Raw genomic sequence first — 57,671 nt, 5'->3', positions numbered from 1 at the left:
GTATAGATATAGAACAAATTCACTTTTTAGATGTGTTTTTAACATATTGTTTATTAAAAGATTCAGCTCCAATGGATTGCAAAGAACAAGCTCGGAGTACTGAAAACCTCGATACAGTAGTAAATCAAGGCCGAGAAGAAGGGCTAATGCTTAACTTTAATAACACAAAACGTAGTCTTCAGTCGTGGGGCGATGAAATATTTACCCAGCTCACTGATGTCGCTAAATGGATGGATAATGCTTATGATGTTAATTATTACTCCGGTACTATAAAGCGCATGGCAACATGGGTTCATAATCCAGAGCAAACTTATTCTGGACGATACGTTTCACAATTAAAAGAGTCTGGTCTGGATAATGGGCATTTTGCTTTAGCATTGGCTAATAAGTATAAGCAAAGCCATACTGAAGCAGATTATAGTGAGTTTTTAAAACCTTGGCTGGAACAACAAGTTGTAGAGTCTAACGAAGCACAAACTGCAATTGAGCAAGCAGATACCCAGTCATTTACCGCCTTTTTAGATGCGTATTTTGGTGGTAAATAATCTTAATACCTAGCAAAATTTAAGCAAAAAAACGCAGCCTAAGTAGGCTGCGTAAATATATATTCAGGGATGAACTAATGCTGTACTGCTGCATTCATTGAGTCAGACCCACACTTTTTAGAAAAGTTCTGTGAGATCTTAGAAAAATGAAAAAAAATGCAATTATTTTATCTCTTGCCATTACTTTAGCCGGTTGTGCTACAGCGCCTCCAAAACAACCTAATGATTTATGTAAAATCTTCGAAGAAAAGCCTGATTGGTATTTTGACGCAAAAGACGCGCAAGAAAAATGGGGTTCACCTAAGCATGTACTCATGAGTATGATGTACCAGGAAAGTTCCTTTAAGCATGATGCCGCTCCACCTATGGAGTACTTCTTATGGATAATTCCAACCGGTCGCGCAAGTGATGCTTATGGTTACTCACAGGCTAAAACACCAACATGGTCAGATTATATTCGTGAAACAGGTAACAATGGTGCTGATAGAGACGACTTTGATGATGCAATCGACTTTATGGCGTGGTTTGTTTATAAAACTCATAAAGTTAATGGTATTTCAAAATGGGATGCTTACGCGCAATACCTTAATTATCATGAGGGGTGGGGTGGGTACAAAAATGGCACATACAAAAAGAAAAAATGGCTAATGAGTGTTGCTAATAAAGTTAAGTACCGTGCAAGCCGATATAGTATCCAATTAAGGCGCTGTGAAGATGAGCTTGATAAAGGATGGTTTCAACGATTGTTTTTTTAGTTATATGAATAGCGGGTAAACATTTTAAGGTAATTCTTTAAAATGTTTACCCATACACTCTATAAACTAATTACGAGGTAGTTGAATTTTTTTCTCAACACTTTGGCGGTAAAGCACAATAGTGTGACCAATTGTTTGTAGTTTAGTCGCGCCGGTTTCACGAATAATAGCATCAAAAATTAATGCTTTAGTTTCTCGATCGTCAGTGGGTACTTTCACTTTAATTAATTCGTGAATTTCTAATGCACTTTGAATTTCGACTACTACGCCTTCGGTTAAACCGTTAGAACCTAGTAAAACTACAGGCTTAAGGCTATGTGCCTGACCTTTTAAAAACTGCTTTTGTTTGTTTGATAATGTCATGTTTATACAAATTTTGCTGAATATGGCTTGAATTAAGGGTATTCTAACGCCATCTAAAGAATATTACTAATTAGTTGCGTGTTAATTTATGACAAATAAAAAACAGTCAGCCAGTTCACAGCGTTGGCTGAAAGAACATTTTGATGATAAATATGTTCAAGAAGCGCAAAAAAAAGGCTGGCGTTCAAGAGCGGTTTTTAAATTAGATGAAGTACAAAATAGAGATAAGTTACTTCGCCCGGGTATGGCCGTGGTCGACTTAGGGGCCGCTCCTGGTAGTTGGTCTCAATATTTGGCTGAAAAAGTGGGTGACAAAGGCCAAGTTGTTGCGTGTGATATATTACCTATGGACTCACTGGCGGGCGTTGACTTTTTACAAGGCGACTTTCGTGAAGAGGCAGTACTAAATGCATTGTTAAAACGCATTGATGGTAAAAATGTTGATGTGGTACTCTCTGACATGGCACCAAATATGAGTGGCAATAACTCGGTAGATCAAGCTGGTAGCATGTATTTAGTGGAACTCGCGCTAGATATGTGTAATCAAGTTTTAAAGAAAAATGGCGCATTTATTGTTAAAGTTTTCCAAGGAGAAGGCTTTGATCAATACTTGCAGGATGTACGTAATAGTTTTAAAGCAGTGAAAATACGCAAACCTGATGCCTCACGTGCCCGTTCTCGGGAAGTTTATATAGTAGCGACTGGATACAAACTGTAGTACAGTTGCTTGGCGTTTAGTTGAATTTAAATTAATTGGATACAAGAGGTTAACCCCTTGAGCGATATGGCGAAAAATTTAATACTATGGCTGGTGATTGCAGTTGTGCTGATGTCAGTCTTTCAGAGCTTTAATGGTGGCGAGCAAGTTGATCGTCAAACAAGTTACACTCAATTTGTTAAAGATGTCCGCAGTGGCTCTTTACAAGAAGTTATTATTGACCGTGGTACAGGAAATATTACTGGTACTAAAAGCAGTGGTGAACGTTTTCAAACAACGATGCCAATGTACGATGAAGATTTAATTAATGACTTACTTAAAAATGATGTAAATGTGAAGGGTGTACAACCTGAGGAACAATCATTCTTAGCGAGCATATTTATTTCTTGGTTCCCGATGATACTGCTTATAGGTGTATGGATATTCTTCATGCGTCAGATGCAAGGCGGCGGCGGTAAAGGCGCTATGTCATTTGGTAAAAGCAAAGCTCGCTTAATGAGCGAAGATCAAATTAAAACAACTTTTGCAGATGTAGCCGGTTGTGATGAAGCGAAAGAAGATGTTACTGAATTGGTAGATTTTTTACGCGACCCTTCTAAGTTTCAAAAGCTTGGTGGTAGTATTCCTAAAGGCGTACTAATGGTTGGTCCTCCTGGTACAGGTAAAACATTGCTAGCGAAAGCGGTGGCAGGTGAAGCAAAAGTACCATTTTTCACAATTTCAGGCTCTGACTTTGTTGAGATGTTTGTAGGTGTGGGTGCATCACGTGTTCGTGATATGTTCGAACAAGCTAAAAAAGCAGCGCCTTGTATTATCTTTATAGATGAAATTGATGCTGTTGGTCGCAAACGTGGCGCAGGCATGGGTGGCGGTAATGACGAGCGTGAACAAACATTAAATCAAATGCTAGTAGAGATGGATGGTTTTGGTGGTAACGAAGGCATAATTGTTATTGCGGCGACTAACCGCCCAGACGTACTAGACCCTGCATTGCTTCGTCCAGGTCGTTTTGACCGCCAAGTAGAAGTAGGATTACCAGATATTCGCGGCCGTGAACAAATACTTAAAGTCCACATGCGTAAAGTCCCATTAGGCGACAACGTAGAAGCGGCTGTTATTGCACGCGGTACACCAGGCTTTTCAGGTGCTGATTTAGCAAACTTAGTAAACGAGGCTGCACTTTACGCTGCACGTGGTAATAAACGTGTTGTAAGTATGGCTGAATTTGATGCAGCTAAAGATAAAATCATGATGGGTGCAGAGCGCAAAACCATGGTGATGAGCGAGCAAGAAAAAGAAATGACGGCTTACCACGAAGCAGGCCACGCAATTGTTGGTCGTATGGTGCCAGAGCATGACCCTGTGTATAAGGTATCTATCATTCCACGTGGTCGTGCGCTAGGTGTAACAATGTACTTGCCAGAGCAAGACCGTGTTAGCCACTCTAAAGAGCTGTTAGAGTCTATGATATCAAGCCTTTATGGTGGCCGTATTGCTGAAGCGCTTATATATGGTGCTGACAAAGTAACAACCGGTGCAAGTAACGATATTGAGCGCGCAACTGATATTGCACGTAAAATGGTTACACATTGGGGTTTAAGTGAAAAGCTTGGACCGTTACTCTACGCTGAAGATCAAAACGAAATGTATATGGGTGGCGGCGGTAGTCGTGCATCGAACATGTCTGATGATACGGCTAAAGTAATTGATGCTGAAGTTCGTTTGTTCTCAGATCGCAACTATCAACGAGCAGAAGATATATTAAAAGAAAATATTGATATTCTTCACTCGATGAAAGACGCACTGATGAAATATGAAACAATCGATGCTAAACAAATTGATGATTTAATGGCTCGTCAGCCAGTTCGTGAACCTCGCGATGCGCATGACCGCCATGAAGCTAAGCCTGAAAAAGCCCAAGCACCTCAAGAGCCGGTTATTGAAGAAACTCAAAAACCAGATGATTCATCAAAAAAAGATGAAACAAACCTTGATGATAAAGCTGAATAATCGTTAAAATAGTTTAAAAGCCCCGTACTTCGGGGCTTTTTTGTATCAACTATTTAGAAATAAAAATAAAAGGTTGGCGATGACTACCGTATTAAAGCTTCCAAGGGGCCGTGAGCTCAGCCTAGAAACCCCAGTGATTATGGGAATATTAAATGTAACGCCAGATTCTTTTTCTGATGGTGGGCAGTTTATAGACCCCGTTACAGCGCTTAATCAAGCTATGCAATTGTTAAATGATGGTGCACTAATAATTGATATTGGCGGTGAATCTACCCGTCCTGGTGCCCCAGATGTATCCCTTGAGGATGAGCTTGCGCGCGTCATTCCCGCAATTAAAGCCATTCGTGAGCACAGTGACTGTATTATTTCTATAGATACAAGTAAGGCAAAAGTAATGGAGCAAGCTTTATTAGCCGGGGCCGACATTATAAATGATGTTAGAGCACTTCAAGAAGAGGGCGCATTAGAGGTTGCAGCAAAACACAGCGATGTGGCTATTTGTTTGATGCACATGCAAGGGCAACCTCGTAGTATGCAATCAGCCCCTTATTACAATGATTTATTTTCAGAGATAAACACTTTTTTTACTCAGCGTATTAACGCATGTGAAACAGCCGGGATTAAGCGAGAGCAGCTTATTCTTGACCCAGGATTCGGATTTGGAAAAACATTGAGCCATAATTATCAAATATTGGCCCAGTTTAATGACTTTAATATATTTGGCTTACCCTTGCTCGCTGGTTTATCACGTAAGTCGATGATAGGTAATTTATTAAATAGAGACACGAATGAACGCCTAGCAGGTAGTTTAGCTGGTGCTTTAATAGCAGCGCAAAATGGCGCAAAAATTATTCGTGTACACGATGTAAAAGAAACCGCAGATGTACTAGGTGTATATCAAGCATGCGATAAAGGAATTATACAATGAAAGAAAGAAAGTATTTTGGTACTGATGGCGTACGCGGTTTAGTAGGCACAGCTCCTATAAATCCTGAATTTGCAATGAAATTAGGTTGGGCTGCAGGTCGAGTATTATCGCAAAGTGGTACTAAAAAAGTAATTATAGGTAAAGATACGCGTATTTCGGGCTACATGCTTGAAACTGCACTTGAGGCTGGTTTAATTGCCGCTGGTATTGATGTTGTATTACTGGGTCCAATGCCGACACCTGCCGTTGCGTATTTAGCGCAAACATTTCGTGCTGAGGCAGGCATAGTAATTAGTGCCTCACATAACCCTTATTACGATAACGGTATTAAGTTTTTCAATGGCCAGGGTTTAAAGCTTGACGATGAAGTAGAGCTTCAAATTGAAGCTATGCTTGATGAACAGATGACGTGTGTAGCGTCTGATAAATTAGGAAAAGCGTCGCGTTTAGTTAGTGCAGACGGTCGTTATATAGAGTTTTGTAAGAGCCAGTTTCCTCAAGGGTTGTCTTTAGAAGGTCTTAAAATTGTTGTTGATTGCGCAAATGGGGCTACATACCATATAGCTCCTTCTGTAATGCGGGAACTTGGCGCAGAAGTTATAACACATGCATGTGAGCCTAATGGGGTTAATATTAATCAGGAATGTGGTGCTACTCATGTTGATACTTTAAAACGTAAAGTGCTTGAGTATAAAGCTGACGTAGGTATTGCATACGATGGTGATGGCGATCGGGTAATGATGGTTGATCATAATGGTCGTGTATTCGATGGTGACGATTTAGTTTATATTATTGCTTGCCAGGCTGCCGAAGATGATATGTTGGGTGGAGGTGTGGTCGGCACTGTAATGTCTAACATGGGTCTTGAAAATGCTTTAAAAGCAAAAGGTATCGAGTTTGCTCGTAGTAAAGTGGGTGATCGCTATGTAATGGAATTACTACAGCAAAAAGGCTGGAAAATTGGTGGTGAGAGTTCAGGCCATGTATTAAATTTAGATTTAATTAGCACGGGTGATGGCATTATATCAAGTTTGCAAGTACTTGCTGCTATGGTTGCACAAAACCGTACATTACAAGATTTGGGTGCCGGTTTTACTAAATATCCAATGAAAATGATCAATGTGCGTTATATCACTGGAACTGATCCGACAAAAGCGCCAGAGGTACTTTCAGCTGTAGCAGAAGTTGAGCTTGCTTTAGGCGACAAAGGTCGAGTTTTACTTCGTAAGTCAGGTACTGAACCTGTAGTTCGTGTTATGGTAGAAGCCGAGCAAGAAAAAATTGTAATAGACAGCGCACAAAAAATTGCAGCTATTGTAGAATCTATGAGCAAACAGACTGATTGATAACAATAACCTCTTGTAACTTTGGGCGAGAAAAGTTAATATTTCGCCCGCTTTCTAATGTGGAGTGGAAAATGGCAGTACGCAAAGCGATGGTCGCAGGCAACTGGAAAATGAATGGTTCGTTAGAGCTAGTTAAACAAATGTCTGACGCTATTAACAATGTGAAATCACAAGAAATGGACATTGTTTTATTTCCTCCATTCCCACTTGTACCAGCAATGATAGCTAGTGGTGTTCCTACAGGGGCTCAAACTGTTTCTGAAAATACACCCGGTGCGTTTACTGGTGAAGTAGATGGGCTGCTTTTAAAAGATTTAGGTGTAACTTACGTACTCGTTGGTCACTCTGAACGCCGCAGTATTTATAACGAAAGTAATGAAACTGTCGCTGAAAAGTTTGCTAGAGCACAAGATGTTGGGTTAACACCAATTTTATGTGTTGGCGAAAGTGAAAGTGAGCAAGAAAGCGGTCAAACCAAACAAGTAGTTGCTGCACAAATTGATGCAGTAATTGAAAAATTAGGTGTAGCAGCACTGAAAGATTCTGTGATAGCATACGAGCCCGTTTGGGCCATAGGCACAGGTAAGACTGCATCGCCAGAGCAGGCACAAACTGTTCATAAATTTATCCGTGATAAAATTGCTGCACTTGATAGCACTTTAGCACAAGGGCTTTCCATCTTATATGGTGGTAGCGTTAATGAAAAAAATAGCGAATTATTATTTGCGCAAACAGATATAGATGGCGGCTTAATTGGCGGCGCAAGTCTAAAAGCAGAATCTTTTACTGCAATCTGTAACAGTGCAAAAGGGACTGTATAAGATGTACGAAATTTTATTAGTAGTTTATTTAGTTGTGGCTTTAGCTCTAGTTGGAATGGTTTTAATTCAACAAGGTAAAGGCGCAGATATGGGTTCTTCGTTTGGTGCTGGTGCATCAGGAACGGTTTTTGGTTCATCAGGTGCTGGTAACTTTATGACAAAAACAACCACAAGCTTAGCAACAGTATTTTTTGTTTTAAGCATTGTGCTAGGTAACTTAACTGCAGGTCAAATTAAAAAGACTGATGAGTGGGAAAACCTAGAAGCAACTCCTGCAGTAGAAACTGTAGTACCTGTTGAAGAAGATGTTCCGGTAACATCTACGAAAGAGCAAAGCTCTGACGTTCCGAACTAATTTAGCGTAATACTATTGTTAAACGATTTACACTCCTCAGGTAAATCATACTGTTTAACATTTGGTTAAAAAATTAAAAATGCGGATGTGGTGGAATTGGTAGACACGCCACCTTGAGGGGGTGGTGCTTTCGGGCGTGGGGGTTCAAGTCCCCCCATCCGCACCAAATTTAAAACCAGTAACAATAATGTTACTGGTTTTTTTTTGTATTTAAAATATTTCGTGAGTGTTTTTTGTTCGTCTATAGTCTGTTTTAGGTGAAAATTCTATTTTTTAGAAAAAAAATAGAGAAAAAACTAGAAATATTACAAATTTAGCTCACACTTATGAATATTAAGCCGATAAGAATATAGACAACAAAATAAGGTAGTAAAGCATGGGTTCAGGCTTCTCTTTTCAAAATTTAAGTATCACTAAGAAAATACATGCTATTACATGTATCGCAGTAGTGGCTTTCGTAGTGATTGTATTGATAAACTATTTAGCAATGAATGATAATAAGGTCTCCCTTGATGAAATGGGGAGTTCATCATATGAAATAGTAAAAATAACTTCAGAGAATGTAGTGCTTCTAGAGAAATTAGACGAGCTTTATACTCAAGCAGTTACTTTCGGGGAGCAAGATATTATTACTAAGGCGAATGATGTTTATAGTACTATTGAGTCTAATGTTGCCTTAATGACCCAGCTTAATAACTCCTACATTAATAACGATGTTATTAATGAATTATCAGATTATGAAAAAATCTCCTCAAGCATTGCTACAGGTATGGTTAATGGGACTGCTGATTTTAGTAAAATTCAGCAGCAAGCACAGCTTAAAACAAGTTTATATAGTTCTGTTTTAGAAAGTTTTAAAGGTGCCCAACAAAAAGCTGATAATCGTTTTTTTGAGCTGGTTGCAAATACCAAAGCGCGTTCTGATGAGGCATTAACCTTAATGTTAGTTGTATCCATCATTTCATTAATGTTACTACTACTCATGGCTATATGGATTGCTAAAAATATAGGTTCATCTGCTAGTGATGCAGCTAACAACCTAAGTTTATTAGCAAGCGGTAACGGCTCTCTCAGCACACAACTATCAGTTAATTCAGAGGACGAAATCGGCCAAGTTTCTATTAACTTTAATGCGTTTATTTCTTTACTTAGAGAAACGGTTCTTGAAGTTATAGCTGTGTGTGAGCCTTTAATGGAAAACTCAACACGACTAGTTCAAGGTATGGAACAAGCGGAGCGTGCTACTACAAAACAAACGAGCGATGCCGAAATTGTTAAACAATCAATGGAAGAGATGAAACAGAGCGTAGGTGATATATCTCAATCTGCAGCCAATGCATCGCATGCGGCCGAAACAGCTGAAAAAGAAGTAGAACAAAGCCGTACACAGGTACAAATGTCTGTGACAGCTTCTCGTACACTTAGTGACGAAATAAACCAGGCCGCTTCAACTATAAATAAACTTGCTGATGACACAAAAAATGTATCTCAAATTTTAAATGTGATTACGTCTATTGCGGATCAAACTAATTTACTCGCCCTCAATGCTGCAATTGAAGCTGCTCGTGCTGGTGAGCATGGTCGTGGTTTTGCTGTTGTAGCTGATGAAGTTCGTGAGCTTGCTTCTCGTACTGCACACTCAACTAATGAAATACGTGAACTATTAGGTGCACTGACTACAGCTGCAAATGAGTCTGTAACGGCTATGACCTCAGCTCGAGATATGGCAACTGACAATGCAACAGCGGCTGAGAAAACGGGAATTTCAATTGAAAAAATAGCAGAGCAAATGTTAGAAATTAATGGTATGAATACACAGATAGCAGCAGCGACAGAAGAGCAAACATCTGTTGCTGCAATGGTTGTGGATAACGTTTCAAATATGCATCTATCATTTGAGGATACCATGACTTCTTTACTCGCTGTACGTGATGTTGCCAAAAACTTACATTACCTGTCTGATAACTTGCTCGATGCTACAGCTAAATTCAGAATAGAATAGCTCCTACCTAAAATAGAAAAGTAATTTCAATTGTTAGTGCCGTTCATTTAATGTGAGCGGCACATTTATTTTTAAAAAAGTATTTTTTAATTTCAGCTATTCAGTATTTCGGTCAGTACTTAAGGTTAAGATTGCACTGTAGGAGTGCTTTTAGGTTTAATGATTTATCAACACCATTCATATTTATAGACCCATAACTTTATATGGTTTATTTAGCATGCCGCTTTCATTTTGAACAGCTGATTCCCGTACGCGACAAAATTCACATTATTTTACAGGAAAAAGCTCCTTTAGCCTTGAATGACGCACGCCTAATTAGCTTATGAATCTATCACTTTAAACTCTATGCCATAAAAATCGAAGCCATTCATTGATGATAAGTTCCAGGAAATCAATTGAGTTTTTAAGCTGTTGATTTGAGTGTGAGAGAGTGTTTTAAAGCTCCATGCAAATTCGATAATGATTGGCCATCTGATTTTAATGGTTACAAGGCAGTAATCACTCTTACCCCATATCTAACAGAAGTGTTATCAATATATTCAGTATTTATTCACAAATAATTATTGGAGACCATTCATTAGTATGTTTTTCATACACAGCTGGAAATTTGAAAAGCTAAGACCAGGCAGAACAGTATAAGTTCAATATTTCTTTTAAAAAAAGAACTAATGAATTATAATGGTGGTATTAAATCAAACAAAAGGATTGTTTTTGTTTGGTGACAAAGAAATTTGCTAAATACAGACTACTCAAATCAAGGGTCAACATGAAATACATCTATATCTTTTTAACTTTAATATTATTAACCTGCTCTGCTCAAGCATCAGATGACTTTAAGATATCTGGCTTTGCCACCTTAAGTGCAGTAAAAACAAATAAACAAGACATTGAATTTATTCAGAACAATACTTTACCTAGTGGCGCTGATGATCATTGGAGCTTTGACAATGACACAGTACTAGGCATACAGGGTCAATACCAAATATCAGATAAATTATCTGGGGTAGTGCAACTATTATCACGCCGTAATTATAAGAATAATTACCAGCCATCATTGGATTGGGCTTATATCAGCTACAAATATAACCCAAATCTTCGTTTAAGAGCTGGACGATTTGTATCACCAGTATTTTTAGGCTCAGATACACGTAACGTTAATTACTCTAACGTTTGGGTAAGACCTGTAATAGATTTATATAGCCAAGCTACAATCAATAATATTGACGGTGTTGATGCTATATATAGCAACTTTATTGGTGACGGTGATGTGTCGTACCAGATACAAGCTTATGTGGGGAAATTTGATAAACTATACTTCCCTGGTAAAAGCTATATTAAATTTCACCATATGGCTGGTCTAGTTGGTACAGTACAGTACGATTCGTGGACTTTTAGAGCTGGTTACATGAATGCTCAACATTCTACGATTAGCGCTGAAGGTGATTACGTTCCAGGTGATATGAGAATGTTGGTTAGCACAGACTATCAATTAGGTCTTTCTATAGATCCTCAAAATGATAATTGTGCTGTAGGTGCTTGTTCTGATTTTGTACCAAATGCTGATGATGTATTTAATATTATCCAACGTAAACGTAGACCTTTTAATCTTACAAGCCTTGCTGTTGTATACGATAATGGTAGCTACTTTGGTCAATTTGAGTGGGCGCATAGAGAAGCACGCTCTTCTTTATCTAATGGTATAGCTGCTTATGGTATGATTGGTTATAGATTTGATTCACTTACTCCGTACATTGGTTACTCATACGCTAAGTCTTTAACTGAAAACTTCGCACTGGATGTTGATGCAGATTTAAAAGCTAGCCTTGATGCTCAAGTTGTTGGTTTAGGCAGTGAGCCACTTGAACAGTATGTTGTAAGAAATTCAAGTTCACGTTCAAATACAATTACAGCTGGACTTCGTTGGGATTTTTACAAAAAAATGGCTTTAAAAATGCAGGTTGACAGCTTTCGTCCTTTAAATAACGATGATCTTGCGACTGGTGGTTCAGGTTTTATTAACCGTACTAGTGAAGTGCTTTCAGCTACTGGTGAAAACATCATTGTATCAACAGTATCGTTAGATATTATTTTTTAAAGGGATAGGCCATGAGAATCTTTAAATCAATTTTCTTTTTATTAATCTTGTCGTTTATTGTAACAAATACAAGCGCTGCAGCATTGTCAGTCGTTGTAAATAAAAGTAATACTAGCGAACTTTCTGAGGGTCAAGTAAAAAACATTTTCATGGGTAAACTAGGACAGTTTAGTGATGGAACTGAAGCTGTGCCAGTATTGTTCGAAGCAGGAAAAGGAGCCAGAACTATATTTGATGACACTGTTTTACAAAGAAACACGTCTCAAGTAGATGCGGTATGGTCAAAACTTATCTTTACTGGACGAAGAACTCCTCCTTTACAAGCTAAAGATGTTAGTGAAGTTTTAAAAGCGGTTAGTTCTAATCCTAAAGCTATCGGTTACTTAGAAACCGCTGATGTTACAGATACAGTTAGAGTAATAGCTACTTTCTAGTACTCTAATTAATACAATATAGTAGAACTCTCGCCATACTGATTGCGAGAGTTTTTTCTTATAGTGAGTAGACTTTCCCCAAGTCTTTTAATTCAAATCTGTTTAACCACCTCAGATCCTAGCCTAAGCAATAACTAATACACTGAGCATAAGGTTAATTAGTGAGCCTTCCTTAGCTAAAAAACTTTTCTATAATTGTTTTAAATATTTATAATATCTGAGATCAGATTATAAGTTTAATCTAAGGTTTAAATTACCCACTGGTATAATTAAGTCATTATTTTATTTTTCCATAATAAATTACTTAACGGACTATCGAAAGTGAGAGGATTGACTTCTATTATTTGTGGAGGTAAGTGGCGTTTAATACCAATTCGCTTAAACATCTAATCTAACTCATATTATATAAAATAACATTCCAACGAATCGAGAACTTATAACTATCAAAACAGTTATTAAGACTTTTCAGAAAAGAAATAATATCCGCAAACGAATGCGATTATTTGCGGTTTTATTATTTTATATAAGAGATAGAAGAAGCGACATTGCTAAACGGTCAAACATTGCATGCATTAGCGTTAATAGACGGATATCTAGTTATTTAGAAATAGGATTAGAGAGTAAACCAGTCCAGGGGCGTCCATCTAGACTCAATTAAGCACAATGCGACAACTGGCTGAGTTCATAATAAAAAGTAGCATTTTCACGTGGAGTTAGCCTAACAGGGAAGCTATCATGTAATTTATAGGAGCAGAGTTTAGCGTTCATTATCATGTTCGTTATGTATATAAAGTACTGAAGCACTTAGAGTTTAGCTGGATAACCAGTTACTCTAAACACCCAAAACAACCACAAAAAACCAAGAGGTTTTAAAAAAGTGTTTACCGGAAACGATCTTCGCACTCTAGAGCATCTGTTATTAGGTTGCATAGATGTCTGGCTTCAGGATGAAGCGCGATTTGGGAAAAAACGAGAAGCAGGCTACGTGTTTTAAAGTAGCAACAGTTTGAGTATGGATACTTATTTGAAGAAGTATGTTCAGCAATCGGCAAGCATAGGCATTGACTAGCTCCCTTGAAGATGAAAGAAGCAATGAAACAGTACATAAATCAGATTTCACAACCCACCCAGCCTGGTATGTAGTTGTTATTATAAGTGGGGCTGGTTGGCATATGTACAATACTGCCATCTCATTCAATAATATTACCTTAATAAAGTTATAGCGGAACTAAATCCATTGAGCAAGTATGAATTTGGCTAACCCATATGCGAATTGGTATGAGTCGTAATACACTAAACCAAAAGTAAGAATAGTAAAATGAAGAATGATTTTTACAGCTTTTAAGGAAGATACCTGGACTTAAGTGTTTCCATATAGGCATGTTCAAAACAGAATAAATGAGATGAGCTACTAAATCCTTTTAACAGCTCAGTTTAAAATAGGTATAGTTTTATACCTATTTTCATTGATTAAAAAGTAGCAATTACTTTTACTTTATCGTTGGTTTTTGTACTATCAATATAGCCAATAGCATCACTATTAGTCGCGACAAAATCAAGAACTGCTTGATCTGATCCCAGCTTTTCAGGTGGAGTTCCTTTGCCTGTAAATACCAATTTTGACCAGTAGGCATTTAATTGACTGCTAGATTTTCCCACTACCTTATCATTGAACTCGTCAGCAATTGAAGTACCGTCTTGATTCACAGGGTTTACCTTGTCGCCATTACTAAATGACTTATTTTTACCTAGGTAAATCTTTTTAATTGTGTCTGCATCTACTTCACTGGTATTGCCGGGGTTAATAATAACAGCTATACCTGCAAGTGTATTGAATGAGCACAATGAAAGTGCACTAATTAAAATGAATTTTTTCATCATGATCTCCAATTAAAATACTAAATCAATACCAACAGCTACAACATCAGTGTCAGTGTCAGTTATATCGTCTTCAAAGCGGCTAAAATCGATTTTGAATGCAGCAGACGGATGAAAGTCATACCGAGCACCGATTGTATATACATTGCTTTGTGCACGTATGCCCTCTAATGCAAAGTTTACAGCACTATTTAAAGGTGGAATGCTTTCGATAGTATCAAAGCGTGATGATTTATGTTCATCATCATTTTCTTCAAAGGTAAAATGTACAATTACATCGTCAAGGCGGTAACCTAGAGAAACATAGAATTGTGTTTGTTCAGCTAAAAGACTATCTTCAACTTCAAACTGCGTATATTCGGCATCAAGCAATATATTTTCATAGTCAATTGAGAAACCAACACCAATAAATGTTGTGCTATCTTCTTCTGTAAGTAAGTCATTAGCTGTGTCGCTTAGGCCACTGCTATTGAGTACATCAATAAGTCCTAGTAGATCACTATCATCAGAGTAGATGCTTGTATCTGCAACAATGTATGCTGCGCGCGCACTAAACCAGTCATATGATAAGTTCCAGTTTAAACCGCCCAAATTATTTAATTCAGCAGGTAGATCATTGCCAAATACATCTATATCACCGTCAAAACTGCCATAAAATCCTTGTAGAGTAGAATCCCAGTCTCCAATTTGATTATTATAAACAACACTAAGACCTTCATAAGTTGAAAATGGGATCCCGTATACTGATTTAGGTGGGCGCACCCAGCGATAAGCATAACCTACATCTAAAAAGTCTGAATATTTATAAAATGGAACGCGCATTTTACCGGCGCTGAGTTGCAGCTCATCACTGTATTCATAAGTTACGTATGCCCATTCGAATGTAGCGTCAAAATCGTCTTCGCCACGTGCAATTATTTGCGCCGTTGCGGTTAACTTTTCTTGAAGATCGGCTGATAATTGTAAAGCGAACTTACTTTCATTTTTAAACGAGATGTCATCGTCGTATCCGTATAGAGCTTGATCGCTGTCTAGACTTTTACCGCCTACAATTGATGCAAAGCCGTTGATACGCACTTCAGCACTTGCATAACTTGATGCAAGTGCTGCACATACAGCTATTGCTATAGATAGCTTATTCATATGAATTTCCTATTTGTTATCTGGGTGTTAATTTCAGAAGGATTATAGAAGTGAATTTGGTTTTTATCTAATAAACTTAGCAAGTTAGTAAAAATATATTTGTTGACAGCCTTGTAGGTTTTATGCATGAGGAGAGTAGGATATTGTAAATTGAATTATATGATTTATATTAAGGTGATTCTTATATTTAATTAGTAAGACTTTCTCATAGAGCCAGAGGTGTTTAACGTCTGTTTTATTTTTGTGTAATTCAATTAAAGAATGTTTATGATGGTAAAAGGTTATGAGAACCATTAATTGGTTTTCTAGCTTTAATTACAAGATGTGATTGTTTTCTATAAATTACATCAATACACTTTATTTTGAGAAACTCAATAATCCCACTAAGATTCGAATGTTTTTCAATTTTTTAAAAAAAGCGTGTGTTTATTCACAATATTATCATATAATGTCCTTCCAAAGGAAAGGTGCTATCACGCATCTTTTTTTATGCCCAAAATTTATATTTTCTAAATATAGATGCATAACAAATCACACGATATCCTTTGGAGAATATTTTGAAACTACGCACACTCTCACAGCTAAGCCTAGCAATTTTCGCTGCACTATCTACCTCAGTAAATGCTGATGAAGCTAAAACAACAGCAAAACAAGACGCTTTTGAAAAAATAGAAGTCACAGCTCGTAAGCGTACAGAGAGCTTATTTGAATCTCCAACCGCTATCACATCAATTGGGGCGAACCTAATTGATAAAGCCAATATGAGTAATCTTGAAGATATTGGCAAATATGTTCCAAATTTAAACATCACCCGATACGGTGTTGGTAATGCAGCACACGCGTCTGTATTTATTCGTGGTATTGGTCTGCAAGATCACATAATAACTACCGATCCGGGTGTTGGCGTATACCTAGATGGTGTTTATTTAGGTCGTCAAATGGGTTCTAACTTATCATTGCCTAATGTTGAGCGTGTTGAAGTGCTTCGTGGTCCACAAGGTACTTTATATGGTCGTAATACATTAGGTGGCGCTGTAAATGTAATCACAAAGCAACCTGGTGATGAAGGTATTGTAACCACTACAGCTAAGCTGGGAAGTCGTGGACGCATTGCTGGTGATGTTTATTTTAATAACTCACTAAACGATGAACTAAGCATGTCGGCGAGTGCATCATACAAAACACGAGATGGTGTAGGTGAAGCTGTTAATTTAGCTAATCCAGAGAAAGAAATTGGTGAGGAAGAAGAATTTAGTGGTCGAGTAGCCCTTAAATGGCAAGCGAATAGCGATTTAGCATTCACTTTTTCTTTAGATGGAGTTGATAACGAATCGGGTCAATCACCTTACACAATTGAATTAACTTACCCGCTAGATGCAAGCGATGTATTTAATGGAGACTTCCCATTATTGACTCAAGATTTAATTCCATCAGACCCAGATGATTTAGGTACAACCGTTGCAGGTATTGAATCAACTTCTTACTCAGGTTGGGGCACATCGTTCTCGGTTGATTGGGCAATTAACGATACTTACACAACTAAGTTTATCTCAAGCTACCGTACATCTGAGTATGAAGGTGGCTTAGATGACGATGCATCACCTTTAAACTTGTCTGAGTTTCCAGAGGAGGGCGGAGCTGATCAGTACTCTTTTGAAGTTCAGCTAAATGCGACATTTGATAATATGGACTTTGTATCAGGTCTTTACTTTTTTAATGAAGATGGCTTTACACGTTCAGGCCCATTTGTATTCAGCCCATTTAATACACCCAATGGCTTATTAAATGATGGGGTAACAGAATCATTTGGTGGTTACGGCGATTTTGAAATTAACCAAGAAACTAATTCTTACGCAGCCTATTTTAATGCAAGCTACGATGTAACTGACGATTTAACCATTGGTGGTGGTCTTCGTTATTCAAAAGATGAAAAAGATGCAAATGCTATATTCCCATCATTTCCTACTCGTAAGTATGTAAGTGCAGATTTTGATGCAGTCACGTGGGATATAAATGCATCTTATCAGCTTAGCAAAAATATGAATGTGTATGGCCAGATTCAAAAAGGCTACCAAACAGGTGGTTTTCCACCGCGCCCATTTGGTGGACCAGACCAGTTTGTATCATTTGACGAAACTAAAGCGATTAACTATGAAATGGGTCTAAAAGGCCAAGTACACGAAAATGTATCTATGATGCTTGCGGTATTTGTGACTGATTACACTGATTTAGCATTACCGTTTTCAGACCCAACAGCCGGTGGCGGTTTCGTAACAATTGTAGAAAACGCTGGTCAGTCTAAAGCACAAGGTATTGAGCTTGAAACAACCGTTGCTATTACTGATGACTTTACTATTCGTAGTGCAGTTGGTTATTTAGATTCTGAAATAACAGAAGTGGCTGAGGGCGTACAAGGCGTAGGTAAAGGCGATTCACCAGCACTTACACCACGCTGGACTGTCATGGTTGCACCTTCTTACTTTATGGATTTAGAGAGTGGCGCAACACTTGCCTTTAATGCTAATTATTCGTATCGCAGTGAAATGCAAGGTCAATCAGTTTACAACCAAAGTGAGACTATTGATTCTCGTGAACTAGTTGGTTTTAATATTTCGTACACTAACCCATATGGCGATATGGAAGTTACATTATATGGTGAAAACGTTCTAAACGAAGTTTACGATGTTGGTCGCCTACAACAATCAGGTTTTGTTGGCGTAATGCGTAGTAATGATCGAAGTGAATTTGGTTTGAAATTCAAAAAAGATTTTGAACTTTAATTAGCTAAAATAATAAGGGAGCTGTTTTTTGCTCCCTTAATTTAATACTTATTAAAGTCTAAATGAAAGTATTTATTCATGACAAGTTAGTAAATTATAAAAGCCATTAACGTACTTATTTATCAACACTCTCTTTAATTGAAGCTATATTATTATTCGCTTTTTTATTCTTAGCAGGAGACTTAGCTGTTATTGGCTCTCTACTACCTTTAAGCACAGCCATAAAGTCATCTTTACTTTTTGCAATTTCAAGGGCTAGGGATTCGACTTGCTGCTCACTTAACGGCACATCTACTTTCTCTAACATCAGTTCAAGTGATTCTGCTATATCAAGCATCTTGTCATAGGCATCAGCTTCTTTTTTGGTAGTAAACGTCATGCGCTCAACTCCGTTTCGTTCTACAACATATTTAACAACAACAGCCATGATTTCTCCTGCAAGCTTGCGTAGTATTATGGTTTATAACAACTATACCACTGTTTTTTTATACAGCAATAGCCTGAGGTTAATTTTGTAAGCCAAGTGTACTAATTTTTATATCCTTAAGTTTGACAAAAAACTATAACTTTACTTTAGTTAAGTAATCACTTGCTGTACCAGCTGCATTTTCAGGATTTCGGATCATGGTGATAATGCGTTTAGGTTTTCTTTAGGTGATGGACTTATTGTTCTTTATTTATTGACTTTCCTGAGCAAAATTTAAAAAAGAAACAATAAGGATTGATCAATGAAACTGATTAAAAATATCTTCATCGTAGGCTTACTTCTTTTACTTCCTATAGCAACTGCAAATGCTCAGTTATCCGAAGTAGCTAAACAAATGCCACATGTAGAGACCATTAGTATAAATAATGCTAATGCTCAGACGCTTGCTAAACTGCCAGGTATAGGCAAGATGAAAGCACAGGCAATAGTAGATTATCGAGAAAAAAATGGTGAATTTAAAGACATTAAAGATTTATCACAAGTTAAAGGAATTGGTAAAAAATTGCTAACAAAACTGGAAGGAAAGATCTCGCTTTGAATATAATGATTTATAACCAGAGCACTACCTGCTCTGGTTAAACGCTTTTAATGCACTGCTCAAATTCTTTTTAGCAAAATAAATTTCAATAGGCGTTGTAAGCAAAGGATAACAAAGACCACCTAATATTAAAAATGGAATTAGGAGCCAACTTTGAAATACAGTAAATATTAAAAATAGTGGGCTCAGTAATATTAGTTTCATGATACGTAGTAATACCCGCTCACTAGGTGAAAGCATATCTAGTGATAAAGCAATTATTTCTTGGCGTTGACGTATTTTAAACTGTTTTAGCTCATTTATTTGACTAGAAAAAGGTGTGAACATATTAAATTGACTTTTTATAAATTAAGCGACTAATAACTAAAAGAAATAAAGTAACTGAGAATAATGCGAAAATAATTTCCATCCATGCTGGCATACTTAGCCCTATAAACTGCCAGTCTATATTGCCGCAATCCCCTGTTGCTTGAAAAAAGCTTGGTATCCACTCATGCAATGGCATAAATGGAGGAAAGTTAGGTTCGAATTCACAGCTAAATGCAAACGGATCTGTGGTTGTTTGCATGTTGATGTGTTCGCGAGCAATAAAAAACCCCCAGATGCTTGATACACCCCAGATTAAATATGCGCTTCCTCTAACAATTTTACTTTGGGGGTTAATTGAGCCAATTAAACCAGCGCTAAGTATACCAAGGACAGCAGTGCGCTGATAAATACACATGATGCACGGAGCCAATCCCATTTGATACTGAAAGAATAATGCTGTTACCTCTAGTAAAAATATAATTAATGTGAATAAAAGCCATGGAGTACGTTGAGTTGATAAATGAGCGAGCCAGTTCATAGAAATTCCGCGTTTAGGTAAGATACTCGATTATGACGTAGGATAAACCGAGGAGCAACAAAAAGAAAAGCTACTGAAATAGCTTTTTAGGACGGGTCATATTAGTGACTTTTTACTTCCATCCTTGAGTAAAGCCACCCGCATGATTATCGCAGAGTAGATGCTAATGTCGAGGTAAGTAAAAATAAAAAACGGTTTGTCCATTTGACGTTGCAACATTCATTAATGTGAACAGTTCCAACAAATAGATACTAGAACAAAGAACATAACCAGTTGTAGCGCCTCTCGAAAGCTAATACCCAAGCTATCACTGGTGCAAATAAATTTTAATCAATGATAAAGGCTACGATAGAGAAAAGTACACAACGTAACCTTATAAATGAAAGGCTTCTACAAATGCTTTACCTAACTGACGCTAAATGCAGAACCATGCCAAGACTCAGTCAAACAGCTTGGATAGTTTCTGCTAATTTAGCACCGCAAGCAAAGATTTTAGTTTTCTAAAACAAGTGTAGTTACAGGTTTTTAATAAATAGAGTAAGAGTTATAGGCAACGTACGGAACAAATTAGCAGCTAGCCTGCGATTATTAATACTTTGATACCACCTATGATTGTACGTACTTTCCAAAGCGCTGTACCGGTAGAAAGTTACGTAAGTAGCGCGGAATACTTTTACGTTTTGTCATTATCGATCTCCAGTTAAGTTGATTATCTCTTAGCTGGGGTAGTCGAATCTATTAAATTATGTCAGCTTGCAACCATAAAGGTAAGTAGTAAAGTCACATCTTACATTTAAGGTATTTCACGTTAAACTTGTACTGCAGATATCATTCTTATTAATTAATCTTGAATTACGAGTAAATCACTCGGTTGTAACGAGCAACACTCTGTTGCATAGATGTACCTTTTTATCGTACTGGTGTAGCTAATATATCTTACTTTACTTGTTAGTTGAGCTTCGTCTGGTACAATCAGTCAGTTATTCGTGTGGAACGATGAGTGTTGATTAATTCGAGTGGGAATTGAATGAGAATTTTTAAAGCGAAAAGCCCAGCAGGATTTGCTGAAGAATATATAGTTGAGTCTATTTGGAATGGCGATTTCCCTCCAGGTTCAATTCTACCTGCCGAGCGAGAACTTTCAGAGTTAATTGGTGTTACAAGAACGACCTTGCGGGAAGTGTTACAACGCTTAGCACGTGATGGTTGGCTAACAATACAGCATGGAAAACCAACAAAAGTAAATAACTTTTGGGAAACGTCTGGCTTAAACATTCTTGAAACATTAGCACGTCTTGATGAAGATAAAATGCCAGAGCTGACCGATCAGCTTTTATCTGCGCGTACTAATATCAGTGCTATTTATACACGAGCAGCAATTAAGTTAAATCCAGAACGAGTCATTGAGATTCTATCGCAAAGTCATGAGCTAGAGGATACAGCCCAGGCATTCGCTGATTACGATTATAAAGTTCATCACGAATTAGCTGTTGCCGGTAATAATCGTATTTATGTATTAATTCTTAATGGTTTTAGAGGCTTTTATTCTAAAATAGGTTGCCATTATTTTTCAGATGCTGGTACTCGTGAACTCGCCCGCCAATTTTATAAAGACTTAACAATTTTGGCAGAAAATAAAGAACATGATGGTGCTATCTCGATGATGCGTAAATATGGCCATCAAACGGGTGAAATTTGGCAACAAATCCGTGGTGATATGCCCTCAGATATAATGGATTAAATTTATACGAGAAACCTGTATTTACAGGTTTTTTATATAGGTAACAAATTAGATGGCAAGTGTTCGGTATTTTCGATTGCTCGAATCGCTAAATACGATTGTTCTTTTTTAAGTAATGACTTTAAAATGTCGGATAATTATATGTTTGCGCTATTGTTTTTATTTTTAGCGCCCATATAACTACCAGTATTACGTAAGTAATCTAAAATAAACTCAAAATATTTGGAGAATAAAATGGGTGTATTAGTAGGCCGCCAGGCACCAGACTTTACCGCTGCAGCTGTTCTAGGTAACGGTGAAATTGTAGATAGCTACAACCTTCACGAAACCATTAAAGGTAAAAAAGCAGTAATCTTCTTTTACCCACTAGATTTCACGTTTGTATGCCCTTCTGAACTTATTGCATTTGATAAGCGTTTCGAAGAATTCAAAAAGCGTGGCGTAGAAGTAATTGGTGTTTCTATCGATTCACAATTCTCACATAACGCATGGCGTAACACGCCTGTAGCTGACGGCGGTATTGGTAAAGTTCAATACGCACTAGTTGCAGACGTTAAACACGAAATCTGTAAAGCATACGACGTTGAGCATCCAGAAGCGGGTGTTGCATTTCGTGGTTCTTTCTTAATTGATGAAGAAGGTAACGTACGTCACCAAGTAGTGAACGATTTACCACTTGGCCGTAACATCGATGAAATGATCCGTATGGTTGACGCTTTAGCATTCCACACTGAGCACGGTGAAGTATGTCCTGCTGGTTGGACTGAAGGTAAAAAAGGTATGGACGCAAGCCCTGAAGGTGTTGCTAAGTTCTTATCTGAAAATGAAGGTGAGCTATAATTTAGCTCTTAATTTGAAATAGAGTGAAAATATTCTATTTTAAATTACCTCAGACCACCTACTTTATGTAGGTGGTTTTTATTACGAGTATATTTGATATGTTTGCCTTTTAAAAAATCAATTAAAATAGATGCCTTCCAGCTTTAAAGCTTCAATTTGAAAATGAAAAGCTTTATGCCTTTATATTTAACTTTCCTTGGAAATCTTGCCAACCTGGAGGAAATTGACCTCTTAATACATACGAAAACGCAATCAGCTCTGCAATAACATAATAAAGCTCTTTAGGAATTTCTTCCCCTAACTCTAAATGCGACAACGTTTTAGCAAGTGCTGCATCTTCGTGGATCATAATTCCTTTTAGTTTAGCCGCTGCTATTATTTCATCAGCTAATTCACCAAACCCTTTAACACTTACAGTGGGTGTGTTGCCAGCTTCGTACAAAAGCCCAATGGCTGATTTATTAATCGGTGTTTCACTCATAGCTAAACCTTAATATTAATAATTGCGTGAGACTTATAGAATGCCTGATTGTTGGCATCGCCTCGCTTTAAATTAAGCTCGCCAACTTGTAAGCCATGTTTAGCTAGTTTAGATCTTAAATTATCCAAGTGAGGGTGAGCAATTGCACTTACTTCTTGGCTCGAGGCTAATAGCTGGCAATCGAGTGCTTTATCCATTAACTCTGCAGTAATTTGTAGCTGTCCAAGTTGGGCATAATCAAAGTTTAATCTGACAAACCATACATTTTTATCTTCTAATTTACCGGCGTTTGGCTTTTTATACTGTCCAAGGGTTATTTCTGTTTGGGCTGCTTCTGGAGGTAATCTCATCGGTAATAAAAATTGTGCAAGCGGGTTTGTGTCTGGTTGTTGATTTGGTGTTGAGACACTTACTTGGTTAAGTGTATTTTTAACCTGTACGATTTCACTGGCCAAGGCTTGTACTTGAGCTTGCTGAAGCTGTTCAAGCATTTTTGATCCTGTGTTACCTGTTTTAAAAGTAGGTATAAGTACCTGTAAGAGAGCATCTAAGCCAGTTTGATTATTAAAACTAATAGGCGTTACTGATTGGCTAATGAGAGGCGCAGCTAAAATACTCACAGCCACCTGTTCAAGCCCTTTAGTGAAACTACTTTGCAGCATATCACCCGCTATTAGAGTGGGCTGTAAAGTAGCAAGTATTTCACGCTGTATGGTTGCAGGGTTTATGTTATTACTTGAAACCATACGGTTAAATGCTTGATTAATTAAGTGAGTTAAATCAGGGGTGTCTTTTGTTGCCTTATTTGTAATATCAGTAATTTGACTACTTAAAAGCGGTTTATTGTAAGCCAGCCTATCTGTAGGGGTTAGGGTATCAGGAAGCTTTAATAATGTACTTAATAGTCTTGCTTCTATTGGTTGTAGCATTTGACTACGAGAGAGCGAATTAGATAACGGCTCTGCTAATGGGAGCATGTTTTTAATAGAGGCTGGGTTTACACTGTTTTGATTGTTGCCATTTATTACTGGTTGCACTGAAAAAGTTGTTTGCCCTTTAGCAACAATTTCACTTGTAGGCTTAATTAACGTATCAACTTTACTGTTAGTACTAATATTCAGAACACTCAATTGACTCGCGTTTAAATTACTTGGCTTAGCGCTCGGCACTTCATTTTGAGTAATGTTATTTGTTATTGGCGTGTAGGTTGTTGGTGTGTTTGCAGGTGTTTGCCAAACACTAACACTTCCTTTTACCAGTTGCGCTAATTGTACAATAGGCGGGAGCCTTGAAAAGTGCTCTGGCAAAATATTGCTCGTATTGTTATTTAACGCAGTACTTACACTTTGAGTAATGTTAACTCTATTTAGTGGTGATTCACTCAGCTGTATAGCTAAAGGCGTTTTTTGTTGCGTAGGTAAGGTTGATAGCTGCGTTTGCTCAGATTTACTCATTGCCGTAAAAGGCTTATTTTCAAAATATTTAACCGCATCATTAATTCGCGTTTTTAAATCACTAAAACTGTTTTGTAGCCACGATTTTATTGGGCTATTTAGGGTCAATAATGGATTTACTGTTACATTAGAAACAAACGATGGCACTGCGGGTGCATTGCTTTTTTGCGCTAAAAGTAACTCGTTAAATGGTTTGGAGAATGAGTTGTTAAGCGTTATTTTTATATCGTTTGTATCGGTTTTAATAAATAATTTATCTGCTTGGTTCACTAAATTTACTTTAATAGGTGTGTTAGGTAGTTCAGCAAGTTGTTGATTAGTAATGGGTGTTGTAAACGCACCTGACTTTTGAGGGTGAGTTAAAATAGCCAGTTTAGGTGTTGCTTGAAGCTGCGCACTAGGCAATAAGGCCACGAGTAAATTAGTAAGTTTAGTTTGGCTAAGTGGTTGCGAGTGAACCGTATCAGCAAAGCGGTTAACAACATTAATCTGTGCGCCTTTATTAGTCGTACTAACAACTATTTTTAAAGGCTGTTCAGTTATAAGTAACTGGGCTACTTCTTTATTTATGGCAATACTTGCGTTGAGCTTATCAATAACTAACTTGGGAGAGGGGGACGCTGTAACGTGTACATCCATTGGTTGGCTTTGCACCTCTGTGCCCGTGCTTACGTAATTTAACAAACGCTGTAATTGTACCGGTTGACTTAAAGTAAGGTTTGTACTGTTTGGCGATATGTTGAGCTGTTTGCCATCGGGACTAAGTTGTATGTTAGCACTGGCTATTTTTTGTAAATTTTGAGGTGCGCTTGTAGTGCCAAGCCTTAATGTTTGCCAATGCTTATCAATAAATACATCAAGCGTAATCGAGTCTTTCGAAAATTGGATGTTTTTAGCCGCAAGTACCTCACTAGGTAACTGTGGTAACTCATTGGTTTGGCTGTGAGCAGGTTGATTGATAACCAATGAGTTAGATAATGTTATTTGCGTTGGTGTATTCATTATTTTAAATCAAGTTTTTGTTAATCGATTATAAAGCAATATTCGTATTACCCTATCATTATGGTAGACTAACGCCTAATTTTTGGCAGAGAGAATCGTCATCTTGTTACACATTAAGTCCGTCACCTGCATCAAGCAAGATCGTTGTTTGTTTGCGGATCTTAATTTTAGCCTTAATAGCGGTCAAATCATGCAATTAGCGGGTCCTAATGGGGCTGGTAAAACATCGCTATTGCGTATTATTGCTGGCTTTTCTGTGCCTGATGAAGGGTCTGTTCTGTTCCAAGAGCAACCTATATCTAAGTACTATGAAGAGTATGCCACAGAGCTGCTTTTTATAGGGCATAAAACAGGTGTAAGTACTCAGCTTAGTGCAGTTGAAAATGTTCGCCACTGGTTACAAATTAATGGCTACATAAATGAGCCTGATTTATATCCTATTTTAGCGCAACTTGGCCTTGTTGGACTTGAAGATGTACCCGTTAGAATGCTATCTGCTGGACAACAACGGCGCGTGGCTTTAGTTAGACTTTGGTTAAGTGATGCTAAATTATGGGTACTTGATGAGCCATTTACCGCGCTTGATAAAAGCGGTGTCGCCTTTTTACAGCAGCGATTTACTGAACACTTACAAAGCGGTGGTGCCATTTTATTAACGACCCACCAAGACTTAACGACCCACTTTAGTAACTTACAAACGGTTACACTGGAGTATCGCCACTAATGACTCGTCAACACTCTTATTGGTTGCTATTTAGTGCGGTATTTACCAAAGATGTGAAACTTGCGTTTCGCCAGCGCGCCGAAATTGTAAATCCTATTTTATTCTTCTTAATTGTAATTTCACTATTTCCGTTAGCAATAGGGCCTGAGCCCGGTCTACTTGCGAGAATGGCGCCAGGTATTATTTGGGTTGCCGCATTACTCTCTACCATGTTGGGTTTAGATAAGTTGTTTAGGGATGATTTTAACGATGGCTCGTTGGAGCAATTAATTGCATCCTCCTATCCGTTATCGCTAACCGTACTTGCTAAAGTGGCTGCTCACTGGGTGGTAACAGGTTTGCCGCTTGTATTAATGACTCCGCTATTTGCATTGTTGTTAAACCTAGAGAGTACGGCGTTAACAGCAACCGTTTTAACACTATTATTAGGCACACCATTATTGAGCTTTATAGGCGCAATAGGTGCTGGGCTTACTGTGGGGCTACAAAAAGGAGGTATTTTGATGAGTTTACTCGTACTGCCTTTATATATTCCTGTTTTGATTTTTGCAACGTCGGCTATCGATACCAGTACAATGTCACTGGATTATAGTGGGCAGCTTGCCATCCTTGGTGCAATGTTACTTATTGCTATTATTAGCGCACCAATCGCCATATCGTCAGCTTTAAAAGTGAGTGTAAGTTAATGTGGAAGTGGTTACATCCCTATGCTAAAGCAGAGCGTGCATACCAGTTATGCAATACGTTACTGCCATATTTTGCCGTAGTTACCGTAGTTAGTATGATTGTAGGATGGGTATGGGGGCTTGGTTTTGCACCTGCCGACTATCAACAAAAAGACAGCTACCGTATCATTTTTATTCATGTTCCTTCTGCCATTTTATCTATGGGCGCTTACTCTTCAATGGCGATTGCCGCTATTGTTGCACTTGTATGGCAGCTACGAAATGCCGAACTTGCCGTTATAGCTATTGCGCCTGTTGGTGCATGTATAACAGCTATTGCCCTTATTACGGGCGCTGCATGGGGTAAGCCTATGTGGGGTGCTTGGTGGGTATGGGATGCACGTTTAACGTCTGAGCTTATTTTATTATTTTTATATCTTGGCGTACTTTCGCTTTACCATGCATTTGAAGATAAGAAGTCAGCAGGGCGTGCGGCTTCTATTTTAGCAATTGTTGGCGTAATTAATTTACCTATTATTCATTACTCTGTTGAGTGGTGGAATACGTTACACCAAGGTGCAAGCATTACAAAGTTGGATACAAAAGCGATAGATCCAAGTATGTTTTGGCCTCTTATGGTTAATATTTTAGCCTTTGCTGCTTTTGTTGGAACAGTGACTTTAATTCGTCTTAAAAATGAAATTTTGCAACGAGAAAAGCACCGACCGTGGGTGCGCTCGTTGTTAAATAAGGGGTAATTATGCAGTTTGACTCTTTTTCTGATTTTATTGCAATGGGAGGTTATGGATTTTATGTCTGGCTTTCTTTTGGTACATGCGCACTTATTTTACTCGGTATTTTAGTGAACTCTTTGAGAGACACCAAGCGTATTATGGCTTCAGTGGAGCAACAAATAATACGTGAAGCGCGAATTAAAAAAGCTAAGCAGGAACAAATCTCATGAATCCAAGACGTAAGAAGCGCCTATTGGTAATCATTGCCGTACTGTTTGGTATTGGTGGGTCTATTGGCTTAGTGCTTTATGCACTTCAAGAAAATATTAATCTTTTTTATACGCCAAGCGAATTAATTGATGGCAAAGGCCCTAATAAAGAAAAACCCTTCATTGGGCAAAAGCTACGTATTGGTGGAATGGTTGTACCAGGTACGGTTGAGCGTAATGAACAAAGCTTGCAAGTAAACTTCAAGCTAATAGACACTGGTCCATTAGTGACTGTGCGTTATCAAGGTATATTGCCAGATTTGTTTCGTGAGGGGCAAGGCATTGTAGCGCAGGGTGTATTAGTCGAACCTAATGTTATTGAAGCATTTGAAGTGCTTGCAAAGCATGATGAAGAGTACATGCCAGCAGAAGTTGCAGAGGCAGTTAAAGGTATTAAGCACGAAAAACCAAAGTACAACTTAGATAGTGGTAATTAGCTATGATCCCAGAAATTGGTTATTTTTCTTTAACGCTTGCCATGGTGCTAAGCGTTTTACTGTGTATTTTTCCTCTTTGGGGCGCGCATACCGGTAATCTTCGATTAATGCGTGCGGCTCCATCTTTAGCAATAGGGCAGTTTGCTTTTGTATTAATCTCTTTTGCTGCACTTATTTATGCAAGTTTAACAGACGACTTTACCGTGTCGTACGTGGCGTATCATTCAAGTAGTACACTGCCTTGGTATTACAAAATCACCTCTACATGGGGAGGGCATGAAGGAGCTATTTTATTATGGTTAGTCATGCAAGCGGGTTGGACTGCTGCTGTTGCAGCGCGTTCTAAATCATTACCTTGGGTTTTGCGTGCTCGCGTACTAGGTGTGCTTGGCTTTTTAGGTGTCGGTTTTATGATGTACACCTTACTGCTTTCAAGCCCGTTTGAGCGCCTACTTCCTTATTTTCCGGTAGAAGGGCGTGATTTGAATCCGCTGCTTCAAGATCCAGGTATGATTATTCATCCACCATTATTGTACATGGGCTATGTGGGGTTGTCGGTTGCTTTCTCTTTTGCTATAGCTGCATTGTTAACCGGTAAACTTGATAACACATGGGCTAAATGGTCACGTCCGTGGACGATGACTGCATGGGGTTTCTTAGGTTTAGGTCTTACCATTGGTAGCTGGTGGGCGTATTCAGAACTAGGCTGGGGCGGCTGGTGGTTCTGGGATCCAGTAGAAAACGCAGCGCTTATGCCTTGGCTTGTTGCAACCGCATTACTGCATTCATTAAGTGTGACAGAAAAGCGCGGTATATTTAAATCATGGACTGTATTATTAGCAATTGCAGGCTTTTCGTTAAGCTTGTTAGGTACGTTTATTGTACGCTCGGGTATTATTGTATCGGTACATGCGTTTGCTACAGACCCTGATAGAGGCTTATTTATACTCGCCTTTTTAGGCATCGTTGTCGGTGGTGGCTTGGCGTTATATGCAATGCGTGTATCGCAAGTTCACAGTGAAGGGCGATACAAGCTGGTATCGCGCGAAGTGGCGTTATGGCTCAATAATATATTTTTAGTCGTTGCTACATTAATTGTTATGTTAGGTACACTGTTGCCAATGGTTCATAAAGAAATGGGCTTAGGTAGCATTTCTATTGGCGAACCGTTTTTTAATAAGATGTTTGCAATAATTTTAGTACCGTTTGCTATTTTGATGGGTATCGGACCACTTTTACGTTGGAAGCAAAACAAGTGGGCTTTTTTGCAAAACAAAATATTAATGGGTGTATTAGCAAGTGTTGTGATTACCTGTGCTTGGTTGTTCTCAAGTTACGATTTAGTAAAACCACTTACGTTATTAGCGACAACACTTGCGGTTTGGATTGCAATATCAACAGGGATTGATATTTACACCAAAGCAGCTGTACACGGGAGCCTAAAAGAAGGCTTAAAACGTTTTACTGTAAGTTACTGGGCTATGGTACTTGGGCATATTGGTATTGCATTTATTATTGCGGGCGTAACACTTACCTCGGCTTATTCAGTAGAGCGTGATGTATCTATGAAACCGGGTGAAACAGCACAGCTTAATGAGTATGAATATCGCTTTGATGGTGTAAAAGCTATTCGTGGACCAAACTACAGCGGTCATGCGGGCGTTGTATCGGTGCTTAAAAATAATGAACTAGTAACACGTTTACACGCCGAAAAACGTAAATATGACATTGGAATGCAGTTTATGACTGAGGCGGCAATAGATGCCGGCTTTAAACGTGATTTATATTTAGCATTAGGTGAGCAACTAAGTGGAGACGCATGGTCACTTCGTATTTATCATAAACCATTTGTACGCTGGATATGGATTGGTGGTGTGCTTATGTCATTTGCAGGCTTCATGATTTTGTTTGATAAGCGTTACCGTACATCAGCTAAAACAGCTCGTAAAGATGTACCGGAGAGTGTTTTATGAACCGTAAAATTTTAGCTATTGCGCCGCTTTTAGTGTTTGCTTTTGTCTGTATGTTTTTATACCAAGGGCTTTTTGCCAACCCTCGTGAAATTCAAACAGGGCGGTTAGGTCAAGAAATGCCAGCGTTTAATTTGCCTGATTTAATGCAAGACAATAAGCAGTGGACTAACGAGTCGTTAAAAGGCGATGTTTACTTATTAAATGTGTGGGGGACTTGGTGCCCAACATGTTTAGTTGAGCTTGCTTATTTAACTAAGTTACGTGAGCAAGGCGTTAAAATTATTGGACTTTATTACGTACAAGGTTACGATGCTGATTTTGATGGCCCGTTTGATATGCAATCACTTCGCACAGAAGTGAGTGATATGTTGCAACGTGCGGGTGACCCTTACCAATTTAATATTTTAGATCTACACCGTACTTTGTCGTTGGATTTAGGTGTATCGGGTGCGCCAGAAACATTTTTAGTCGATAAAAACGGCACTATTTTGTTACACCACACCGGTGATATAAACCCGCGAGTATGGCGAGCTAAATTTGCGCCAATTATGCAGGAGCTTAAATAATGAAGTGGTTACTACTTACGCTTAGTCTTTTTGTAAGCACGGGTGCGTTTGCACAGCAAGATCGCTATCAATTTGATAACAACAAACAAGCAATATTGTTTGAAGAGTTAACCAAAGAGCTACGTTGCCCTAAGTGTCAAAATCAAAACATTGCTGACTCTGACGCTGTTGTTGCTAAAGACTTGCGCGACAAAGTGCTCGTATTGGTTAAAGAAGGTAAAAACAAAGACGAAGTGATTGATTATATGATTGACCGCTTTGGTTACTTTGTTCATTATGACCCACCTGTTACGCCAGCGACTTTAGTGCTGTGGGTGCTACCTGTATTGATTGTAATTGCTGGCTTTGGTTTTATTGTTATTCGCCAACGAAAAGCATCAGTAAAACAAACATGGAGCAGCGATGACGAAATGCTGTTAGCTAAGCTAATTGATGAAAATAAACGTCAGGGGCAAAGTTAAATGATTTTAATGTGGGCGTGTTTTGCTTTACTCACTTTGGTTGCTCTTGGGTTTGTGATGTTGCCTTTTTTAAAAAAAGAGCGTGTTCAAACAATTACTCATAACGCCAATGCGGAGCTAATTAGCATTTATGAGCAGCGTTTAGTTGATTTACAAACCGATTTAGATAATCAGCGTATTGATACCGTAAATCATGCAGAATCAATTATTGAATTAAAACGTCGTTTATTGAACGAGTTATCACCAGAGAAGTCACTTAACAGCAAAGGTAATAACCGTATTTTTGCTTTAACTGGTGGCGCATTTGTTCTTGCTCTAGCAGGTGTTTTTTATGGTTTAACGGGTAGTCAGCAGCAAATTTCGGCTTGGAATGATGCAATGGATAATTTAGCTGATTACGGCGAGCGTGCTGTAATGCAAAAAGGTGAGCCGCTTAGCCAAAATGAGCTGCAGGCTTTTGCATTGGCGCTTCGTACAAAGCTTAGCCGCTCAGGTGATGATGAAGTTGCTTGGATGCTACTTGGACGAGTTGCTATGTCGCTTAATGAATTTGACATGGCACAGCAGTCATTTGATAAAGCACTACGTATGAATCCTGATAATATGCAGGTACTTATTAGTTATAGCCAAGTTTTATTACTAGAAGGCAGCGAAGCTAATATGACTCGTGCGGCAGGTATGCTTTCAAAAGTACTAAACGTTGAGCCTACCAATTTAGATGCTATTTCGTTACTCGCGCTGATAGCTTATGAGCGTAAAGATTGGCCGCAAGCTAAAACTGCATTTGAAGTTTTATTGGCGAGCATGGAAAAAAATGATTCACGTTATAACATGATCTCAGAACGTATTTCTGATATTGAGCAGAAAATGCAAAGTGAAGGATCTGTTATACCTGCTACTAACAGTAGCAAGATTGCGGTTACCGTAGATATTGCAAAAGAGCTTATTGATAAACAACCAAAGGACGGTATTTTGTTTATATTTGCAAAAGCAGCAAGTGGTTCGCCAATGCCGCTAGCTGCTGTTAAGCTCGCTAAATATTCATTTCCAATTACAGTTGAGTTGAGTGATAGTAGTGCAATGGTTGCAGGGCTTAACTTATCGAGTGCTGAAAATATTATTATTTCAGCGCGTATTTCTATTGATGAATCGGTTATGCCAAACTCTGGTGAGTTAGAAGGTCACTCACAGTCGTTAAAGCGTGAAAGTGTAAGTGACTACCAACTTCAAATTGATACATTAATACCTTAAGGACGTTAGATGTTAAAACACAGTTTTACTTTTTTATGTTTATTGATACTAGCTGGGTGTGCTCAAGTACCACAAAGCAAAGTAGATGATAGAGATCCGCTGCAAAGTATTAATCGTCCATTATACGACTTTAATATGGATGTACTGGATGCTTATTTGTTGCGCCCAGTTGCTGTAGGTTATGTTGAAGTAACGCCTGTACCGGTAAGAAACGGTATTGTTAATTTTACAGGTAATATCACCGCACCTGTAGATATGATCAATGCGGGTTTGCAAGGTAAACCGGGTAATGCAAGTGTGAGCTTAGCACGCTTTTTAGTTAACTCTACTGTCGGTCTGTTTGGTATCTTTGATGTTGCAAGCTCACTAGGTCTTGAAATAGTCGATGAAGACTTTGGACAAACGTTGGGTGTATGGGGCGTGGGTGATGGCGCCTATTTAATGCTACCAGGTATGGGGCCAACAACAGCACGTAACCTGACCGGTGATGTAGTCGACAATTTTGTATTACCTGAAGTTGCGCTAACGACGCCACAGACTATTTTAGTATTTGTTTTAAAAGCAGTTGAGGCGCGTGCATCTTTAATACCACAAGAAGGGCTATTAAATGATTCACTTGATCCGTACTTATTTGTAAAAGATATTTACTTCCAACGTCAAATTTATGAGCTGTACGATGGCAATCCACCAGTTAAAGAAGAACCAGCTGATTTTGATGAAGACTTTTTAGAAAGTTTATAAATACACTGCAGTAGACAAAACGTCAGTATAATACTGGCGTTTTAGTTTTAGAACGATTATGAGAGGTTAGTCATTAGCTTCATCTGTTCATTAGTCCAACTTAACGCTTCGTTATAAGCAACGGGCACTTTTTCACATAAGTTTAGTTCTTTAGCTATTTCATTTGCTGCCGACCAATTCGCTTGTTCATGATATTTAACTAAGTTTAGATATTTCGCTAATAAACCTTCATCATTAAGTAGAGCTGTTTTTATTTTGTTGGACAATGGTAGCTTTAGCATAACCTTTTCCATATTTTCATCTAAAATAGCATCCATTAATGACATTAAGCCGGTTAGAAAAGCAATGCCTGTTTCTTTGAATTCTCCATGATATAAAGCTAATTTCTCTAAAAAACGAGCCCGAGTTAGTGTTAGCCTAATAAGCTCTGTAGGCTTCTCTGCTGAAATTTGAGCTGTAAATAAGAGTGAAAGAAACTTTTGGATCTCATTGATACCTAGAGCTATAAGAGCTTGTTTAATAGTGTTTATCTTTTCATGTCTGATAAAGGCTGCTGAGTTCGCATAACGTAAAAGTTTATATGATAAGTTCACATCCCTTGCAAATATTTCAGCTATTTTTTCTAAGGTAATATCAACTGTTGATGTTTCGTAGAGTAATTCAGCTAGAGCAATTTCAGATGGCGGCAATGCCTTACTTTTAATCATTTCGGGTTTAGAGAAGAAAAAACCTTGAAAATAGTCGAAGCCGAGTTCTAAGGCATAGTTATAAACATCAAGGCTTTCCACTTTTTCGGCTAAAATTTTAATATGCGGATGAAGTTTTAAATCATTAATAATTAAGTTAAGTGTTTCTTTATCTGAAGTCAGCATATCAATTTTAATAATATCTATATACGGATAAAAATGTCGCCAAACTGGCTGATGTATATAATCATCTAGAGCAATAGTATAACCATTATTTTTTAGCTCTTTGACAATTGCTAATAAGCGCTTTCCTGGTTGTACGGTTTCAAGAATTTCCACGACAAGAGTATTTTTTTCTAATAGAGTCGGGTAGCCTTTTACTAGGGTATCTAAAGTGAAGTTGATAAATGCAGGTTTACCATCAGTTAAGTCTTCTATACCAAAATTAAATTGACTACCCTCAATTAACCGTGTTGTTGCTTCATTTCCGTCTATATTAGGGAATACATTATCTACGCCATCACGAAATAATAATTCATAACCAATCAGATTTTTATTTTTGTCTAAAATTGGTTGGCGGGCGGCATAAAAGTACATAAACAATTCCGTTTAAATAATGTTAGACAATATATTAATAATATATTGTAAAAAGGTTTAAATAGCATTAGATATATTTACACCAATAGTGAATTATCATTAGATATCATCTATTTTATTGTTGTTTTTATAGAAATTCTCTTTTTGTATCAAAAGCGTACAGTATGAGTTTTCAAATTAGCTTGCTTTAACTAGTTGGAGATCTCCTCGGAAGGCATGTTATAGTCTGGACAATGGTTTTTATCCTAATAGTGTCTTTATTATAAAACTTTAAGAGTCAATATTCGGATTGAAAGCCTGTTATTAATTACTGTGCGGAGGCTAATTTGGAAACTGGAATGATTATTTCACTAGCGTTATATTTTGTTGTAATGCTGGGTATCGGATTATATGCATACAAGCAATCTACAAGCGATGTATCTGGTTATATGTTAGGTGGGCGAAATTTATCCCCAAGTGTTGCTGCACTGTCTGCAGGTGCATCAGATATGAGCGGCTGGATTTTAATGGGTTTGCCAGGAGCCATGTTTGTTACTGGTTTTAGTAGTACATGGATAGCAATAGGTTTGGTTGCGGGTGCATGGCTAAATTATTTTTTAGTTGCTCCTCGATTGAGGGTTTACACTGAAAAAGCGAATGACTCTATAACCATACCAGACTACTTCTCGAATCGTTTTAATGATAAGTCCAACTTACTTCGTGTTGTATCTGCTGTAGTTATTATTGTTTTCTTTACTCTTTATACTTCATCTGGTGTTGTAGCTGGCGGCAAGCTTTTTGAAAGCTCATTTGGTTTAACTTATGAAATGGGTTTATATATTACTACGGGTGTTGTTGTGTTATATACTTTGTTTGGCGGCTTTTTAGCGGTTAGTCTAACTGACTTTGTGCAAGGTTGTATTATGTTTATTGCACTAATTTTAGTGCCAACGGTCGCTTATTCACTGCTTGAGCAACCTCTAGAATCTACTTTGCATAGTGTGAATCCAGATATGCTTAACTGGATTGGTGCAGGTTCTGCACTAGGTATTATTTCTGCAATGGCTTGGGGTTTAGGTTATTTTGGTCAACCACATATCATTGTACGTTTTATGTCGGTACGTAGTGTTAAAGATATGCCGACTGCTCGTCGTATTGGTATGACATGGATGATTGTGGCAGCCATTGGTGCCGTTGGTACTGGTATATTTGGTGCTGCTTATACTTATGAGAATAATATTGTAGTTGAAGATCCTGAAACGATTTTCTTGATTCTTTCTGAGCTACTATTTCACCCACTTATTGCTGGCTTTTTACTAGCTGCAATTTTGGCTGCCATTATGAGTACTATCTCATCTCAGTTATTGGTCAGCTCAAGCTCATTAACAGAAGATTTCTATAAAACATTTTTACGTAAAGATGCGAGCGATAAAGAGCTGGTTGCTGTTGGACGTATAAGTGTTGCCGTGGTTGCAATGTTTGCTATTTATTTAGCTTATGATCGAGATAGCTCTATCTTAGATTTAGTGAGTAATGCGTGGGCTGGCTTTGGCGCTGCATTTGGACCACTTGTATTGTTCAGTCTCTATTGGAAACGTATGAACTTTGCCGGAGCGTTAGCAGGTATGTTAGTGGGTGCGTTTACTGTGCTAATTTGGATATATGGACCATTTACTATCAATGGTGAAAGCTTAAGTAGCTTTATGTATGAAATAGTACCTGGCTTTATTTTAGCTAGTATTGCAATCGTTGTTGTTAGCTTAGTAACAAAAGAGCCTGAGCAAAACATCACTGTTTTGTTTGATGAAGTAGAAAAAGAGTTATAACCTTATATAGAAGGCAACTATAAGCTTGCCTTCTATTTCTATCTTTAAAACTTCTATATATCAATTACGCCTTGTTACTCGTTTTTTATTTGAGAGTGATTGCAAGTTATATTGTAGTTGTTCTGACTTTAGTTATTAGTTTTCCATGTTTACAGAAAATTAATCGATAGTAGCTTTTATCGACTTATATCGCTTTTGGGTGAATCCATAAGAGTAGGGTGTTAATAAAGTATAATTAGAGTCTGTTAAGCTTTGCGGATTAAAATTCGTTTAAACTAGAAGCTATTTAATCGCGGAGCGAGATTTGTAACCTAGTAAGCTCGGTAGCTGCTCCTGCGGTATCCAACTGTAAGAGTAAATAAAAACTGAGCGCAGTTCCGCGTCCTGCTCACGGCCCCTTACCTGCATCCATGTATGCACCTAAGAGTAAATAGCCCTAGGAAGAACTCTTTGGGCAGCGCCTATTTGTCATTAATGCTACGTTATCGCCCATCTATGGGGCATAACCACACTGCATAGGCTCTGCCTTGCCTTAATATCAAACAGGCTGCTGAAAATTTAACTTTGAAGGTTCAATAGACTTAGTTTCATTTGGAAAAATATATACATTGAGGAGATTTTTCATTTGCCTGAAAATATAAAAATAGTAACAGAAAGATTAATGTTAAAGTTGCTAAACCCATTACCAACACTTGAAAAAAGTGAACAGACTTACTTTGGGCTATGGCAAATATCTGAATTACAAACAGACTTGCCAATTGGTTGTATATTAGTTAAGCCAATGAATTTATTTTCAGAACTACCAGATTTTGAAAATATTGAATTTGGTTGGCGTTTTATAGAAAGAAGTTGGGGAAATGGATATGCCACTGAAGCTGCTAGTAATCTCTTTGATAAGGTTTCTAGCCAAAAAGGTATTAAAATTATCAGTGCAACAGCAGAGAAAAGTAATCAAGCTTCTATTCGGGTCATGGATAAGTTAGGCATGGAGTTTGTGAAAGACATCACGTTAATAGTCGAACAAAAAGAGGTTGAGTCAGTTCTTTATTCTAAGAAACTGTCAGCTCAAGTCTGAGCTAGTACATATACATAGAGTAAATCAGTTTATTGTGAGCCCATACAATTTTACAGGCTCACAAAACAGCTAATTTATAGTGTATTGGTTATTGATCTTCTTGACGCGCTTGCTCAATTTCGTCAGCAATTTCTTGCGCTTTTTGCTTAGTCTTTTCAGTTAACTCGCCAGCAGCTTCTTTGCTTTTAATCCATGCGTCAACCGCAATCTCTTTGCCGTCGTCGTACATGTCTAAGCCCATTGCTTTACTTTGCTCTAATAGCTCGTTTAAAGACTCGTCATTTTTAAGATCGTTAGTTGTCTCTTTAACGTCGTTCCATGCATCACCAAGCTTTTCTTGCATTTGTGCGCTTTTATCTTTTGCATCTTCTTTTACTTCGTTGGCATCTTCACAACCAGTTAATGTAATTAAAGTGCCTAATAAAGCTAAACCTGCTAATTTATTCATGTGCTATCTCCTTTAGAGACTGATAATTAATTCGAGGCAGACTATACAACAATGAAAATGAACGCTCCCGTAACAAAACGATTAAATTTTAAATTAATGAATGAGCATGATTGGCCTCAACTATTTGAACTCGACCAAGACCCAGCTGTAATGCAGTATTTAACACGAGGTGAACCTACCTCTTTGGATCAAATAAAAAATGAGGGAGTGCCTCGTATGCTCGCATATCGAAATGAGCTAAAAGGCTGGGGGCTGTGGAGTATCACTATAAAGCAAAGCAATACATTTATTGGTTGGGTATTAATAAGGCCTATGGACTTTTTTACTGATGCACCAAACTACGGTGATATTGAAATAGGCTGGCGCTTTAAGCAAGCGAGTTGGGGGCATGGTTATGCAACCGAGGCGGCTTTAGCGTTATGTGGTGAGCTTATAAAGCAAGATGACGTTAAGGCGATAAGTGCAACGGCAATAAAAGATAATACGGCCTCTATAAAAATAATGAAAAAGCTAGGTCTGCAATTTATAAGAAACTATACACATACAGATGAGCAAGGCGACTTACCTGCGGTGCTTTATTCAAAAAGTGTTTAAAGATGATTAAATATCAACAGTATAAAGATTGACCTGTTCTTAAGTGACGTGCATTAATAAGAATACGTAACTAAAAATAATAAATTAAGGATGTTGTATGGGATTGCTTTTTTCACCAAGTAAATTAATCGTCAAAAGTGTGCTGGTTTTACAGTTCGCTACTTTTAGTGTTTTAGCGCAGCCTTTGGCGCAAAGCGCGGTCGCAATGCCTGACTCGTTCAGTGCCGATGCGGCTAAAGGTATATTAGAGCAAGGCGGTAATGCTATTGATGCGGCTATTACGGCACAATTTGTACTTGCAGTGACGCTTCCTGAAGCTGGAAATATTGGTGGCGGGGGATTTATGCTTATTCAAAAAGATGGCAAAGGTGATTTTATAGATTATCGCGAAACAGCGCCAACAGCGGCTCATCGAGATATGTATTTAGATGAGCAAGGTAATGTTATTGCAAACAAATCAATATATGGCATTCACGCAAGCGGTGTACCTGGCAGTGTAGCGGGTATGTGGCTTGCCCATCAAAAGCATGGCACTTTAAAGTGGGAAACACTAGTACAGCCTGCTGTAACGTTGGCTGAGCAAGGGTTTGTAGTTCCGCCCAAGTTAGCAAAAGGTGTAAGCAATTATATAGCTCACCTAAAAGAGCAAAAAATAAATGTAAACTTCGAAAAATACTTTGCTGATGTAAAAGCTAATAAAGTATTTAAGCAACCCGAGTTAGCGGCAACGTTAAAGCGTATTCGTGATAATGGCCAAGATGGGTTTTATAAAGGCAAAACTGCAAATATTATTGCTAAATTTATGCACCAACATGGCGGTATAATTAATCAAGATGATTTAAAAGGTTACACCGCTAAATCACGTACACCTATTAAAGCGAGTTGGAATGGTTATGAAGTACTTACTTCGCCACCACCGAGTTCAGGTGGTATTGCTATTTTACAGTGGCTTAAAATGTATGAGTTACAAAAACCAGATGCGGGCTTAGCGCATAACTCTACTCAATATGTACACTTACTTTCTGAAATAGGTAAACGTGTATTTGCAGATAGAGCAGAGTATTTAGGCGATCCTGATTTTTTTGATGTACCAGTCAACGCGTTAACTAATATTAACTACCTTAAAGAGCGCAGTAATGGCATTTCATTAACCGCTATCTCTACTACCGAAAATATTAAACCGGGCCTCAAAGAAAGTGAGCAAACTACTCACTTTTCAATCGTTGATAAAATGGGTAACGCTGTCGCAAATACCACCACAATAAACTTAGGGTTTGGTAGCGGTGTAGTTGTTGAAGGTGCAGGGTTTATTTTAAATGATGAAATGGACGACTTTAGTGCCAAGCCAGGTGTTATGAATGTGTTTGGTGCAATAGGCGGTAAAGCTAACGAAATACAGCCGCACAAGCGTATGTTGAGCTCTATGACGCCTACAATACTCCTTAAAGACAAGACTGTTAAAATGGTGACAGGCTCGCCTGGTGGCACAACCATTATTAGCTCTGTGTACGAATCTATTTTAAATGCGGTAGAGTTTGATATGACTGCAGAGCAGGTTGTAAATAGCCCTCGTTTTCATCATCAATTGTGGCCTAAAAATATAATTAGAACACACATAGGTTTAACCGATAGCGTAAAAGCAGAACTTACAAAAATGGGTTACACCATAGATGAGAATCACTTTGGTGACTTACACGTTATTATTAATAAAGAGGGCCAATTAGATGCCGCTTCTGAAGCGTCAGGACGTGGTAAATCAATTGTTTTTTGAGTCTCTTTGTATTGCCCCTAACTATTTTTGGGGCATTTTACTTATCCAATTGATGGAATTACATTCACTATTTGCATAAATTGCGCGGCAATTATTAATAGCCCTGATGCCCCTGCGATTATTAGCCCAATATTACCACTTCTAACTTTGTAGCCTGTTTTATTTGATGTTTTACGCTGTTTATAAACCATTGCTACAGGTAAAAATATTGCAAGTATGACAAGTGCTATTGCAGCGTAACCTAAAGCCATAATAAAGCCTTGAGGATAAAACAATGCAAAGCCAAGTGGTGGAATAAACGTAATTAAGGCCGTTTTAATTCGGTCCGTTTTATTGTCACCTTTTTTAAATGTATCAGCAAAAAAATCGAATAGTCCTAAACTCACCCCTAAAAATGATGTCGCAAGTGCTAAATCAGCAAATAACTTAACGGCCGTTGCCACATTTGGGTTATGCGCAATACTTGCCACGCTTGATACAAAGCCAGTAAGGCCTTGGCTGTTGAGTAAATCAGCTTGGCTCATAATACCTTGGCTAAGTAGTTGCCAAAAAATATAAATGACTAAAGGCAGGGCGGCTCCAGTAATCATTACTTTGCGCAGTACTTTTATTTCTACACCAACATATTTAACAATGGAAGGAATAGAGCCATGAAAGCCAAACGAAGTAAATATAACCGGTATAGCCGAAAGGATTAACCCTTGTTCTACAGGCATCTCTAATAAGTGTCTACCTTGTACATAAGGGGTTAGCATGTAAAACAAACTAGCTAATACAATAATTTTTATTGTAAATAATACTCTATTTAGTTTATCTACCTTGCTAGTGCCCAGCGTTACCACACTTGCAATAATAACTGCGAGGATCACAGAGCCGAACTGTGGGGCTATATTTGCGTCAAGGCCTATATTTATACGCGCCTGAAGTTGTGCACCACCACCTGCTATATAAGCAGCACATAAAGCGTAAAATAAAAAAACCATCGAAAAATTCGCGATGTATTGTCCGCGTTTTCCAAGCCATAATTTAGCCAACGTATTTAACGTTGCATCGCGTGGTGCATATTGGTGTAGCTCTAACATAAGCAGTGCGGTATAGGTCATTAGTAACCAGCTAGCAATTATTAATGCAAGTGCTGTACTAAACCCAAGCCCGGCAGATGCAATTGGCAATGCCAACATACCCGCACCAATAGTGGTGCCTGCAACAATTAACATGCTTCCAGTTGTTTTATTTTTAAGCACTTAATTACCTTAATTGTTATTAATATACATGCACGATATAACTAGTTACTCAAATCTCAAATAGTTTTGTAATAAAAGAGCAGTATTAAAATGTAACTTACAATTTACAACTGTATTTATTAAGGACTTGAATGCATTTAAAAGTATTAAAATAGGGTGGTGAGGGTATAATTTTATGTACGTTGTATCGCGTTATAAAACGCTAAGGATTGGCATGTGCCGGTAAAAGTATCGTATTTTTTTATGGTTCTCATTTGGTCTACTACACCTCTGGGGATTGTGTGGAGCAGTGAAACAGTATCGCCAACGCTTGCTGTATTAATGCGTATGCTGGTGGGATTGTTTTTAGGTGGTTTAATTGTTGCCATAACAAACATTAGAGTACCTTGGAGCAAAAATGCATGCTTACTTTATTTTTATTCGAGTATAGGTATTTTTGGCGGTATGTTACTGAGCTATATGGCAGCTAAAATAGTCCCTTCGGGTATTATTTCGCTTATGTTTGGCCTTGCACCTATTTTGTCGGGGTTGCTTGCTCAGCAGTTATTAAATGAACCTAAATTTAGCCCGATTAAATTAGTGGCGTTAGCGTGCGCCTTAATCGGCTTATATTTTGTTAGTTATAACCAAGTACAAACCTCGCAAACTCAAGGACTCGGGTTACTTTATGTGTTTATGGCCGTTTGCTTTTTTAGTTTAAGTGGTGTGATGATCAAGCGCGTACAGATTGCGATTCATCCTATGGCAACAACATTTGGTGCCTTAGTTTTTGTAACGCCACTCTTTTTTATTGCGTGGTGGTTATTAGATGGTGAGTTGCATATACAAAACTGGAGTGCAAAATCATTGTGGGCTATTGGTTATTTAGGAATACTTGGATCTTTAGTAGGGGCTTTGGCATATTTTCATGTACTGCAAAACCTAAATGCAAGTACGGTCTCACTTACTACACTTATCACCCCGAGCTTTGCGTTAGGCTTAGGAGCTTGGCTAAACAAAGAGCCATTAAGCCAAGAGCTAATAATTGGTGCAATTATTATTTTAATTAGCCTGGGCCTGTTTATCTTTCAGGATTAAAATTTGTTCAACCTAGGGGCTATTTAATCGCGGCGCGAGGTTTGTAACCTAGTGGGCTAAGTAAAAACCGAGCAACAAAGAGTAAATAGCCCCTAGGCAGAACCCTTCAGGCAGCGCCTGTTTGGCATTAATGCTACGTTATCGCCCATTTATGGGGAATAACCACACTACATAGGCTCTGCCTTGCCTAAATGCCTAAATGCCAAACAGCCTGCTGCAAATTCAACCTCGAAAGACAAATAGGCCCTAAGCTTTTTCAATTTGGTGATAAATTTTTAAAGCGAAAGAAAGTAAACACAAATTAGCTTAACTACATTTTTTCTATTTGAATAATCAAACGACGGTTTTTGTCTCGGCTTAAAATGTTATCGTTATTATCAACAAAACGTTTTTCACCTAAACCGGTTGTTCGTACTTTTGCTTCATCAACACCCAAGCTCACCATGTAATCTTTTATAGTTTTGGCGCGCTTGCGCGATAAATCTAAGTTATTCCAGCGTCCGCCATAACTATCGGTGTATGAGTCAATACTTATGGACTCTATGCTTGCATCGTTTTTTAAATACTCAGCAATCTTATCAAGACGTTGTTGCGAGGATTTAGTTAATTTACTGCTGTTAGATTGATAGTTCATTACAGTAAACGAAATATCTTCAAAGCTGTAAGGGAGTAGCTCATCACGGCATTGTAAAAAAGCCCAGTAAGCTTGTTTAAAGTTTACGCTCGATATACCAACGGCAATTTTATCGGCACTGTTTTGCCAGTCTTGATAATAGAAAGTTGGGTAGTAGCCTTTTTCAAGCTCGCTAAGCATCTCCCATGCGGTTTTATTGCCCAGCTCGCCATCAAACTTTTTAAGTAATTTCATATTTGCAATATCGCGAGCCGGCAACCCTGCACGCCATGTAGGTGGCACTGCTTTTAAGCCTGCAATTGCATAGTTTTCTGGGCGTACAACCATATCTAAATTAAACGTTAAGTTTTTACTTTTACTTGCTGATGCTTTAAAAATAGCTTCACCGTAATAAGGAACTTCATGATTTAATTGGCATTGTAAGCGCGTTGTTTTAACTACTTCCCAGTTGGAGTTGTCTTGGGTTGCTGTATATTGGCGCATAGCAGCTTGCGAGTGAGTGCTGTAAAGCACTGCACTTATACTAAGGCTAATAAATAACAACTTATACTTCATGGTGCTCTCCAGCTATCCGGGAATGCCAATAATTTGGCAAATTAACGACTGCAATGATTAGTTTGTTCTCTGTATAACTAACTTATAAGCTAAAGCAAGTTATGTGCCTACAATTTTAAAGCAATAAATACTTAAATCCCCTAGCCTAGGGGGCATCAATTTTGACATAATAGTCAGCTTACACGTATAAACAAAGAAGACTATGGCAAATACTGAGCAAACACCTTTCGCAAAACGCTTTCGTGGATTTTTTCCTGTTGTTATTGATGTTGAAACTGCAGGTTTTAACAAAGAAACAGATGCTTTGTTAGAAATAGCAGCTTCTGTTTTAAAAATGGATGACGAAGGATTGCTCAGCATAGATCATACGGTTCATTTTCATGTTCAGCCATTCGAAGGTGCTAATATAGAACAAGCAGCCATTGACTTTAACGGTATAGACCCGTTTTCACCATTACGTGGCGCAGTACCTGAAGACGAAGTAATTAAAGAAATATGTAAAGTAGTACGCAAAGCGCAAAAGGCTGCTGGGTGCCAACGCTCAGTTATTGTGGCGCATAATGCCGCATTCGATCATGGCTTTTTAAATGCAGCCATAGAGCGCAATAATATAAAGCGCACGCCATTTCATCCATTTGTAAGCTTTGATACTACATCTTTAGCGGGTTTAGCGTTAGGGCAAACTGTATTAGCAAAAGCATGTAGAGCGGCGGGTATCGAGTTTGATAACAGCCAAGCGCACTCAGCGCTTTACGACACAGAGCGTACAGCCGAGCTTTATTGTTTAATAGTAAACCGCTGGCAGCAATTAGGTGGTTGGCCATTAGCGCCAACCGACGATTGCGACGCTGATGCTGAAGTTGAAACTGACGAAGAAACTAAAACGTCTGAGTAATTTTACCCTCCCTTAGCTTAACTAAGTGGGGCGGGTAAATACGCGAAAATTGTTTAGAACCTTTTGCTATTCTAAGCTGCGTATCAAAGTGCATTAGTATTTTACTTTTAAATAGCGCCTGACAGGCAAGTAATTGGACTATTTTTGTTTGATAAGTAATTTTCGGTTATTTAACGTGCGATTGATGCATGCAATTAAAATAAACCGTTACTAGGCCTTGAGTATCAGTACTTTACTCGGTTATACTGTTTGTACGCTCTGAATTGAGTTACTAAATTCAGGGGCTGATTAGGATTCGACGGAATTCAAGAAGCCCAAGGTGCATGTCGAGGTGCGGTTTGCCTCGTAAAAAAGCCGCAATTTAAAGTAATCGCAAACGACGATAACTACTCTCTAGCAGCTTAGGCTGGCTAGCGCTCCTTCCATGTATTCTTGTGGACTGGATTTTGGAGTGTCACCCTAACACCTGATCGCGACGGAAACCCTGGCCGGGGTTGAAGCGTTAAAACTAAGCGGCCTCGCCTTTATTTACCGTGTTTGTCCGGGACTTAAAGGTTAATTAAATGACAATACTAAACATGTAGTACCGACGGTCGAGGCTTTTCGGACGGGGGTTCAAATCCCCCCAGCTCCACCAATAAAGGTTTTTGAACTCGTTATTCGAAAACCGTAAGAAACCCGCAAATTTGTTAACCCAAATTTGCGGGTTTTTTTATGGGATTTATAAAGTAAAAATAGAGTTTAAGAATTTCTAATTGCACGTAGCTTCATTTTTATCGCGATTATAAAAATACTAAATAACGACAGCATACTTATTAACAACGTTAAATTAAGTATTGGGTTACTTGGCGCGTAGGTACTGACCGGAGAGTTGTTTGTAGTTTGCGAGTTTTGATATTGTCTAATATAACTTTGGCTTATCCAATCTACTGCGTTTATCCATTGTACTTTGGCGGGATCAGTATTGTTGAGTGCCGCCATTGTATGCGTATCATTATTTAAGCTTTTTGAAAGTTGTATCAGTTGCTGCCAAAATTCATTTTTAGGACCTAGGTCATCTATTTCTTGCAGGTGCTGTTGTAATTTATCACCCCCCATCGTTTTTATATCAGCTTGTCCTGTGCTTTGCGCATAGCTATTTATTAGTAATGAAAAGCGATTAAAGTACTTATTGCTTTTTTGCTGTGAAGGGTTAGCTTTTTTATCGTTTGTTACTTTTTGTACCGGTTGATTTAGGCTGTTTTGATCAATCAAATATTGTTTATAGTTTTGGTAACTTAAGTTGTTTGTAGTTTCGTTATTTGGAGTGTCGAAGTTGTTTTTAAGTGCTTTAACACTAATTACTACGCCTATTATGGTAATAATACAAAGTGCGCAATAGCAAAAGTACAATGCACTTTTTAAAGTGTTACGTAGTAGTTTGTATTTATTACAACTTTGCTTAATAGCTGCAGCTGTATTTTGGGCTTCGTTTGTATCTAGGCGTTCGTTTTGTATTGAAATACTTTTGCCATCAGTACTTTCACTAATATGTTTATCTGTGTTTTTACTGTGCTCAGTGAGTGCTATTTGATTATTTTGAGATTGAGAGATTACAGTAATGAGTTGAGGTTCTACTTTAGTAATCAAACCTAGCTTTTTAAGTGAGGATTCTATTTTAACAGCCTCAATACTAGATAAGTCTTTTTTTAAAGCGTAAGCTTTTCCATCAAATAATTGGACAACAATATTTGATGGAATATTAAGAAGTTGGCTAAGTTTTACTTGGGCAGAGGTAAGGTTAGTATTTTGATATAACTGACCATTAAAAACAATTTTAAATGTAGCGCTCACATTAGTACCTTGCTTGTGTAATTCCATTTTTGGAATTTTATTTTTATTATTTGATACACAATGCTAACTTAACAGATAAAAGATATGCTTTCTAATGATTTTTGATTAAAAAAGCCTTAACAAACAGCGTTAAGACTTTTACATGTAGCTGTTACTTTATCGTTTTTCGAGTGATTTTAAAGATTGCTTTTGATCACTTGCTGGTTGGGTTGCTTTGTCTATTAATATTTCGAGTGGTTTATTTCGAACGCACATAAGTACTTTGTTCATTGCTTGGCATGTGCCTGTCGCTTTTTTATCATGGCTTGTGTAGCTGCAATCTTCATTAATGGCTTTTGCTTCACATGCTTCCCAAGGCGCATTTGAGCCGTGGCCTGCATGACTTAGCGCTGAGCATGAGGCAGTAAGTAAAAAGCCATTGGTTAGTGTTTTTATCACGTTAAATATTTTCATTAGTATCTCAGTTAATTATTTGGCCAGAATGCGAGTTATCTTGCGGTAGCACCTTTAAAACAACCAATAAACATGTTTTCAGATACATCGGCTGCATGGTAGTGGTAACCGCGTGTATCGTCGGTGTGGCCTCTACATTCGTCTAAATCAGTGGGTTCTACTCCATCTTCGTTAAGCATGCCAAATATACCAAATCCATCGAGTGCATAACCCATCATGGCGGCATGACCGTCTGATTGGATTTGTGTTTGGCTGCAGCCTGCTTCACCGTGATAGTGATAACCTGCTACTAAGTTAATATGGCCAGCGCAATCATCAAAGGCGGCAATAGTGTATGCGCCCAAAATAGCCTCAACAGGCGCAGGTGCAGCAAGTACAACACCATTGAGAGCAACACCTACATTAGCGTTACCAATACTGCTATTTTGAGTGCCTGCAACGGGTGTTATTGGAATTAAAAATGATTCTGATATGCCGCCATCAACATAATCAATAGAGCATTCTACACAGTGGTTTTGGTATTGTTCTTCTACGTTTGGACGTGCAGCGCCATCACACGATTCTTGTGTGTCGGTTACATTTACAAGGCCTGTACCTTCGTCGTATAGCTGCCAATGACTATCGTTATATAATGTAGGTAGATTTAAGATAAAATCTCCGGTTATATCGTAAACCTCACCGGTGCCATCAAACCAAATACCGGCTTCGTCTGCTGTTGAGGTGATATTTTGAGGGCAAAATACACCAATCTCGTAATTTGAAGGCACACCTGCAATATCAATTTTGTAGCATGAGGCTTCATCGCCATTACTTAGCGTACATGTTTGAGTGGTAATTGATGAAATGAGTGCATCGCTTTCAAAGTTAAAAGGGTCAACTTCTACAACAAAATCGGTTGAAGTATCTGTCGTAGTGCCCTCATTTGTGGTTGTTTCAGTTACGACGCTACTCTCAGTATCGCTACCGTTACAGGCAGTTAAACTCAGTACGAGTATGCACACTGCAAGCAGCGTTAAAATTGGTGCGTTAAATCTTCTCATCAAAAATATCCGGTAGTGAAGTTGGATGTATAATATTTGTTAAATGTGCAAACAAAGTGCAAAAATAACGCAACATAGTACATAGCCTGCGATAGAGTTGCTATAAACGTGTGTAGTACCTTTTATTGTTTAAAATACTGAGACTTAAAAGTACTTAAATAGGCAGTGGAGTTTTATGGATTTTTTATTTCCTGACAGCATGTCTTTATTTCTGTTTTTATTGTTAATGATCACCGCTGGCTTAACTTCTTTTATATCTGCTGCATTTGGGGCGGGTGGCGGATTAATGCTGCTTGTTGTTATGGCGTCGTTTATGCCTATGGCAGTTGTTGTGCCTGTGCATGGTTTAGTACAGCTTGGCTCTAATGCGAATAGGTTCTTACTCAGCTTTAAGCATATTGATAAAAGCATGTTTGTATATTTTGCGTTAGGCGCCTTAGTAGGGGCGGGGTTATCAAGTTTTGTAATTGATGATATATCGCTTGATGCTATGAAGTTAGTGGTCGCTATTTTTGTTATTTATTTACTATGGGGTAAAACGCCACCTATAAAATTAACCTCTAAGGTGTGGCGTATGATTGCCGGTGGAATAACTACTTTTATTTCTATGTTTGTGGGGGCAAGTGGCCCATTAGTTGGTAGCTGCTTATATATAAATAATTACGAAAAGTTAAAATTTACGGCAACGTTTTCGAGCATTATGAGTGTGCAGCATTTATTAAAAGCGATAATTTATGGTGCTGTTGGTTTTAGCTTTTGGCAATCGGTGCCGCTTGTAATTGCTATGATAATGAGTGGTATTGTAGGTACTTGGTTTGGAATCAAATTACTTAAAAGTATGTCAGGGGATAAATTTAACGTTATTAACACTGCAACTAGGTTGGCAAGGGGTAAAAATATTACTCCACTAGTAAAAGTGGAGTAATAGTCTTTAAATAATAAAGCTTATTTAACAGCGGCTTTAATTGGTTTGTCGCCATCAAATAACTCAAAAATGCGGTTACTAATAAATGAGTTGGTGGCAATATGCAATAATGCATTGGCTACGTTTTCGCGGCTAATTTTAGCTTTTGAGCTGTCACTTGGTCGCTGCGTCGTTACTTGCATTGAAGCGCTCTCATCAGTCAGTGTACCAGGGCGAACAATCGTGTAATTTAAACCACTATTGATTAAGTGCTCGTCAGCCATGTGCTTAGCAACTAAGTAAGGTTTTAAATCACCTTGAATCGAATCTGGATCGTCAGCACCAATTGAGCTGACCATGATAAAGTGTCTAACGCCATGTTCTTTAGCAAAGGTAGCTGCTTTAGTTGCAGCCCACAAATCTATGAGTACAGTTTTATCATCGCCTGTACTTCCACCAGAACCAGCAGCAAAAATCACTTGGTCACAGCCTTTCATTGCATCACCAAAATCGCCTTCAAGATCTTGCTCAACAATAGTTAAAAAAGCGCTGTTTAAATCACTTAACTTATTTTTGTCACGCACTAATGCCACAACATTTTGCTCATTTTCTAAAAGTAGCTCAGTTGCCATTTTACCTATTTGTCCGCTTGCGCCAATAATTAGGGTCTTACTCATAATTAACTCCTTCCAATAAATAGTAAAAGTAATGTGCTTACAAATAGACTTTGGGGTAGGGGATTATTTTTAAAGGGCAATAAATAGTTTAAATGAGCTAATCTTAAAAAAAACTTTAATTAAAATTCTATACTTAACTGAGCATTAAAATTAGCTGCTTTTGACGTGTTTTTTAGAGTTTTTTATTTGGTTGTTATGCTTTTTAGATATTGTCGCAATGGTATAAATTAACAATATTTTTTTGGTAGTTATTTTTAGTTGGAGATGCTTTGATTATAATTTTTAAAGCGGTGTTTTTTAGCCTATCAAAAAGCACCGCAGTTGCTTAAATTTTATTTCGAATTAAATCTCGCACTATAAACCGAGCAGGGTGAATAGCTTGACTAACACGCTCGCTTAATGGGCGAGGCTCGTTATTTAAACAGCTTATAAGATGTTCAGCACTTAACGGTGCGCTACACAACGCGCGGGCACCAAAGCCGGTAAAAATATGTAGACCTTGTTGTGGCTTATTAAGTTTCTCATATTGGTAGCGTTTACCTAAACGTAGATTAGCAAAAGCCATAGTGTAATCACTTTTCTCGCACCATTGACCTGCCATTGGCAGGTGATCTATAAATGTACAGCGGACAGCCGCTTTTGCCGAGGTTATATCGCCAAGGGTGGAGGCAAATTCACTTTGGTCGTAAAAATTAAGTAACTGCTCTTTATTGGTTAAGTTGTCTTGCTCGGTAACTTGGCGGCTTTTTGTGTTTTTTTCAAATGTGGCGCCCATACAGTGTCGATCTAAATAAGCCGGAGTAAAATAGCCTTTATGGCACAGCACTGTTTTAAGTTTGCGTGATTGCTCACTTGCCTCTATGTGTGAAACTTGTCCGCGCACGCCTACTATTGGTAGCACTTTTGTTTGCTCAAATGCATCACTGTGCTCGCCCGCACAAATAATTACATCACTAAAAGGACCTAACGACTCATCATTCGTTAATAAGAACCAACCGCTTTCAGTTTTTTTTAGCTGTTTTATATTGCAGTTAAATACGCTTTTAAATGGGCTTAGGTTATTTGCAGCCTTTAGCATGGCGCTTACTAATTGTGGTGGGTTAACCCAGCCGCCTTGTTCAAAAAATACGCCCGAATAACCTGTTTTTACACCCGCTATTTCGTCGCTTAGCTCTGCGGTTACATTACGCATCAACTGAGTTGGCCACAGCTGTTTTTGTGCTAAGTTTTCATGTTTATCGGCCAGAGGCTTTTTTACCGCGTGTTGTAATACGCCGCACCAGTCATGATCGAAGTTGAAGCCACGTTTAAGTAAATTACTATAGACGCGTTTTGCATATAAAAAGCTATGTGCAAACAATTCACTATGTGGTGAATTTTTAGCTTGTAAATGAGGATAAATAGCACCTTGCACATTATGTGATGCGCCCATTGCTGGCCTTTCATCTTGGCACAAAAGTGTACTTTTAATTCCACGCTTTGCTAGGCTATATAAAATACAGCTACTGGCGATACCACCGCCAATTACAGCCACCCTTTGAAGAGAGCTCGAGTCTTGATTAAAGTAAGCTGGGCCGGACTGTTTTGCATTGGCTTTGGCAAGGTGCCCTATAATCATTTCTCGTTTTCGGCCAAAACCTTTGACTTTTTGGACGTTAAAGCCAGCTTCAATAAGCCCTCTGCGTACAAAACCTGCAGCAGTAAAGGTTGCAAGTGTTGCATTGTTTCTAGATATATCGACTATCGAATTAAACACGCTTTGTTGCCACATATCAGGATTTTTACTTGGTGCAAAGCCATCTAAAAACCAAGCATCAACTACTCCTGATTTTGCAAAGCTCATTGTGTTTATAGAGTCGAGTACATCGCCAAAATATAAATCGAGCAGCACTTGACCATTATTAAATTCTAGACGGTGACAACCAGCTAAATTTAGGGGGTATTGTTCAAGCAATTGTTCACTTAATGGAGTTAAGGTAGGCCAGGCTTTTAAAGCTTGCTTTAAATCACTTGCTTTTAATGGATATTTTTCGAATGAGATAAAGTGCAGACGCTCTACACTTTTTTCACAGTCGGTTTGAACTTGTGCTTGCTTTAGGTGGTCAGTAAAGCATTGTAATGCATTTAAAAAGTTTAAACCGGTACCAAAACCAGTTTCGGCAATAACAAAATGTGATTGGTCATGATTTTGTAACCGTGCATCTATATTGTTTTGTTTATAAAACACATAATGAGATTCGGCTAGACCATCGTCGTCAGAAAAATAAACATCGTCAAAGTTATCAGCAACAGGCGTACCTAAATGATTGAAGTGTATTTGGGCGTTTTTTATCATTACTTATTAAATTTTATAAAACAGTATATTTTAAATTATTTTACGGGTTTTCTTTGAAATAGTCTGGAGTTATTTATAAGCTAGAACTTCAGAGTACATGTGTACGCTAGAAAGCTGACCACTTAGCTATTAAAAACAGCGTAAAATAGAACATAATTTAGTACTAAGCTAAGGGAATTACCCATGAGAAGAGCCGTAATTACAGGTATCGGTGTTGTATCAAGCATCGGTAATAATAAAGAAGAAGTATTAGAATCGTTGAAATCCGGAAAAAGCGGTATCGCGTTTAACCAAGAATTTGCCGATTATAAGTTACGTAGTAACGTATCGGGTAAAATTGATATTGATGTTAAAGAGCATGTTGACCGTAAAGCGATGCGTTTTATGGGAGACGCAGCAGCTTATTCTTACATCTCAATGCAACAAGCAATTGAAGATGCAGGTCTAACTGACGAGCAAGTATCTAACGAACGCACTGGCCTATTAGTTGGTTCTGGTGGTGGTTCGTCTAAATGGCAAGTTGAAGCGGCTGATATTTTACGTGAAAAAGGCGTAAAGCGTGTAGGTCCTTATATGGTTCCACGGACGATGGCGAGTACAACGTCTGCTTGCTTAGCAACTCCTTTTAAAATTAAAGGGGTTAACTACTCAATTAGTTCTGCGTGTGCAACGTCTGCACATTGTATTGGTCATGCGGTAGAGCAAATTCAACTTGGTAAGCAAGATGTAATTTTTGCGGGTGGTGGTGAAGAACTCCATTGGACGTTGGCTATGGAATTTGACGCCATGGGTGCACTTTCAACTAAGTATAACGAAACACCAGAGCAAGCATCTCGTACATACGATGCGAACCGCGATGGGTTTGTTATCTCAGGTGGTGGTGGCATTGTTGTTGTTGAAGAACTTGAACATGCACTTGCGCGTGGCGCGCATATTTATGCTGAAATTGTTGGCTATGGCGCCACATCTGATGGCTACGATATGGTAGCACCATCGGGTGAAGGTGCAGTGCGTTGTATGCGTCAAGCAATGCAAGATGTAGAGAGCGTTGATTACTTAAATACTCATGGTACATCTACTCCTGTAGGTGACGTAAAAGAGCTTGGTGCAATTCAAGAAGTATTTGGTGGTAACTCACCGATGATCAGCGCAACTAAAGCAATGACGGGTCATGCCCTAGGTGCAGCAGGTGTTCACGAAGCTATTTTCTCATTATTGATGTTAGAGCACAGTTTTGTAGCGCCTTCAATTAATATTAATGAGTTAGATGAGGAAGCAGCAGGGCTGAATATTGTGACTGAGCGCCTTGATGTAGAACTGAATACTGTAATGTCTAATAGCTTTGGCTTTGGTGGTACTAATGCCACATTAGTTATGAGTAAATATAAAGATTAATTCTTTTTCTCTATACAGTGATAAAAAGCCGGGCAATGCTCGGCTTTTTAGTTTGTGTAAAGGTAAGGTAGTTCGTTACAATAGCGCTTCACTTTCCAAACGGGCTCCCCAATGAAGATTTTTGCCGATCAAAACATGCCTTTAGTTGAGCAGTATTTTGCAGACTTTGGTGAAATAACTCGCTTTGATGGTCGGAATCTAAGGCCCGATCAACTTATTGATGTAGATGTCCTTCTTACACGCTCGGTAACTAAAGTTAATAGCAGTTTGCTAGCACAAGCAAATAAACTTAGGTTTGTAGGCACAGCAACCATTGGTGTTGATCATATTGATACACAACTACTCAGTGATAGAGCTATTGCATTTAGCAGCGCACCTGGGTGTAATGCTATTGCAGTGGCTGAGTATGTAATAAGTAGCCTATTTGCACTAAGCCAAGAAAACGCACAGCCGCTGTGTGGGCGAACAATTGGTATTGTAGGGGTTGGTAATATAGGCAGCTGTTTAGCAGACAAGTTAAAAGCGCTTAATGTTGACATTTTATTATGTGACCCACCTAAATATGAGCAGGGCTTACTGAATGAGCATGTAGATCTTGATGAGTTGCTCGAACGCTGTGATGCGGTTACTTTCCATGTACCCCTTGTTAAAAGTGGCGAGTATAAAACGCTGCACATGATGAATAAAAACCGATTAAAAGTACTTAAGCCAGGACTGACATTAATTAATGCAAGTCGAGGCGATGTGATTGACAACCAAGCATTACTTGAGGTTATGGAAGGGGGAGCGGATCTAGATTTAGTGCTTGATGTATGGGAAAAAGAACCCAATATTTCAATTAAACTACTAGAGCATGTTCGTTACGCTAGCGTGCATATTGCGGGGCATACACTTGAGGGAAAAGCACGAGGTACACAAATGCTGTATCAAAAACTGTGTGAATTAGAAGATGTTGAGGTGAGTAAATCGCTGGATGATTTTTTACCAACACCTGCTATTACGAATACAACTGTTACGCAAAATCTTAATGAGCAAGATATTGCCCGTTTGGTACATTTAATTTATGACGTACGTCGCGATGACGGAATTTTACTTCGTCACTTAGAGAGTGATGGCTTTGATAGTTTGCGTAAAAACTATCCGACAAGGCGAGAGTTTAGTACGTTATTGTTACAAGGTAATAGCCCACAACTAGCAGCACTTAGTCAACTTGGCTTTAGCATAGCTGAATAATTATTTAACTAGCGATGTTGTTTTAATGTCGTTTATAGAGGAAGAAATATGTCGCAAAAATATAACGTTGCCGTACTTGGCGCTACTGGTTTAGTAGGCCGTCAAATCATTGAAACACTAGCAGAACGTAAGTTTCCTGTTGATCAGCTTTTTTTACTTGCTAGCAGCCGTAGTGCGGGTGAAGACATAAAGTTTCGTGGTGAGACCATTGAAGTACTTGACGTTGAAGGCTTTGATTTTAGCCAGGCGCATATAGGCTTGTTTTCTGCTGGTGGCAGTGTATCTGAAAAGTATGCTCCTATTGCTGCTGATGCCGGCTGTATTGTAATCGATAATACATCACAGTTTAGAAATGACTTTGAAATCCCACTAGTCGTGCCTGAAGTTAATGCTTCAAGTATTGCCGATTTTAGAAATCGTAATATTATTGCTAACCCTAATTGCTCAACTATTCAGATGATGCTGGCACTTAAGCCAATTTACGATGCATACGGTATAGACCGTATTAATGTATCTACTTATCAAGCTGTTTCAGGCGCAGGGAAAGAAGCTGTGGACGAGTTAGCAAAGCAGACTGCTAATTTAATGAACGCTCGTCCAATGGACAATGAAATATTCCCTAAGCAAATAGCGTTTAATGCTATTCCACAAATTGATGTGTTTGAAGATAACGGTTATACCCGCGAAGAAATGAAAATGGTAAACGAAACTCATAAAATTCTAGGTGATACCACAATTGCAATAAATCCAACATGTGTACGCATCCCTGTATTTTTTGGTCATTCTGAGTCAATCAATATTGAAACACGTATGCCATATGATTTTGAGCAAGTGAAACAGTTATTGAAAGATGCACCAGGGTTAGAACTGATTGAAGATGAAGGCGACTACCCAACTGCTGTGTCTGATGCTAGTGGTAACGATACTGTATATGTAGGCCGTCTTCGCGCTGATATTTCACACCCGCATGGCTTGAATATGTGGGTCGTAAGTGACAATACTCGAAAAGGTGCGGCCACTAACAGTGTACAAATTGCAGAAGAGTTAATCGCTAATTATTTATAACCAAAAGGTAATTAGGGATATTAAAAGGCGGTAAATTTTAAAAGTTTACCGCTTTTTGTTTTTAGGGTTGCCAATATATTGCCGCTTATATTTATATATAATCGAAACACCTTGATTTTTCACAATAAAATAGTATAAGCGCTATAACTTAAGGTATTTATTTTCAAGGTGTTGCAATGGATATTAAGTTATAACTGGTTTATAGTTTATAACTGGAATGGAGCTTGCAATAAAAATAGTCTGTAATAAAAAATTAGAATCAACAGTTTGGTTGATTATGGCAAGAATAATTAATACTTGTGTAATTAAAAGTACTTGTTACGCAAAATTTATACATTAAAGGATCAGCATGCGCGGTTTAGCTTTACTTATTATATTAGCGTCTGCATTGGTAGTAACTCCGCTTTACTCTCAAGACAGTACTACCCAATTAAAGGGCCCCAAGGGCTCTAATGATGTTGTACAAGGGCGAACTATTGGGCCAATAAAACCAACTGACACGCTTTGGCGTATTGCCGCTAAAGTACGCCCTAGTAACGCGGTTAGTATTTACCAAGTTATGCAGGCTCTGTACAACAAGAACCCGAATTCATTTTTAGAGCAAAACCTTAACCACATGCGAAGTGGTTCTTTTTTAAAAGTACCGAGCTTGGCAGAAATAAGAAACATAAACCCAAAATTAGCTAAGCAGCGTTCAGAAAAAGATGATGAGTTATGGGAGAAAAAGAAAAATGCTACATCTAATACAAGTGAAGTTATTGAAGGTGATATTAAAGGAACCCAAGCACTTAAAGCTGATGTAGACGACGCAAAGAAAATATTACAACAAGAATTAAATGAAATAAAAACAGAGCAAAGCACTAAATTGGTTGAATTACAGCAACAGTTTAAAAATTCGGTGAATAATGTTGAAGAAATTGTAATTGAAAATAATAATCTAAAAAAGCAGTTAACAGGTATATCACAAGAGCTTGAAAAAGTCCGTCTACAGCTTGATCAAGATAGTGAAATACAGCAACAACTGAAAGACTTAATTGAAAAACAAAATCAAATAATAATACAAGAAAAAGAGACCGAATCAGAAGAAGGAATGCTTTCAAATCCCTTAGTGTTATCGTTATTAATGACGATTCCTGCTTTATTAATTATTTTTGCTATTGTGATGTTCTTACGCAAGCGCTCTAATAATGATGAAGGCGAATTCCCCCCTGAAATGACAAACCTAGATGGAAACAATTTATCATCAGAGAGTTTCGATAAGCAAGTTGAACCTGAAATAGCAGATGATTTAAGTGTCCAATTAGATGACAGCCTCGAAAGTGAAATGCTTCCGGATGATGAGCATGAATTTACGGACTCATTAGATGATAATTTAGATGACGCTTCCGAGAGTGACTTACTTGATCAAGATGAGCTAGAAAGTTTATTAAAAGATGACGTTGTTTTTGCCGATGAAGATATTGACGGTGATGATAATGAACTCGATATATTTATGCAGCAAGACTTTGATAACCCTTTGGATAATAACTCAAATGAATCTATTGATTTAGAATCTTCTGAGATTGAAGGTGATATTTTAACATCTGATGTTTTAGACAGTTTATTTGATGCCGATGAAAGTTCTTCTGGAAACGATAACGAAGAAGATAACAGCTTAGAGTCATATGATGAAATGGCAGCTCTTAGTGAAGAGTTAGCTAACGATTCTGATGATTTTGATATAGATAGCTTAATCGATGAAGCAGGCGAGTCTGAAGAGGCGGCTTTAGGTGAGTTATCTGATGATGTGGATGCTTCGTTGGTTGAAGAATCAGACGAGTTTGATTTAGATGATATAGATAGCTTAATCGATGAAGCAGGCGAGTCTGAAGATTCGGCTGTAGGTGAGTTATCTGATGATGTGGATACTTCGTTGGTTGAAGAAGTAGACGAGTTTGATTTAGATGATATAGATAGTTTAATCGATGAAGC

General features: G+C 38.2%; 53 protein-coding genes, 1 tRNA gene, 1 other RNA gene and 1 pseudogene (1 of these 56 running past the window's edge). 39 read left to right on the top strand and 17 right to left on the bottom strand.

What is annotated here, in order from left to right; translation table 11 throughout:
• Positions 1 to 545, top strand: the end of a protein-coding gene (gene gshA / locus V6260_RS09705) for a glutamate--cysteine ligase (protein ID WP_341593877.1). Its footprint begins 1,033 nt before the window's first position; only the last 545 of its 1,578 coding nucleotides appear in the window; its start codon lies beyond the left edge, outside the window; its stop codon occupies positions 543 to 545.
• Positions 546 to 691: 146 nt separating this feature from the next.
• Positions 692 to 1,300: a transglycosylase SLT domain-containing protein gene (locus V6260_RS09700; protein ID WP_341593876.1), complete on the top strand. Its 609-nt coding sequence runs from the start codon at positions 692 to 694 to the stop codon at positions 1,298 to 1,300.
• 66 nt (positions 1,301 to 1,366) lie between these two features.
• On the opposite strand, the gene yhbY is transcribed toward V6260_RS09700, so the two are convergent.
• On the bottom strand, positions 1,367 to 1,663 hold the full coding sequence (gene yhbY, locus V6260_RS09695) for a ribosome assembly RNA-binding protein YhbY (protein ID WP_058548438.1): 297 nt from the start codon (positions 1,661 to 1,663) through the stop codon (positions 1,367 to 1,369).
• A gap of 88 nt (positions 1,664 to 1,751) precedes the next feature.
• On the opposite strand from yhbY, the gene rlmE reads away from it, so the two are divergent.
• The 11 genes from rlmE (at position 1,752) to V6260_RS19670 (ending at position 13,245) form a co-directional block, all read left to right on the top strand.
• A complete protein-coding gene (gene rlmE, locus V6260_RS09690; RefSeq protein ID WP_341593875.1) occupies positions 1,752 to 2,381 on the top strand; it encodes a 23S rRNA (uridine(2552)-2'-O)-methyltransferase RlmE in 630 nt (209 codons plus the stop codon).
• Positions 2,382 to 2,447: 66 nt separating this feature from the next.
• Positions 2,448 to 4,391, top strand: coding sequence for an ATP-dependent zinc metalloprotease FtsH (ftsH, locus tag V6260_RS09685; RefSeq protein ID WP_341593874.1), 1,944 nt, complete (start codon positions 2,448 to 2,450; stop codon positions 4,389 to 4,391).
• A 79-nt stretch (positions 4,392 to 4,470) separates the two neighbouring features.
• Positions 4,471 to 5,319, top strand: coding sequence for a dihydropteroate synthase (gene folP / locus V6260_RS09680; protein ID WP_341593873.1), 849 nt, complete (start codon positions 4,471 to 4,473; stop codon positions 5,317 to 5,319).
• Complete coding sequence (glmM, locus tag V6260_RS09675; protein WP_341593872.1) at positions 5,316 to 6,665, top strand: phosphoglucosamine mutase; 1,350 nt, start codon at positions 5,316 to 5,318, stop codon at positions 6,663 to 6,665. Before folP ends, glmM begins: the two co-directional genes overlap by 4 nt.
• A 71-nt stretch (positions 6,666 to 6,736) precedes the next feature.
• On the top strand, positions 6,737 to 7,486 hold the full coding sequence (tpiA, locus tag V6260_RS09670; protein ID WP_341593871.1) for a triose-phosphate isomerase: 750 nt from the start codon (positions 6,737 to 6,739) through the stop codon (positions 7,484 to 7,486).
• Between the two features lies 1 nt (position 7,487).
• Positions 7,488 to 7,841 carry a preprotein translocase subunit SecG gene (gene secG, locus V6260_RS09665; RefSeq protein ID WP_341593870.1) on the top strand — a complete coding sequence of 118 codons (354 nt, stop codon included), beginning with the start codon at positions 7,488 to 7,490 and terminating at the stop codon, positions 7,839 to 7,841.
• Between the two features lie 81 nt (positions 7,842 to 7,922).
• Positions 7,923 to 8,007: transfer RNA gene (locus tag V6260_RS09660), tRNA-Leu, on the top strand.
• A 210-nt stretch (positions 8,008 to 8,217) separates the two neighbouring features.
• Positions 8,218 to 9,843, top strand: a complete 1,626-nt coding sequence (locus tag V6260_RS09655; protein WP_341593869.1) for a methyl-accepting chemotaxis protein — start codon at positions 8,218 to 8,220, stop codon at positions 9,841 to 9,843.
• 766 nt (positions 9,844 to 10,609) lie between these two features.
• Positions 10,610 to 11,938, top strand: coding sequence for a hypothetical protein (locus V6260_RS09650; RefSeq protein WP_341593868.1), 1,329 nt, complete (start codon positions 10,610 to 10,612; stop codon positions 11,936 to 11,938).
• A gap of 11 nt (positions 11,939 to 11,949) precedes the next feature.
• A complete protein-coding gene (locus V6260_RS09645) occupies positions 11,950 to 12,372 on the top strand; it encodes a phosphate ABC transporter substrate-binding protein (RefSeq protein WP_341593867.1) in 423 nt (140 codons plus the stop codon).
• 744 nt (positions 12,373 to 13,116) lie between these two features.
• Positions 13,117 to 13,245, top strand: a complete 129-nt coding sequence (locus V6260_RS19670) for a winged helix-turn-helix domain-containing protein (protein ID WP_425355706.1) — start codon at positions 13,117 to 13,119, stop codon at positions 13,243 to 13,245.
• A 597-nt stretch (positions 13,246 to 13,842) separates the two neighbouring features.
• Here the strand turns inward: V6260_RS19670 and V6260_RS09640 are convergent.
• Complete coding sequence (locus tag V6260_RS09640; protein ID WP_341593986.1) at positions 13,843 to 14,250, bottom strand: phosphate ABC transporter substrate-binding protein; 408 nt, start codon at positions 14,248 to 14,250, stop codon at positions 13,843 to 13,845.
• Positions 14,251 to 14,262: 12 nt separating this feature from the next.
• On the bottom strand, positions 14,263 to 15,393 hold the full coding sequence (locus V6260_RS09635; RefSeq protein ID WP_341593866.1) for a porin: 1,131 nt from the start codon (positions 15,391 to 15,393) through the stop codon (positions 14,263 to 14,265).
• 557 nt (positions 15,394 to 15,950) lie between these two features.
• Between V6260_RS09635 and V6260_RS09630 the strand changes: the two genes are divergently transcribed.
• Positions 15,951 to 18,173: a TonB-dependent receptor gene (locus V6260_RS09630; RefSeq protein ID WP_341593865.1), complete on the top strand. Its 2,223-nt coding sequence runs from the start codon at positions 15,951 to 15,953 to the stop codon at positions 18,171 to 18,173.
• A gap of 115 nt (positions 18,174 to 18,288) precedes the next feature.
• Here the strand turns inward: V6260_RS09630 and V6260_RS09625 are convergent, their stop codons facing one another.
• The gene (locus tag V6260_RS09625; protein ID WP_341593864.1) at positions 18,289 to 18,600 is read right to left on the bottom strand and encodes a YebG family protein; all 312 of its coding nucleotides are present in this window, start codon (positions 18,598 to 18,600) and stop codon (positions 18,289 to 18,291) included.
• A gap of 301 nt (positions 18,601 to 18,901) precedes the next feature.
• Between V6260_RS09625 and V6260_RS09620 the strand changes: the two genes are divergently transcribed.
• The gene (locus V6260_RS09620) at positions 18,902 to 19,198 is read left to right on the top strand and encodes a helix-hairpin-helix domain-containing protein (RefSeq protein WP_341593863.1); all 297 of its coding nucleotides are present in this window, start codon (positions 18,902 to 18,904) and stop codon (positions 19,196 to 19,198) included.
• Positions 19,199 to 19,222: 24 nt separating this feature from the next.
• Here the strand turns inward: V6260_RS09620 and V6260_RS09615 are convergent, their stop codons facing one another.
• Positions 19,223 to 19,525, bottom strand: a complete 303-nt coding sequence (locus V6260_RS09615; protein ID WP_341593862.1) for a DUF6170 family protein — start codon at positions 19,523 to 19,525, stop codon at positions 19,223 to 19,225.
• Between the two features lies 1 nt (position 19,526).
• The gene (gene dsbB / locus V6260_RS09610; RefSeq protein ID WP_341593861.1) at positions 19,527 to 20,045 is read right to left on the bottom strand and encodes a disulfide bond formation protein DsbB; all 519 of its coding nucleotides are present in this window, start codon (positions 20,043 to 20,045) and stop codon (positions 19,527 to 19,529) included.
• A gap of 1,027 nt (positions 20,046 to 21,072) precedes the next feature.
• Between dsbB and fadR the strand changes: the two genes are divergently transcribed.
• Complete coding sequence (gene fadR / locus V6260_RS09605) at positions 21,073 to 21,786, top strand: fatty acid metabolism transcriptional regulator FadR (RefSeq protein ID WP_341593860.1); 714 nt, start codon at positions 21,073 to 21,075, stop codon at positions 21,784 to 21,786.
• A gap of 234 nt (positions 21,787 to 22,020) precedes the next feature.
• On the top strand, positions 22,021 to 22,626 hold the full coding sequence (locus tag V6260_RS09600; protein ID WP_341593859.1) for a peroxiredoxin C: 606 nt from the start codon (positions 22,021 to 22,023) through the stop codon (positions 22,624 to 22,626).
• Positions 22,627 to 22,798: 172 nt separating this feature from the next.
• Here V6260_RS09600 and V6260_RS09595 read toward each other — a convergent pair whose 3' ends face one another.
• Entirely contained in the window at positions 22,799 to 23,107 is a 309-nt protein-coding gene (locus tag V6260_RS09595) for an EscU/YscU/HrcU family type III secretion system export apparatus switch protein (RefSeq protein WP_138488715.1), read from the bottom strand.
• Between the two features lie 2 nt (positions 23,108 to 23,109).
• A complete protein-coding gene (locus V6260_RS09590) occupies positions 23,110 to 25,563 on the bottom strand; it encodes a flagellar hook-length control protein FliK (RefSeq protein WP_341593858.1) in 2,454 nt (817 codons plus the stop codon).
• Positions 25,564 to 25,666: 103 nt separating this feature from the next.
• Between V6260_RS09590 and ccmA the strand changes: the two genes are divergently transcribed.
• Genes ccmA through V6260_RS09540 form a run of 10 tightly spaced genes read left to right on the top strand, consistent with a single transcriptional unit; the run spans position 25,667 to position 33,384 of the window.
• On the top strand, positions 25,667 to 26,287 hold the full coding sequence (ccmA, locus tag V6260_RS09585; RefSeq protein ID WP_341593857.1) for a cytochrome c biogenesis heme-transporting ATPase CcmA: 621 nt from the start codon (positions 25,667 to 25,669) through the stop codon (positions 26,285 to 26,287).
• Positions 26,287 to 26,973 (top strand): heme exporter protein CcmB, encoded by a 687-nt coding sequence (gene ccmB, locus V6260_RS09580; RefSeq protein ID WP_002959286.1) that lies wholly within the window; start codon positions 26,287 to 26,289, stop codon positions 26,971 to 26,973. Before ccmA ends, ccmB begins: the two co-directional genes overlap by 1 nt.
• Positions 26,973 to 27,710 (top strand): heme ABC transporter permease, encoded by a 738-nt coding sequence (locus V6260_RS09575; RefSeq protein WP_002959285.1) that lies wholly within the window; start codon positions 26,973 to 26,975, stop codon positions 27,708 to 27,710. Before ccmB ends, V6260_RS09575 begins: the two co-directional genes overlap by 1 nt.
• A gap of 2 nt (positions 27,711 to 27,712) precedes the next feature.
• Positions 27,713 to 27,916: a heme exporter protein CcmD gene (gene ccmD / locus V6260_RS09570; RefSeq protein ID WP_002959284.1), complete on the top strand. Its 204-nt coding sequence runs from the start codon at positions 27,713 to 27,715 to the stop codon at positions 27,914 to 27,916.
• Positions 27,913 to 28,392, top strand: a complete 480-nt coding sequence (gene ccmE / locus V6260_RS09565; protein ID WP_149591775.1) for a cytochrome c maturation protein CcmE — start codon at positions 27,913 to 27,915, stop codon at positions 28,390 to 28,392. The genes ccmD and ccmE overlap by 4 nt, the downstream gene beginning before the upstream one ends.
• A gap of 2 nt (positions 28,393 to 28,394) precedes the next feature.
• Positions 28,395 to 30,365 carry a heme lyase CcmF/NrfE family subunit gene (locus tag V6260_RS09560; RefSeq protein WP_341593856.1) on the top strand — a complete coding sequence of 657 codons (1,971 nt, stop codon included), beginning with the start codon at positions 28,395 to 28,397 and terminating at the stop codon, positions 30,363 to 30,365.
• Positions 30,362 to 30,931 (top strand): redoxin family protein, encoded by a 570-nt coding sequence (locus V6260_RS09555; RefSeq protein WP_341593855.1) that lies wholly within the window; start codon positions 30,362 to 30,364, stop codon positions 30,929 to 30,931. Before V6260_RS09560 ends, V6260_RS09555 begins: the two co-directional genes overlap by 4 nt.
• Positions 30,931 to 31,392, top strand: coding sequence for a cytochrome c-type biogenesis protein (locus V6260_RS09550; RefSeq protein WP_341593854.1), 462 nt, complete (start codon positions 30,931 to 30,933; stop codon positions 31,390 to 31,392). The genes V6260_RS09555 and V6260_RS09550 overlap by 1 nt, the downstream gene beginning before the upstream one ends.
• Positions 31,393 to 32,643, top strand: a complete 1,251-nt coding sequence (ccmI, locus tag V6260_RS09545) for a c-type cytochrome biogenesis protein CcmI (RefSeq protein ID WP_341593853.1) — start codon at positions 31,393 to 31,395, stop codon at positions 32,641 to 32,643.
• Between the two features lie 9 nt (positions 32,644 to 32,652).
• The gene (locus tag V6260_RS09540; RefSeq protein WP_182682688.1) at positions 32,653 to 33,384 is read left to right on the top strand and encodes an MlaA family lipoprotein; all 732 of its coding nucleotides are present in this window, start codon (positions 32,653 to 32,655) and stop codon (positions 33,382 to 33,384) included.
• 56 nt (positions 33,385 to 33,440) lie between these two features.
• Here the strand turns inward: V6260_RS09540 and V6260_RS09535 are convergent, their stop codons facing one another.
• Positions 33,441 to 34,667 (bottom strand): EAL and HDOD domain-containing protein, encoded by a 1,227-nt coding sequence (locus tag V6260_RS09535; protein ID WP_341593852.1) that lies wholly within the window; start codon positions 34,665 to 34,667, stop codon positions 33,441 to 33,443.
• A 326-nt stretch (positions 34,668 to 34,993) separates the two neighbouring features.
• On the opposite strand from V6260_RS09535, the gene putP reads away from it, so the two are divergent.
• Positions 34,994 to 36,472, top strand: coding sequence for a sodium/proline symporter PutP (gene putP, locus V6260_RS09530; RefSeq protein ID WP_341593851.1), 1,479 nt, complete (start codon positions 34,994 to 34,996; stop codon positions 36,470 to 36,472).
• A 625-nt stretch (positions 36,473 to 37,097) separates the two neighbouring features.
• On the top strand, positions 37,098 to 37,547 hold the full coding sequence (locus V6260_RS09525) for a GNAT family N-acetyltransferase (RefSeq protein ID WP_341593850.1): 450 nt from the start codon (positions 37,098 to 37,100) through the stop codon (positions 37,545 to 37,547).
• An 88-nt stretch (positions 37,548 to 37,635) separates the two neighbouring features.
• Here the strand turns inward: V6260_RS09525 and V6260_RS09520 are convergent, their stop codons facing one another.
• The gene (locus tag V6260_RS09520; RefSeq protein WP_341593849.1) at positions 37,636 to 37,995 is read right to left on the bottom strand and encodes a hypothetical protein; all 360 of its coding nucleotides are present in this window, start codon (positions 37,993 to 37,995) and stop codon (positions 37,636 to 37,638) included.
• 51 nt (positions 37,996 to 38,046) lie between these two features.
• Here V6260_RS09520 and V6260_RS09515 point away from each other — a divergent pair, with 51 nt between their 5' ends.
• Both V6260_RS09515 and ggt read left to right on the top strand, forming a co-directional pair.
• Positions 38,047 to 38,589: a GNAT family N-acetyltransferase gene (locus tag V6260_RS09515; protein WP_341593848.1), complete on the top strand. Its 543-nt coding sequence runs from the start codon at positions 38,047 to 38,049 to the stop codon at positions 38,587 to 38,589.
• Positions 38,590 to 38,686: 97 nt separating this feature from the next.
• Positions 38,687 to 40,360, top strand: coding sequence for a gamma-glutamyltransferase (gene ggt / locus V6260_RS09510; protein ID WP_341593847.1), 1,674 nt, complete (start codon positions 38,687 to 38,689; stop codon positions 40,358 to 40,360).
• Positions 40,361 to 40,401: 41 nt separating this feature from the next.
• On the opposite strand, the gene V6260_RS09505 is transcribed toward ggt, so the two are convergent.
• Positions 40,402 to 41,604: an aromatic amino acid transporter gene (locus tag V6260_RS09505; RefSeq protein ID WP_341593846.1), complete on the bottom strand. Its 1,203-nt coding sequence runs from the start codon at positions 41,602 to 41,604 to the stop codon at positions 40,402 to 40,404.
• Positions 41,605 to 41,820: 216 nt separating this feature from the next.
• Here V6260_RS09505 and V6260_RS09500 point away from each other — a divergent pair, with 216 nt between their 5' ends.
• Positions 41,821 to 42,681: a DMT family transporter gene (locus V6260_RS09500; RefSeq protein ID WP_341593845.1), complete on the top strand. Its 861-nt coding sequence runs from the start codon at positions 41,821 to 41,823 to the stop codon at positions 42,679 to 42,681.
• A gap of 310 nt (positions 42,682 to 42,991) precedes the next feature.
• Here the strand turns inward: V6260_RS09500 and V6260_RS09495 are convergent, their stop codons facing one another.
• On the bottom strand, positions 42,992 to 43,870 hold the full coding sequence (locus V6260_RS09495; protein ID WP_341593844.1) for a flagellar protein MotY: 879 nt from the start codon (positions 43,868 to 43,870) through the stop codon (positions 42,992 to 42,994).
• A gap of 202 nt (positions 43,871 to 44,072) precedes the next feature.
• Here V6260_RS09495 and rnt point away from each other — a divergent pair, with 202 nt between their 5' ends.
• Positions 44,073 to 44,765: a ribonuclease T gene (gene rnt / locus V6260_RS09490; RefSeq protein WP_341593843.1), complete on the top strand. Its 693-nt coding sequence runs from the start codon at positions 44,073 to 44,075 to the stop codon at positions 44,763 to 44,765.
• 280 nt (positions 44,766 to 45,045) lie between these two features.
• Positions 45,046 to 45,402: a transfer-messenger RNA gene (gene ssrA, locus V6260_RS09485) on the top strand.
• Positions 45,403 to 45,506: 104 nt separating this feature from the next.
• Here the strand turns inward: ssrA and V6260_RS09480 are convergent.
• The 3 genes from V6260_RS09480 to V6260_RS09470 form a co-directional block, all read right to left on the bottom strand.
• On the bottom strand, positions 45,507 to 46,598 hold the full coding sequence (locus tag V6260_RS09480) for a hypothetical protein (protein WP_341593842.1): 1,092 nt from the start codon (positions 46,596 to 46,598) through the stop codon (positions 45,507 to 45,509).
• 156 nt (positions 46,599 to 46,754) lie between these two features.
• Positions 46,755 to 47,051: a hypothetical protein gene (locus tag V6260_RS09475; RefSeq protein WP_341593841.1), complete on the bottom strand. Its 297-nt coding sequence runs from the start codon at positions 47,049 to 47,051 to the stop codon at positions 46,755 to 46,757.
• 35 nt (positions 47,052 to 47,086) lie between these two features.
• On the bottom strand, positions 47,087 to 48,091 hold the full coding sequence (locus V6260_RS09470; protein WP_341593840.1) for a YHYH protein: 1,005 nt from the start codon (positions 48,089 to 48,091) through the stop codon (positions 47,087 to 47,089).
• 175 nt (positions 48,092 to 48,266) lie between these two features.
• Here V6260_RS09470 and V6260_RS09465 point away from each other — a divergent pair.
• A pseudogene (locus tag V6260_RS09465) lies at positions 48,267 to 49,002 on the top strand (sulfite exporter TauE/SafE family protein).
• A 34-nt stretch (positions 49,003 to 49,036) separates the two neighbouring features.
• Here V6260_RS09465 and V6260_RS09460 read toward each other — a convergent pair.
• A complete protein-coding gene (locus tag V6260_RS09460) occupies positions 49,037 to 49,672 on the bottom strand; it encodes an NAD(P)-binding oxidoreductase (RefSeq protein WP_341593839.1) in 636 nt (211 codons plus the stop codon).
• Between the two features lie 325 nt (positions 49,673 to 49,997).
• Complete coding sequence (mnmC, locus tag V6260_RS09455) at positions 49,998 to 52,007, bottom strand: bifunctional tRNA (5-methylaminomethyl-2-thiouridine)(34)-methyltransferase MnmD/FAD-dependent 5-carboxymethylaminomethyl-2-thiouridine(34) oxidoreductase MnmC (RefSeq protein WP_341593838.1); 2,010 nt, start codon at positions 52,005 to 52,007, stop codon at positions 49,998 to 50,000.
• A 183-nt stretch (positions 52,008 to 52,190) separates the two neighbouring features.
• Between mnmC and fabB the strand changes: the two genes are divergently transcribed.
• The 4 genes from fabB to V6260_RS09435 all read left to right on the top strand — a co-directional run.
• Complete coding sequence (gene fabB / locus V6260_RS09450; protein ID WP_341593837.1) at positions 52,191 to 53,402, top strand: beta-ketoacyl-ACP synthase I; 1,212 nt, start codon at positions 52,191 to 52,193, stop codon at positions 53,400 to 53,402.
• A 111-nt stretch (positions 53,403 to 53,513) separates the two neighbouring features.
• Positions 53,514 to 54,635 (top strand): 4-phosphoerythronate dehydrogenase, encoded by a 1,122-nt coding sequence (locus V6260_RS09445; protein WP_341593836.1) that lies wholly within the window; start codon positions 53,514 to 53,516, stop codon positions 54,633 to 54,635.
• Positions 54,636 to 54,683: 48 nt separating this feature from the next.
• A complete protein-coding gene (locus V6260_RS09440) occupies positions 54,684 to 55,700 on the top strand; it encodes an aspartate-semialdehyde dehydrogenase (protein WP_341593835.1) in 1,017 nt (338 codons plus the stop codon).
• Positions 55,701 to 56,049: 349 nt separating this feature from the next.
• Positions 56,050 to 57,671 (top strand): FimV/HubP family polar landmark protein (locus tag V6260_RS09435; protein WP_341593834.1); only part of this gene is annotated, 1,622 nt, incomplete at its 3' end.

Source organism: Pseudoalteromonas aliena (assembly GCF_038155085.1).
Taxonomy (GTDB): domain Bacteria; phylum Pseudomonadota; class Gammaproteobacteria; order Enterobacterales; family Alteromonadaceae; genus Pseudoalteromonas; species Pseudoalteromonas aliena_A.
Note: the sequence above shows the minus strand (reverse complement) of the source record. Positions and strands in the feature narration are given on the sequence as shown.

Bases quoted from the DNA above. Each gene is read 5' to 3' on its own strand.
- V6260_RS09635 (WP_341593866.1), bottom strand. From the start codon at position 15,393: ATGAATAAGCTATCTATAGCAATAGCTGTATGTGCAGCACTTGCATCA.
- rnt (WP_341593843.1), top strand. From the start codon at position 44,073: ATGGCAAATACTGAGCAAACACCTTTCGCAAAACGCTTTCGTGGATTT.
- fadR (WP_341593860.1), top strand. From the start codon at position 21,073: ATGAGAATTTTTAAAGCGAAAAGCCCAGCAGGATTTGCTGAAGAATAT.
- ftsH (WP_341593874.1), top strand. From the start codon at position 2,448: ATGGCGAAAAATTTAATACTATGGCTGGTGATTGCAGTTGTGCTGATG.
- V6260_RS09640 (WP_341593986.1), bottom strand. From the start codon at position 14,250: ATGAAAAAATTCATTTTAATTAGTGCACTTTCATTGTGCTCATTCAAT.
- V6260_RS09655 (WP_341593869.1), top strand. From the start codon at position 8,218: ATGGGTTCAGGCTTCTCTTTTCAAAATTTAAGTATCACTAAGAAAATA.
- yhbY (WP_058548438.1), bottom strand. From the start codon at position 1,663: ATGACATTATCAAACAAACAAAAGCAGTTTTTAAAAGGTCAGGCACAT.
- V6260_RS09515 (WP_341593848.1), top strand. From the start codon at position 38,047: ATGAAAATGAACGCTCCCGTAACAAAACGATTAAATTTTAAATTAATG.
- folP (WP_341593873.1), top strand. From the start codon at position 4,471: ATGACTACCGTATTAAAGCTTCCAAGGGGCCGTGAGCTCAGCCTAGAA.
- glmM (WP_341593872.1), top strand. From the start codon at position 5,316: ATGAAAGAAAGAAAGTATTTTGGTACTGATGGCGTACGCGGTTTAGTA.
- ccmE (WP_149591775.1), top strand. From the start codon at position 27,913: ATGAATCCAAGACGTAAGAAGCGCCTATTGGTAATCATTGCCGTACTG.
- ccmD (WP_002959284.1), top strand. From the start codon at position 27,713: ATGCAGTTTGACTCTTTTTCTGATTTTATTGCAATGGGAGGTTATGGA.
- V6260_RS09590 (WP_341593858.1), bottom strand. From the start codon at position 25,563: ATGAATACACCAACGCAAATAACATTATCTAACTCATTGGTTATCAAT.
- V6260_RS09700 (WP_341593876.1), top strand. From the start codon at position 692: ATGAAAAAAAATGCAATTATTTTATCTCTTGCCATTACTTTAGCCGGT.
- V6260_RS09550 (WP_341593854.1), top strand. From the start codon at position 30,931: ATGAAGTGGTTACTACTTACGCTTAGTCTTTTTGTAAGCACGGGTGCG.
- V6260_RS09470 (WP_341593840.1), bottom strand. From the start codon at position 48,091: ATGAGAAGATTTAACGCACCAATTTTAACGCTGCTTGCAGTGTGCATA.
- V6260_RS09560 (WP_341593856.1), top strand. From the start codon at position 28,395: ATGATCCCAGAAATTGGTTATTTTTCTTTAACGCTTGCCATGGTGCTA.
- V6260_RS09445 (WP_341593836.1), top strand. From the start codon at position 53,514: ATGAAGATTTTTGCCGATCAAAACATGCCTTTAGTTGAGCAGTATTTT.
- V6260_RS09520 (WP_341593849.1), bottom strand. From the start codon at position 37,995: ATGAATAAATTAGCAGGTTTAGCTTTATTAGGCACTTTAATTACATTA.
- fabB (WP_341593837.1), top strand. From the start codon at position 52,191: ATGAGAAGAGCCGTAATTACAGGTATCGGTGTTGTATCAAGCATCGGT.
- V6260_RS09620 (WP_341593863.1), top strand. From the start codon at position 18,902: ATGAAACTGATTAAAAATATCTTCATCGTAGGCTTACTTCTTTTACTT.
- ccmB (WP_002959286.1), top strand. From the start codon at position 26,287: ATGACTCGTCAACACTCTTATTGGTTGCTATTTAGTGCGGTATTTACC.
- V6260_RS09600 (WP_341593859.1), top strand. From the start codon at position 22,021: ATGGGTGTATTAGTAGGCCGCCAGGCACCAGACTTTACCGCTGCAGCT.
- mnmC (WP_341593838.1), bottom strand. From the start codon at position 52,007: ATGATAAAAAACGCCCAAATACACTTCAATCATTTAGGTACGCCTGTT.
- V6260_RS09650 (WP_341593868.1), top strand. From the start codon at position 10,610: ATGAAATACATCTATATCTTTTTAACTTTAATATTATTAACCTGCTCT.
- rlmE (WP_341593875.1), top strand. From the start codon at position 1,752: ATGACAAATAAAAAACAGTCAGCCAGTTCACAGCGTTGGCTGAAAGAA.
- secG (WP_341593870.1), top strand. From the start codon at position 7,488: ATGTACGAAATTTTATTAGTAGTTTATTTAGTTGTGGCTTTAGCTCTA.
- V6260_RS09440 (WP_341593835.1), top strand. From the start codon at position 54,684: ATGTCGCAAAAATATAACGTTGCCGTACTTGGCGCTACTGGTTTAGTA.
- V6260_RS09495 (WP_341593844.1), bottom strand. From the start codon at position 43,870: ATGAAGTATAAGTTGTTATTTATTAGCCTTAGTATAAGTGCAGTGCTT.
- ggt (WP_341593847.1), top strand. From the start codon at position 38,687: ATGGGATTGCTTTTTTCACCAAGTAAATTAATCGTCAAAAGTGTGCTG.
- V6260_RS09625 (WP_341593864.1), bottom strand. From the start codon at position 18,600: ATGGCTGTTGTTGTTAAATATGTTGTAGAACGAAACGGAGTTGAGCGC.
- V6260_RS09540 (WP_182682688.1), top strand. From the start codon at position 32,653: ATGTTAAAACACAGTTTTACTTTTTTATGTTTATTGATACTAGCTGGG.
- dsbB (WP_341593861.1), bottom strand. From the start codon at position 20,045: ATGAACTGGCTCGCTCATTTATCAACTCAACGTACTCCATGGCTTTTA.
- V6260_RS09535 (WP_341593852.1), bottom strand. From the start codon at position 34,667: ATGTACTTTTATGCCGCCCGCCAACCAATTTTAGACAAAAATAAAAAT.
- ccmI (WP_341593853.1), top strand. From the start codon at position 31,393: ATGATTTTAATGTGGGCGTGTTTTGCTTTACTCACTTTGGTTGCTCTT.
- V6260_RS09460 (WP_341593839.1), bottom strand. From the start codon at position 49,672: ATGAGTAAGACCCTAATTATTGGCGCAAGCGGACAAATAGGTAAAATG.
- V6260_RS09615 (WP_341593862.1), bottom strand. From the start codon at position 19,525: ATGTTCACACCTTTTTCTAGTCAAATAAATGAGCTAAAACAGTTTAAA.
- V6260_RS09475 (WP_341593841.1), bottom strand. From the start codon at position 47,051: ATGAAAATATTTAACGTGATAAAAACACTAACCAATGGCTTTTTACTT.
- V6260_RS09645 (WP_341593867.1), top strand. From the start codon at position 11,950: ATGAGAATCTTTAAATCAATTTTCTTTTTATTAATCTTGTCGTTTATT.
- V6260_RS09595 (WP_138488715.1), bottom strand. From the start codon at position 23,107: ATGAGTGAAACACCGATTAATAAATCAGCCATTGGGCTTTTGTACGAA.
- tpiA (WP_341593871.1), top strand. From the start codon at position 6,737: ATGGCAGTACGCAAAGCGATGGTCGCAGGCAACTGGAAAATGAATGGT.
- V6260_RS09555 (WP_341593855.1), top strand. From the start codon at position 30,362: ATGAACCGTAAAATTTTAGCTATTGCGCCGCTTTTAGTGTTTGCTTTT.
- V6260_RS09575 (WP_002959285.1), top strand. From the start codon at position 26,973: ATGTGGAAGTGGTTACATCCCTATGCTAAAGCAGAGCGTGCATACCAG.